48 protein-coding genes, 3 tRNA genes, 1 other RNA gene, 10 pseudogenes and 1 riboswitch (1 of these 63 running past the window's edge) are annotated in these 57,671 nt (G+C 38.0%); of the genes and pseudogenes, 57 read left to right on the forward strand and 5 right to left on the reverse strand.

All coding sequences use genetic code 11. The features are described from left to right. The 5 genes and pseudogenes from ACMZ6U_RS00005 to ACMZ6U_RS00025 form a co-directional block, all read left to right on the forward strand. Nucleotides 1-334 (forward strand): annotated as a pseudogene (locus ACMZ6U_RS00005) (phosphopentomutase); the annotation flags it as partial. A gap of 10 nt (nucleotides 335-344) precedes the next feature. Beyond that, complete coding sequence (gene arsC, locus ACMZ6U_RS00010; RefSeq protein ID WP_416105678.1) at nucleotides 345-752, forward strand: arsenate reductase (glutaredoxin); 408 nt, start codon at nucleotides 345-347, stop codon at nucleotides 750-752. 16 nt (nucleotides 753-768) lie between these two features. Then, nucleotides 769-1,578: a purine-nucleoside phosphorylase gene (locus ACMZ6U_RS00015; RefSeq protein ID WP_416105679.1), complete on the forward strand. Its 810-nt coding sequence runs from the start codon at nucleotides 769-771 to the stop codon at nucleotides 1,576-1,578. Between the two features lie 207 nt (nucleotides 1,579-1,785). Next, nucleotides 1,786-2,496: a purine-nucleoside phosphorylase gene (gene deoD / locus ACMZ6U_RS00020; RefSeq protein ID WP_416105680.1), complete on the forward strand. Its 711-nt coding sequence runs from the start codon at nucleotides 1,786-1,788 to the stop codon at nucleotides 2,494-2,496. A 1-nt stretch (nucleotide 2,497) separates the two neighbouring features. Further along, the gene (locus ACMZ6U_RS00025) at nucleotides 2,498-3,265 is read left to right on the forward strand and encodes a LytR family transcriptional regulator (RefSeq protein ID WP_416105681.1); all 768 of its coding nucleotides are present in this window, start codon (nucleotides 2,498-2,500) and stop codon (nucleotides 3,263-3,265) included. A 7-nt stretch (nucleotides 3,266-3,272) separates the two neighbouring features. Here the strand turns inward: ACMZ6U_RS00025 and ACMZ6U_RS00030 are convergent, their stop codons facing one another. Further along, entirely contained in the window at nucleotides 3,273-4,187 is a 915-nt protein-coding gene (locus ACMZ6U_RS00030) for a LysR family transcriptional regulator (RefSeq protein WP_416105682.1), read from the reverse strand. Nucleotides 4,188-4,481: 294 nt separating this feature from the next. Here ACMZ6U_RS00030 and pyrF point away from each other — a divergent pair, with 294 nt between their 5' ends. From pyrF to ACMZ6U_RS00080, 10 genes and pseudogenes are all read left to right on the forward strand, one after another. Further along, the gene (gene pyrF, locus ACMZ6U_RS00035; protein ID WP_416105683.1) at nucleotides 4,482-5,180 is read left to right on the forward strand and encodes an orotidine-5'-phosphate decarboxylase; all 699 of its coding nucleotides are present in this window, start codon (nucleotides 4,482-4,484) and stop codon (nucleotides 5,178-5,180) included. A 33-nt stretch (nucleotides 5,181-5,213) separates the two neighbouring features. Next, complete coding sequence (gene pyrE, locus ACMZ6U_RS00040) at nucleotides 5,214-5,843, forward strand: orotate phosphoribosyltransferase (protein WP_416105684.1); 630 nt, start codon at nucleotides 5,214-5,216, stop codon at nucleotides 5,841-5,843. Between the two features lie 80 nt (nucleotides 5,844-5,923). Beyond that, nucleotides 5,924-7,366, forward strand: a complete 1,443-nt coding sequence (locus tag ACMZ6U_RS00045) for an amidase (protein WP_416105685.1) — start codon at nucleotides 5,924-5,926, stop codon at nucleotides 7,364-7,366. A 101-nt stretch (nucleotides 7,367-7,467) separates the two neighbouring features. Next, the gene (locus tag ACMZ6U_RS00050; protein ID WP_416105745.1) at nucleotides 7,468-8,334 is read left to right on the forward strand and encodes a transporter substrate-binding domain-containing protein; all 867 of its coding nucleotides are present in this window, start codon (nucleotides 7,468-7,470) and stop codon (nucleotides 8,332-8,334) included. A gap of 64 nt (nucleotides 8,335-8,398) precedes the next feature. After that, nucleotides 8,399-9,067 (forward strand): amino acid ABC transporter permease, encoded by a 669-nt coding sequence (locus tag ACMZ6U_RS00055; protein ID WP_416105686.1) that lies wholly within the window; start codon nucleotides 8,399-8,401, stop codon nucleotides 9,065-9,067. An 87-nt stretch (nucleotides 9,068-9,154) separates the two neighbouring features. Beyond that, nucleotides 9,155-9,655 carry a YbhB/YbcL family Raf kinase inhibitor-like protein gene (locus ACMZ6U_RS00060; RefSeq protein WP_416105687.1) on the forward strand — a complete coding sequence of 167 codons (501 nt, stop codon included), beginning with the start codon at nucleotides 9,155-9,157 and terminating at the stop codon, nucleotides 9,653-9,655. A gap of 9 nt (nucleotides 9,656-9,664) precedes the next feature. Continuing rightward, nucleotides 9,665-10,318 (forward strand): uracil-DNA glycosylase, encoded by a 654-nt coding sequence (locus ACMZ6U_RS00065; RefSeq protein WP_416105688.1) that lies wholly within the window; start codon nucleotides 9,665-9,667, stop codon nucleotides 10,316-10,318. Between the two features lie 13 nt (nucleotides 10,319-10,331). Then, nucleotides 10,332-10,505 (forward strand): hypothetical protein, encoded by a 174-nt coding sequence (locus tag ACMZ6U_RS00070; protein ID WP_416105689.1) that lies wholly within the window; start codon nucleotides 10,332-10,334, stop codon nucleotides 10,503-10,505. An 88-nt stretch (nucleotides 10,506-10,593) separates the two neighbouring features. Continuing rightward, nucleotides 10,594-10,875: pseudogene (locus ACMZ6U_RS00075) on the forward strand (MazG nucleotide pyrophosphohydrolase domain-containing protein); the annotation flags it as partial. A gap of 25 nt (nucleotides 10,876-10,900) precedes the next feature. Further along, nucleotides 10,901-12,169, forward strand: a complete 1,269-nt coding sequence (locus ACMZ6U_RS00080; protein ID WP_416105690.1) for a dihydroorotase — start codon at nucleotides 10,901-10,903, stop codon at nucleotides 12,167-12,169. Nucleotides 12,170-12,225: 56 nt separating this feature from the next. On the opposite strand, the gene plsY is transcribed toward ACMZ6U_RS00080, so the two are convergent. Further along, nucleotides 12,226-12,861: a glycerol-3-phosphate 1-O-acyltransferase PlsY gene (gene plsY / locus ACMZ6U_RS00085; RefSeq protein ID WP_416105691.1), complete on the reverse strand. Its 636-nt coding sequence runs from the start codon at nucleotides 12,859-12,861 to the stop codon at nucleotides 12,226-12,228. Nucleotides 12,862-13,228: 367 nt separating this feature from the next. Between plsY and parE the strand changes: the two genes are divergently transcribed. The 10 genes and pseudogenes from parE to ACMZ6U_RS00135 all read left to right on the forward strand — a co-directional run bounded on the left by parE (nucleotide 13,229) and on the right by ACMZ6U_RS00135 (nucleotide 22,953). After that, nucleotides 13,229-15,178: a DNA topoisomerase IV subunit B gene (gene parE / locus ACMZ6U_RS00090; RefSeq protein ID WP_416105692.1), complete on the forward strand. Its 1,950-nt coding sequence runs from the start codon at nucleotides 13,229-13,231 to the stop codon at nucleotides 15,176-15,178. A gap of 38 nt (nucleotides 15,179-15,216) precedes the next feature. After that, the gene (locus ACMZ6U_RS00095; protein WP_416105693.1) at nucleotides 15,217-15,645 is read left to right on the forward strand and encodes a YkvA family protein; all 429 of its coding nucleotides are present in this window, start codon (nucleotides 15,217-15,219) and stop codon (nucleotides 15,643-15,645) included. Nucleotides 15,646-15,939: 294 nt separating this feature from the next. Next, complete coding sequence (gene parC / locus ACMZ6U_RS00100) at nucleotides 15,940-18,399, forward strand: DNA topoisomerase IV subunit A (RefSeq protein ID WP_416105694.1); 2,460 nt, start codon at nucleotides 15,940-15,942, stop codon at nucleotides 18,397-18,399. 228 nt (nucleotides 18,400-18,627) lie between these two features. Further along, on the forward strand, nucleotides 18,628-19,653 hold the full coding sequence (locus ACMZ6U_RS00105) for a branched-chain amino acid aminotransferase (protein ID WP_416105695.1): 1,026 nt from the start codon (nucleotides 18,628-18,630) through the stop codon (nucleotides 19,651-19,653). A gap of 113 nt (nucleotides 19,654-19,766) precedes the next feature. Beyond that, nucleotides 19,767-19,997, forward strand: coding sequence for a DUF2969 domain-containing protein (locus ACMZ6U_RS00110; RefSeq protein WP_416105696.1), 231 nt, complete (start codon nucleotides 19,767-19,769; stop codon nucleotides 19,995-19,997). A 58-nt stretch (nucleotides 19,998-20,055) separates the two neighbouring features. Further along, nucleotides 20,056-20,136: transfer RNA gene (locus ACMZ6U_RS00115), tRNA-Tyr, on the forward strand. A 5-nt stretch (nucleotides 20,137-20,141) separates the two neighbouring features. Next, nucleotides 20,142-20,213 (forward strand) — tRNA-Gln (locus ACMZ6U_RS00120). Nucleotides 20,214-20,335: 122 nt separating this feature from the next. Continuing rightward, on the forward strand, nucleotides 20,336-21,544 hold the full coding sequence (gene rpsA, locus ACMZ6U_RS00125; protein ID WP_160544019.1) for a 30S ribosomal protein S1: 1,209 nt from the start codon (nucleotides 20,336-20,338) through the stop codon (nucleotides 21,542-21,544). A 70-nt stretch (nucleotides 21,545-21,614) separates the two neighbouring features. Then, nucleotides 21,615-21,686, forward strand: a tRNA-Arg gene (locus ACMZ6U_RS00130). Nucleotides 21,687-21,766: 80 nt separating this feature from the next. Continuing rightward, nucleotides 21,767-22,953 (forward strand): annotated as a pseudogene (locus tag ACMZ6U_RS00135) (IS3 family transposase). Between the two features lie 45 nt (nucleotides 22,954-22,998). Here the strand turns inward: ACMZ6U_RS00135 and ACMZ6U_RS00140 are convergent. Continuing rightward, entirely contained in the window at nucleotides 22,999-23,625 is a 627-nt protein-coding gene (locus ACMZ6U_RS00140; protein WP_416105697.1) for a DUF3862 domain-containing protein, read from the reverse strand. A 106-nt stretch (nucleotides 23,626-23,731) separates the two neighbouring features. Then, the gene (locus ACMZ6U_RS00145) at nucleotides 23,732-24,340 is read right to left on the reverse strand and encodes a TVP38/TMEM64 family protein (RefSeq protein WP_416105698.1); all 609 of its coding nucleotides are present in this window, start codon (nucleotides 24,338-24,340) and stop codon (nucleotides 23,732-23,734) included. A gap of 77 nt (nucleotides 24,341-24,417) precedes the next feature. On the opposite strand from ACMZ6U_RS00145, the gene ssrA reads away from it, so the two are divergent. From ssrA to ACMZ6U_RS00220, 15 genes and pseudogenes are all read left to right on the forward strand, one after another. Continuing rightward, nucleotides 24,418-24,765, forward strand: a transfer-messenger RNA (tmRNA) gene (gene ssrA / locus ACMZ6U_RS00150). Nucleotides 24,766-24,839: 74 nt separating this feature from the next. Continuing rightward, nucleotides 24,840-27,944, forward strand: a complete 3,105-nt coding sequence (locus ACMZ6U_RS00155; RefSeq protein ID WP_416105699.1) for a DNA polymerase III subunit alpha — start codon at nucleotides 24,840-24,842, stop codon at nucleotides 27,942-27,944. 80 nt (nucleotides 27,945-28,024) lie between these two features. Beyond that, nucleotides 28,025-29,032, forward strand: coding sequence for a 6-phosphofructokinase (gene pfkA, locus ACMZ6U_RS00160; RefSeq protein ID WP_416105700.1), 1,008 nt, complete (start codon nucleotides 28,025-28,027; stop codon nucleotides 29,030-29,032). A 74-nt stretch (nucleotides 29,033-29,106) separates the two neighbouring features. Continuing rightward, nucleotides 29,107-30,609, forward strand: a complete 1,503-nt coding sequence (pyk, locus tag ACMZ6U_RS00165) for a pyruvate kinase (protein ID WP_416105746.1) — start codon at nucleotides 29,107-29,109, stop codon at nucleotides 30,607-30,609. 248 nt (nucleotides 30,610-30,857) lie between these two features. After that, nucleotides 30,858-31,415, forward strand: coding sequence for a signal peptidase I (gene lepB / locus ACMZ6U_RS00170; RefSeq protein WP_416105701.1), 558 nt, complete (start codon nucleotides 30,858-30,860; stop codon nucleotides 31,413-31,415). A 409-nt stretch (nucleotides 31,416-31,824) separates the two neighbouring features. After that, nucleotides 31,825-33,636, forward strand: coding sequence for a glutamine--fructose-6-phosphate transaminase (isomerizing) (gene glmS / locus ACMZ6U_RS00175; protein ID WP_416105702.1), 1,812 nt, complete (start codon nucleotides 31,825-31,827; stop codon nucleotides 33,634-33,636). Between the two features lie 133 nt (nucleotides 33,637-33,769). Next, nucleotides 33,770-35,182: pseudogene (locus tag ACMZ6U_RS00180) on the forward strand (PTS mannitol transporter subunit IICB); the annotation flags it as partial. Nucleotides 35,183-35,251: 69 nt separating this feature from the next. After that, nucleotides 35,252-35,542: pseudogene (locus ACMZ6U_RS00185) on the forward strand (PTS mannitol transporter subunit IIB); the annotation flags it as partial. 87 nt (nucleotides 35,543-35,629) lie between these two features. Then, a complete protein-coding gene (locus ACMZ6U_RS00190; RefSeq protein WP_416105703.1) occupies nucleotides 35,630-37,579 on the forward strand; it encodes a BglG family transcription antiterminator in 1,950 nt (649 codons plus the stop codon). 1 nt (nucleotide 37,580) lies between these two features. Next, nucleotides 37,581-38,018 (forward strand): PTS sugar transporter subunit IIA, encoded by a 438-nt coding sequence (locus tag ACMZ6U_RS00195; protein ID WP_416105704.1) that lies wholly within the window; start codon nucleotides 37,581-37,583, stop codon nucleotides 38,016-38,018. Between the two features lie 13 nt (nucleotides 38,019-38,031). Then, nucleotides 38,032-39,183 carry a mannitol-1-phosphate 5-dehydrogenase gene (locus tag ACMZ6U_RS00200; RefSeq protein ID WP_416105705.1) on the forward strand — a complete coding sequence of 384 codons (1,152 nt, stop codon included), beginning with the start codon at nucleotides 38,032-38,034 and terminating at the stop codon, nucleotides 39,181-39,183. Nucleotides 39,184-39,294: 111 nt separating this feature from the next. Then, nucleotides 39,295-39,627, forward strand: coding sequence for a zinc ribbon domain-containing protein YjdM (locus ACMZ6U_RS00205; RefSeq protein ID WP_160544028.1), 333 nt, complete (start codon nucleotides 39,295-39,297; stop codon nucleotides 39,625-39,627). Between the two features lie 260 nt (nucleotides 39,628-39,887). Further along, nucleotides 39,888-40,529: an amino acid ABC transporter permease gene (locus tag ACMZ6U_RS00210; RefSeq protein ID WP_416105706.1), complete on the forward strand. Its 642-nt coding sequence runs from the start codon at nucleotides 39,888-39,890 to the stop codon at nucleotides 40,527-40,529. Between the two features lie 50 nt (nucleotides 40,530-40,579). After that, nucleotides 40,580-41,209 carry an amino acid ABC transporter ATP-binding protein gene (locus ACMZ6U_RS00215; protein ID WP_160544029.1) on the forward strand — a complete coding sequence of 210 codons (630 nt, stop codon included), beginning with the start codon at nucleotides 40,580-40,582 and terminating at the stop codon, nucleotides 41,207-41,209. Nucleotides 41,210-41,224: 15 nt separating this feature from the next. Beyond that, entirely contained in the window at nucleotides 41,225-42,061 is an 837-nt protein-coding gene (locus tag ACMZ6U_RS00220) for an amino acid ABC transporter substrate-binding protein (protein ID WP_416105707.1), read from the forward strand. A 95-nt stretch (nucleotides 42,062-42,156) separates the two neighbouring features. Here the strand turns inward: ACMZ6U_RS00220 and ACMZ6U_RS00225 are convergent, their stop codons facing one another. Further along, nucleotides 42,157-42,828 carry a hypothetical protein gene (locus ACMZ6U_RS00225; protein WP_416105708.1) on the reverse strand — a complete coding sequence of 224 codons (672 nt, stop codon included), beginning with the start codon at nucleotides 42,826-42,828 and terminating at the stop codon, nucleotides 42,157-42,159. A gap of 329 nt (nucleotides 42,829-43,157) precedes the next feature. Between ACMZ6U_RS00225 and guaC the strand changes: the two genes are divergently transcribed. The 17 genes and pseudogenes from guaC to ACMZ6U_RS00310 form a co-directional block, all read left to right on the forward strand. Further along, nucleotides 43,158-44,141, forward strand: a complete 984-nt coding sequence (guaC, locus tag ACMZ6U_RS00230; protein ID WP_416105709.1) for a GMP reductase — start codon at nucleotides 43,158-43,160, stop codon at nucleotides 44,139-44,141. Nucleotides 44,142-44,222: 81 nt separating this feature from the next. Then, nucleotides 44,223-44,321, forward strand: a riboswitch (purine riboswitch). Nucleotides 44,322-44,367: 46 nt separating this feature from the next. Beyond that, nucleotides 44,368-44,947: pseudogene (locus ACMZ6U_RS00235) on the forward strand (xanthine phosphoribosyltransferase). Between the two features lie 97 nt (nucleotides 44,948-45,044). Continuing rightward, nucleotides 45,045-46,586: an ABC-F family ATP-binding cassette domain-containing protein gene (locus tag ACMZ6U_RS00240; RefSeq protein WP_416105710.1), complete on the forward strand. Its 1,542-nt coding sequence runs from the start codon at nucleotides 45,045-45,047 to the stop codon at nucleotides 46,584-46,586. A gap of 228 nt (nucleotides 46,587-46,814) precedes the next feature. After that, nucleotides 46,815-47,648 (forward strand): annotated as a pseudogene (locus ACMZ6U_RS00245) (SH3 domain-containing protein); the annotation flags it as partial. Nucleotides 47,649-47,726: 78 nt separating this feature from the next. Beyond that, nucleotides 47,727-49,124, forward strand: a pseudogene (ldcB, locus tag ACMZ6U_RS00250) (LD-carboxypeptidase LdcB/DacB); the annotation flags it as partial. A 288-nt stretch (nucleotides 49,125-49,412) separates the two neighbouring features. Beyond that, on the forward strand, nucleotides 49,413-50,120 hold the full coding sequence (locus tag ACMZ6U_RS00255) for a lysostaphin resistance A-like protein (protein WP_416105711.1): 708 nt from the start codon (nucleotides 49,413-49,415) through the stop codon (nucleotides 50,118-50,120). A gap of 163 nt (nucleotides 50,121-50,283) precedes the next feature. Then, nucleotides 50,284-50,706 (forward strand): DUF1801 domain-containing protein, encoded by a 423-nt coding sequence (locus ACMZ6U_RS00260; protein ID WP_416105712.1) that lies wholly within the window; start codon nucleotides 50,284-50,286, stop codon nucleotides 50,704-50,706. Nucleotides 50,707-50,963: 257 nt separating this feature from the next. Continuing rightward, nucleotides 50,964-51,143, forward strand: a complete 180-nt coding sequence (locus ACMZ6U_RS00265) for a hypothetical protein (protein WP_416105713.1) — start codon at nucleotides 50,964-50,966, stop codon at nucleotides 51,141-51,143. Continuing rightward, nucleotides 51,130-51,261, forward strand: a pseudogene (locus ACMZ6U_RS00270) (replication initiator protein A); the annotation flags it as partial. The gene ACMZ6U_RS00265 and the pseudogene ACMZ6U_RS00270, both read left to right, overlap by 14 nt. Next, nucleotides 51,260-52,495 (forward strand): annotated as a pseudogene (locus ACMZ6U_RS00275) (phage tail tip lysozyme); the annotation flags it as partial. The pseudogenes ACMZ6U_RS00270 and ACMZ6U_RS00275, both read left to right, overlap by 2 nt. Nucleotides 52,496-52,617: 122 nt before the next feature. Next, on the forward strand, nucleotides 52,618-53,211 hold the full coding sequence (locus ACMZ6U_RS00280; RefSeq protein WP_416105747.1) for a type IV toxin-antitoxin system AbiEi family antitoxin domain-containing protein: 594 nt from the start codon (nucleotides 52,618-52,620) through the stop codon (nucleotides 53,209-53,211). Beyond that, nucleotides 53,208-54,050 carry a nucleotidyl transferase AbiEii/AbiGii toxin family protein gene (locus tag ACMZ6U_RS00285; RefSeq protein ID WP_416105714.1) on the forward strand — a complete coding sequence of 281 codons (843 nt, stop codon included), beginning with the start codon at nucleotides 53,208-53,210 and terminating at the stop codon, nucleotides 54,048-54,050. The genes ACMZ6U_RS00280 and ACMZ6U_RS00285 overlap by 4 nt, the downstream gene beginning before the upstream one ends. A 6-nt stretch (nucleotides 54,051-54,056) precedes the next feature. Further along, nucleotides 54,057-55,451 (forward strand): hypothetical protein, encoded by a 1,395-nt coding sequence (locus ACMZ6U_RS00290; RefSeq protein WP_416105715.1) that lies wholly within the window; start codon nucleotides 54,057-54,059, stop codon nucleotides 55,449-55,451. 278 nt (nucleotides 55,452-55,729) lie between these two features. Further along, entirely contained in the window at nucleotides 55,730-56,017 is a 288-nt protein-coding gene (locus ACMZ6U_RS00295; protein ID WP_416105716.1) for a hypothetical protein, read from the forward strand. A gap of 69 nt (nucleotides 56,018-56,086) precedes the next feature. Continuing rightward, the gene (gene pezA, locus ACMZ6U_RS00300; protein WP_416105717.1) at nucleotides 56,087-56,563 is read left to right on the forward strand and encodes a type II toxin-antitoxin system antitoxin PezA; all 477 of its coding nucleotides are present in this window, start codon (nucleotides 56,087-56,089) and stop codon (nucleotides 56,561-56,563) included. After that, nucleotides 56,563-57,357: a type II toxin-antitoxin system toxin PezT gene (gene pezT, locus ACMZ6U_RS00305; protein ID WP_416105718.1), complete on the forward strand. Its 795-nt coding sequence runs from the start codon at nucleotides 56,563-56,565 to the stop codon at nucleotides 57,355-57,357. The genes pezA and pezT overlap by 1 nt, the downstream gene beginning before the upstream one ends. Continuing rightward, on the forward strand, nucleotides 57,338-57,671 hold the 5' portion of the coding sequence (locus ACMZ6U_RS00310) for an ATP-dependent nuclease (RefSeq protein WP_416105719.1). It continues 1,700 nt past the right edge of the window; 334 of the gene's 2,034 nt are visible here — the first part of the coding sequence; it begins with the start codon at nucleotides 57,338-57,340; its stop codon lies off the right edge, out of view. Before pezT ends, ACMZ6U_RS00310 begins: the two co-directional genes overlap by 20 nt.

Below are 57,671 nucleotides of genomic sequence, written 5' to 3' on the forward strand. Positions count from 1 at the left end.
CCTTGTCGATTTCGATGCTCTCTACGGCCATCGTCGTAACGCTCATGGCTACCGTGACTGTCTGGAAGAATTCGATGCCCGCTTGCCTGAGATTACAGAGCTTTTGGGGGACAAAGACTTACTTCTCATCACAGCAGACCACGGCAATGACCCAACCTACGCTGGAACAGACCATACCCGTGAGTACATTCCTCTCTTGGCTTACAGCCCATCCTTTACAGGCAGCGGTGTGATCTCACAAGGACATTTCGCGGATATATCAGCCACCGTAGCGGACAACTTTGGTGTTGATACTGCCATGATTGGGGAGAGTTTCTTAGCTGACTTAAAATAAGAGGTAACCTATGGAAAAGATTATCATTTATCACAATCCAAATTGTGGTACTTCTCGGAATGTCTTGTCTATGATTAGACATGCTGGTATTGAACCAACAGTCATTGAGTATTTAAAAACACCACCTAGTCGTGAGCAGTTGCTTGATTTACTGGATAAGATGGATATCACTCCTAGAGAGCTATTAAGAAAAAATGTTCCTGAATTTGATAAGCATGGCTTATCGGATCAGACGTTATCTGATGAAGTCACTATTGATGCCATGATGGCAGATACTATTTTAATTAACAGACCAATCGTTATGACTAGTAAGGGAACAAAATTATGTCGACCATCTGAGGTATTGCTAGATATTCTTCCGGTTCCTTTACCAAGTCCATTCGTAAAAGAGGATGGCGAAATCATTCACCCTAAATAATAAATAAGGAGATAATATGTCATTATTAGAGAAAGTTAGAGTTACACAATCATTCCTAGAAAGTAAAGGAATTCAATCACCAGAATTTGGCTTGATTTTGGGGTCGGGTCTTGGAGAATTGGCAGAAGAAATCGATAAGGCAATCGTTGTCGATTACGCTGATATTCCCAATTGGGGGCAATCAACAGTTGTTGGCCATGCTGGGAAATTAGTATATGGTGAATTAGCTGGACGTAAAGTTTTAGCACTTCAAGGACGTTTCCACTTCTACGAGGGAAATCCTATGGAAACAGTCACTTTCCCTGTTCGTGTCATGAAAGCATTAGGTTGTGAAGGGGTTCTTGTGACAAATGCAGCAGGAGGTATTGGGTACGGTCCGGGTACCTTAATGGCTATCAATGACCATATTAATCTGACAGGAACAAATCCTCTTATTGGTGACAATTTAGAAGAGTTTGGTCCACGTTTTCCTGATATGTCAGATGCCTATACTAAAGCTTACCGAGAAGTGGCTCATCGGGTCGCTGACAAACAAGGTATCAAGTTGGAAGAAGGGGTTTATATAGGTGTTACGGGCCCTACTTATGAAACACCTGCAGAAATTCGAGCCTTTAAAACAATGGGAGCAGATGCTGTTGGTATGTCAACAGTGCCAGAAGTTATAGTAGCAGCACACTCAGGCATGAAAGTTTTAGGAATTTCAGCAATTACTAATTTTGCAGCTGGTTTCCAATCAGAGTTAAATCATGAAGAGGTCGTAGAGGTTACAACACATATCAAGGAAGATTTTAAAGGTTTGGTCAAAGCCATTTTGCTTGAGTTGTAAGTGATAGGATGGAGGAATGATAAGTTGAATTTTCCTAAACCTGAAAACTTAATCTTGATTGGTATTGGCTTAATGCTACTCGCAGCTATTGTCTATCTTTTTGTTAGACCCTCTCAAAGTATCCTGTTAGCATCTCTCAGTCTATTACTTTTTCTCCTTTATCAAGGCAAACTTAAAAATAAATAACTCAGAAAGGTAATCATTAAAATGAGTATTCATATTTCCGCCACTAAAGGCGATATTGCTGATAAAATTCTTCTTCCAGGAGATCCGCTACGTGCTAAATTTATTGCAGAAAATTTCTTGGAAGATGCGGTTTGTTTTAACGAAGTTCGTAACATGTTTGGATACACTGGAACTTACAAGGGTCAACGTGTTTCTGTTATGGGTACTGGGATGGGGATGCCTTCAATCTCTATCTATGCTCGTGAATTGATTGTTGATTATGGTGTTAAAAAGCTAATTCGTGTTGGTACAGCTGGTTCTATTGATCCAAATGTCCATGTTCGTGAATTGGTTCTTGCCCAAGCAGCAGCGACAAATTCTAATATCATTCGCAATGATTTTCCAGAGTACGATTTTCCACAAATTGCCAATTTCCAATTACTTGATAAGGCTTATCATATCGCTAAAGACTTGGGGCTAACAACACATGTTGGTAATGTCTTGTCTTCTGATGTCTTTTATTCAAACATGCCAGAACGTAATATGAAGCTGGGCGAACTTGGTGTTAAAGCCATTGAAATGGAAGCAGCAGCTCTTTACTACCTTGGAGCACAACATGGTGTTGATACCTTGGCTATCATGACAATTTCTGATAGTTTAGTAAATCCAGACGAGGATACAACAGCTGAGGAACGTCAAAATACCTTTACGGATATGATGAAGGTGGGACTAGAAACACTGATTGCAGATTAATATGAGTATAGATACTGATAAAATTGCTGTTCTCCTCGACTTATATGCCTATCATCAATTGTTAGAAATTTTAGATGAAAACATTAATGATGAAACTTTCTTTTTGTTGGAAAGTTTGAAGGAGCGTCGTGAGTTAAACGTTGCCTATCTGTTCAAGAAAGAAGACGAAAGAAAACAGTGCGAAACGTATTTTAATCATCCATTGCTATCTAATGCTTACGAGGAAGAATTACTAGCTAATTATATTTTTGATTTGGAAGCGAAGTTGCGTAATGGTAAGATTATTGACTTTGTTAGAGCTGTTAGTCCTATTTTGTATCGCTTGTTTTTAAAAGTTCTTGAAAATCAAGTGCCAGAATTAGCCGACTATATCAATAATTCTAAGTCATCTCAATACGATACTTGGAATTTTCATAAGATGCATGCGTCTAGGAATAACATAATCACTTCTTATGTTTCTGAAAAACGCGATGGCAAGGTAACCTCCAGTAGTTTATCAGAGTTAATTCAGTATACTGATTTGGATGAGAGAATCAAAAAGACAGTTTCTGAATTAAGAGAATTTGAAAAATCTGTTCGAAATCCTTTAGCGCATTTAATACTCCCTTTTGATGAGGAAGAGTTACATCGAACCACCGGTTTCTCATCACAAATCTTTTTAGCTAAAATTATTGATTTAGCTAGGAATTGTGGTGTGGTTTATGATCGAGAAAACTTTTATTTTGATCAAATGAATAGTCTTATATTAAGAGAATTAAAAAATGATTGACCAAATGTCAATCATTTTTTTTGAATTGTACCTCTTCAAGTAAATAGTCGATGAATTTTTCACCCATTTTGGAGAGGTTAGCTTTTTCGTGTTTTAGATAAACAATATCAATTTGGTCGTCAACATCTAAGGGGATTGATACGATGTTATCACCGTTGAGTTTACTATTTAATACTCCCGTAGCAATCGTATAGCCATCAAGGCCAATCATTAGATTGAAGAGGGTTGCTCGGTCTGATACTACAATGGATTTAGGGTGAGGAATTTGAGCCATTATTTCTTCAGAAAAGTAGAAAGAGTTGTGAACTCCTTGGTCATAACTGAGGTAAGGGAAGTCCACTAAATCTTCTAATTGGATAATCTCTTTGTTTGCCAGTGGATTATCTTTGCTAACAAAAATATGTGGTTGTGTTGAGAAGAGACTGGTTGCTACCAAGTGACTATCATCGAACATTTTGGTTAAGACATCTCTATTGTAGCTATTGAGGAAAAGAACACCAATTTCAGAGCGAAAGTTTTTAACGTCATCAATGATTTCATAAGTTCTGGTTTCACGTAAGAAAAGTTCGTACTTGGTCATATCAGTTTTATTTAATAGTGACACAAAGGCGTTGACAACGAAAGCATAATGTTGAGATGATACGCTAAAAAGTTCCCTTTGGGCTGTCGGATTTTTATAACGTTCTTCGAGAAGATCGGTTTGCTCAATGACTTGTCTAGCATAAGAGAGAAATTCTACGCCATCCTTAGTCAAAGTGATTCCTTTAGGATTGCGAATGAAAATCGTAATTCCCATCTCTTGCTCTAAGTCACGAACAGCATTGGAAAGGCTAGGCTGAGTAATATAGAGTTGTTTAGCTGCCTCATTCATTGAGCCAGTTTCTACAATCTTAATGATGTATTGTAATTGTTGAATTCGCATAAAGTCATTGTAACACAAAGCAGATTGAAAGATAAGTTAATTTCAAAAATTCTCATCAAAAATCTCAAAAAGACAGATTTTATTTTGACATCCCTTTAAGAATTGGCTATAATGAATGCAACTAAATCACCTTTAACTAAGTCCAGAGAGGCATAGAAGGTTGTGGTCTGCGGGCCACTTTCGGAATAAGATGATCGGATTCTTTATAAGAACTGGTCTAAAAGGGATTGATCCTTGTTTTCGTAAAGCCTTGCCAGATCTGGTAAGGCTTTTATCTTGCAAAGGAGACAGTAATTGTTTGAAACGAGACCCATCATTGCCCTTGATTTTCCTGATTTTGATAGTGTCAAAGTTTTTCTCGAGAGGTTTCCAAAAGGAGAAAATCTCTATGTCAAAATAGGAATGGAACTCTATTATGCTTGTGGCGCTGAGATTGTTTCCTATGTTACATCCTTGGGACATAGTGTATTTCTGGATTTGAAGCTACATGACATACCTAATACCGTTGAGTCAGCCATGAGAGTTTTAGCCAAGCTAGGCGTTGATATGACTAATGTACACGCAGCTGGTGGTGTTGAGATGATGTCTGCAGCCAAACGTGGTTTCGGTGACCAGGGAGTTCTCATTGCTGTGACGCAGTTAACGTCAACTAGTCAAGAGCAGATGCAAGACAACCAGAATATCCAAACTACTATACAAGAGTCTGTTAAACATTACGCAAGCAAAGCAGCAGAAGCTGGCTTGGATGGTGTGGTATGCTCAGCACATGAAGTGATTTCCATCAAGGACGCCACATCATCTAACTTTGTCTGTTTGACACCTGGAATTCGTCTAGCTGGTTCAGAAATTGGCGACCAAAAGCGCGTGATGACTCCGAGCCAAGCTAAGGCTGCTGGTTCAGATTATATTGTTGTTGGAAGACCGATAACACAGGCTCAAGACCCCTATCAAGCTTATCAAGCGATTAAGTCTGATTGGAATGCTGCATTATAAAAAATGATGATAAAAACTTAAAAGGAGACTATTATGACACTTGCGACACAAATTGCATCTGATTTATTAGACATTAAAGCTGTTTACCTACAACCTGAAGAGCCTTTCACTTGGGCATCTGGTATCAAATCGCCTATTTATACGGATAATCGCATCACGCTTTCCTATCCTGAAACACGTTCTTTGATCGAAAATGGCTTTGTAGAAGTGATTAGGGAGCATTTTCCTGAAGTAGAAGTGATTGCTGGTACAGCAACTGCAGGAATTCCTCATGGGGCCATCATTGCGGAAAAGATGAATTTACCATTTTCTTATATTCGTTCAAAACCTAAAAATCACGGTGCTGGAAACCAGATTGAAGGGCGCGTGATTAAAGGGCAAAAGATGGTTATTATTGAGGATTTGATTTCCACTGGTGGTTCTGTTTTAGAGGCCGTCAAAGCTGCCCAGGCTGTAGGTATTGATGTTTTGGGTGTGGTTGCTATCTTCACTTATGAATTGCCTAAGGCTCAAGCTAACTTTGAAGAAGCTAATGTCAAACTAGTGACCCTCTCAAACTACAGCGAATTAATAAAGGTTGCCAAAGTTCAAGGCTATATCAATGCTGATGGCTTGATGCTCTTAAAAAAATTCAAGGAAGACCAAGAAAACTGGCAACATTAGACGGTTGAGAAGCTTAGTTAGTCAGCTTCTTTTTGGTATAATACTCATCAACAAGGCTGTTTATATAGAAAGAGGTCAGGATGTTTAAAGACGCAACAGATATGGCAGAAGCGGTTTGCTCAGGTCAGGTGTCTCCCAAAGAATTGGTCTTAGAGACAATTGCAAAGGCAGAAAGAGAAAATAGACGACTGAATGCTATCACTAGTACGCGCTATGAGAAGGCTCTTTTGGAAGCCGAAGAAGGTAATTTTACTGGAAAACCATTTGCAGGAGTTCCGATTTTCTTAAAAGACTTGGGTCAAGAGCAAGTTGGAGAATTATCAACCTCTGGTTCAAGCTTATTTGCCAATTACCGTGTCAAGCAGTCGGATAATTATGTTAAACGATTGGAATCTCTTGGTTTTATCGTTTTAGGACGAACTAACACACCAGAGTTTGGTTTCAAAAATACGTCCGACAGTCAACTTCATGGGCCGGTTAACCTTCCTGATGATGTCACACGCAATGCGGGTGGCTCGTCTGGTGGTGCTGCGGCACTTGTGGCTTCGGATGTTAGTCCTATTGCCGGGGCAAGTGATGGTGGCGGTTCTATTCGGATTCCGGCTTCTTTTAACGGCTTGATCGGTCTCAAACCAACGCGAGGTCGTATTCCAGTTGGACCAGGTTCCTATCGTGGTTGGCAAGGTGCCTCAGTTAATTTTGCCTTAACTAAAACGATCAGAGATACAAAAACTCTTTTAGAGCAGTTTCAAATCTGCCAGATGGAAAGCCCCTTTGTCTTACCTAGGCTGACTCATGAGGATTTGTTTGAAAAATCCTTAAAACCTTTGAGAGTAGCGCTGCAATTGACGTCTCCGATAGGTGGACAAGTATCGGATGAAGCTATCAGTGCTGTAAAAAAAGCTGCGCAATTCTTGGAGATAGAAGGACATGAGATTATTGTTTTAGATAAGCTACCACTAGATGGTATTGAAGCCATGAAGTCTTACTACATTATGAATTCTGTTGAAACAGCAGCTATGTTTGATGGGATTGAAGCCAGCATAGGACGCCAAATGACACAAGCTGACATGGAAGTCATGAGCTGGGCCATCTATCGAAGCGGACAAAAGATTCCAGCTAAGACCTATTCAAGAAGCTTGTCACAATGGGACCAGTATAGTCGAATCATGTATGATTTTCATCGAAGCTATGATATTCTCTTGTCACCAACGGTTGCCGAGGTAGCCCCAAAACATGGTCAGTTTGATCTATCAGACCAGTTGAAAGATAAGCTAAAACACATGGATGACTTTAATCAGAAAGAGCAGCAAGACCTCATTTGGCAGATGTTTGAGCATAGTTTGGATTGGACACCATTTACGCAACAAGCTAATCTAACTGGACAGCCATCAATTAGTTTGCCAGTTTACCGTACTGAGGAAGGTTTGTCTATAGGTGTTCAAGTGACAGCAGCCAAAGGAAGAGAAGATTTGCTCTTACAAATTGGTGAATTATTTGAAAATAAGAATCAGTTTAGGTGATATTTTTCAAGAAAAATAACTTGAAATAAGCAAAAAAATACAGTAAACTATAATAGTAAGCACTTTCAGTCTTATAAAAAAATTAAAAGGATGATATGATGATTAAGAAACTTACTACACTTGTATCACTAGGTTTGGCTGCGACCTTGATAGCAGCTTGTTCAAATGATAAAGCTAGCCAAAATGAGTCTAGTTGGGACAAAGTTAAAAAAGCTGGCGTATTAGAAGTTGCGACGCCTGGAACGCTCTATCCAACGTCATATTATGACGATAATAAAAAACTTATCGGCTATGAAATAGATATGATGAATGAGATTGGTAAACGTCTTGATATCAAGGTGAATTATCAAGAAATTGGAGTAGCTGAAGCCTTTACCTCTGTTGATAGCGGGAAAGTTGATGTTGCTGTCAATAATTTTGATACGACACCAGAGCGCCTTGAAAAATATAATTTCTCGATTCCGTACAAGTATTCTGTTGGTGGAATGATTGTTCGCGAAGATGGTTCTTCTGATATCAAAGCCAAAGATCTATCTGACTGGAAAGGCAAAAAAGCTGGTGGTGGCGCTGGAACTCAGTATATGAAAATTGCTGAAAAACAAGGTGCTGAGCCTGTTATCTATGATAATGTTACTAACGATGTTTATCTTCGTGATGTATCAACAGGACGTACAGATTTCATTCCAAACGATTACTATACTCAAAAAGTAGCTGTTAAGTTTGTTACTAAACAATACCCTGATATTAAAGTTAAAGTTGGAGATGTCAAATACAATCCAACAGAACAAGGGATTGTTATGAGTAAAAAAGATAAATCTCTTAAGAAGAAACTTGATGGTGTGATCAAAGAGATGAAAGAAGATGGTACGCTCAAGAAGATTTCTGAGAAATATTACGCTGGTCAAGACCTAACAGAACCAGAAAAGGGAACTGAAGATTTACCAACGATTGATGTTTCTAATAAATAAGAAAAATGATTTGAAGACTGGGAGATAACTCGGTCTTCTCTTTTAATAATAACTGGGAGAATTTATGTCAATTAACTGGCAAGCATTATTTAATCTGGATTTAGCTATTGAAGCGATCCCTGTCATTTTAGAAGGGCTTCCTTATACCCTCGCCCTATCTTTAATCGGTTTTTTCTTGGGAACAATTCTAGGATTTTTTGTTGCCCTTTGTCGGATGTCACACCTTTGGCCCTTGAGATGGTTGGCAGCAAGTCATGTCTCACTCATGCGAGGAATTCCCCTTATGGTCTTACTTTTCTTTATCTATTTTGGTTTACCATTTATGGGGATTGAGCTTGATGCTATAGCAGCAACCATCATTACCTTTACTTTCATGTCTAGTGCCTACATTTCGGAAATCATCCGTTCTTCAATCGCAGCAGTAGATAATGGTCAGTGGGAAGCAGCGCGTTCTTTGGGCCTTAGAACACCAATTATTTATCGCAAAGTTATTATTCCTCAGGCTATTCGTATCGCTTTACCTCCTCTTAGCAATGTCCTTTTAGATATGGTCAAAAGCACAGCATTAACAGCCATGATTACTGTTCCAGAGATGTTTAACAAAGCTAAAATCATCGGTGGTGCCAAGTCAGACTATATGACCGTCTATATCGTAGTTGCCCTCATGTACTGGGTGATTTGTACCCTATACGCTATTGGACAAGACAAGATGGAAAAACATTTGGCATTTTAAGGTTACAATAAGGTTTGGATATCTTTCCAGGCCTTATTTTTCTTGCCATTATGATAAAATAGAAGTCAGAAAGTTGAGGTGCCTGTGATGAATATTCAACATCATTTTGAAAACAATATTCTGCCAGATTTGTATAGTAAATACACTGATAATCCAGTGGATGGTTTCTCAGTGACATCATTTCCATTCGAGATTACTACTCTACCTGAGAATACTGTTAGCCTAGCTTGGAGTTTTACAGATAGGGATGCTATTCCTGTCTGTGGTTTTGAATACATCCACTGGGTGGTGGCTAATGTGTCACCAAAACGAACACATATTGTTGAAGATTTTGCTAATCAAGATAAAGAACATCTCAAAGGTTCAAATAGCCTGACTAGTAAGTTTATGGCTAAAGATTTTGGTGATTTAACAAAAACTTATATCGGTCCTTGCCCTCCTGAAAAAGATCATCTTTACACCTTAACAGTTTATGCTTTGGATAAGGAACTAGATTTAACAGAAGGTTTCTTCCTCAACGAGCTTCATCATGCTATGAAGGGACATATTTTGGCTCAAACTAGCTATGATTTTGTCGGAAAGGTATAGGAGTGGTGTATGGAACATTCAAAATGGCATGATTTATTAAAAAAACAGTTACCAGCAGGTTATTTTCCGCAAATCAATCATTTTTTAGATGATGTCTACCGTCAAGGAATAATCTATCCCAAGCGTGAAAATATTTTTAAGGCACTTTCTAAGACAGATTACGATCAGGTAAAAGTGCTTATTCTAGGTCAAGATCCTTATCATGGACCAGGACAAGCTCAAGGTTTATCTTTTTCAGTACCTAATGATATGCCAGCTCCTCCATCTTTACAAAATATTTTGAAAGAACTGGCTGATGATATTGGGCTAAGAGCCCACCATGATTTAACGCCTTGGGCCAAAGAAGGTGTCCTGCTTTTAAATGCCTGCTTAACTGTACCTTCAGGGCGAGCAAATGGTCATGCTAATCTGATTTGGGAGCCATTTACAGACGCGGTTATTTCCTTACTTGACCAGAGAGAAGAACCACTTGTTTTTATCCTTTGGGGAGCCTATGCTCGCAAGAAAAAGACATTGATCAAAAATTCTAAGCATCTCATTCTTGAATCGCCACATCCCAGTCCTCTTTCAAGTTACCGTGGTTTTTTTGGTAGTAAACCTTTTTCTAAAACCAACCAGTTTTTAGAAGAGCATCACCAACAGCCTATCAATTGGTTGCAATAGAAGAGGAAATCTTATGTTAAACATTACTGATATTCAGAAGGTTCACGAAAGCTTTACAGGACCTGATTTTCCAAAATTGATTCAAAGATTTAAGGAAATGGGTATGGTAGCCAATACAGTCTCTCTTGAGAAAGGACTGGTAACTTATACCAATTTGGTAGGCGATTCTGTTCAACAAACAGGCTAACGAGTTCACACCTTAATTGTACGTCAAGTAGACAAGGAACAAGCTCAAGCTGATTTGAAAGCTCATCAATCAGGTCAGACCACATTATGAACAAGGCTTTTTTATGAAGTTAGTTGAGGAGGTGGGGGGGGAGTTGCTGAAGTGCTCAATAAAAGGGCTAATCGGAAAAGATTAGGTACTGAAAATTTGCAAGAAGAGCTTGGCAAAGAGTTGGCAGACCTTATCCACTATGCTGTCGCTATTGCTACGGTGAATCAAATTGATTTAACCAGTGTCATTATTGAAAAAAGATAGAAGTTCAGCCCTTAAGTACCAGCATGAAGAGAACTTAGAAACATTTTTGTCCAAGCTTCATTCAAATTTGCAATGATTGCAGTAGTTTAAAAGGAGAACCTATGTTACTCATTAAAAACGGTCGTGTTATCGATCCTAAGTCCAAATTGGATCAGATTTGTGATATCTTGATTGATGGTCAGAAGGTTGCCAAAATAGCCAAAGATATTCAAGTAAAAGATGCACAAGTCATTGAGGCTAGTGGTAAAATTGTGGCGCCTGGCTTGGTAGATATTCATGTTCACTTTAGAGAACCAGGACAAACGCATAAAGAAGACATCCATACGGGCGCTAAGGCAGCAGCAGCTGGTGGCTTTACAACGGTTGTTATGATGGCTAATACCAACCCTACTATTTCAACAGTGGAAACCTTGAAAGAGGTTTTAGAATCAGCTGCCAAGGAATCTATTCATGTCAAGTCTAATGCTTCAGCTACTCTGAATTTTGATGGCAAAAATATAACTGACTTTGAAAATCTTCTTAAGGGTGGAGCAGTAGGGATTTCAGACGATGGTATTCCTTTAGAAAATGCTGGTGTTGTCCGTCAAGTTTTCAAAAAAGCTAAAGCCTTAGACGCAGTTGTCGCTCTTCATGAGGAAGATCCAAATCTCAATGATATTTTGGGGCTAAATGAAACGATTGCTAGATCTCATTTTGATTGTGGAGGTGCAAGAGGGGTTGCTGAGTACTCCATGATAGCACGTGATGCCATGATCGCTTATGAAGTAGGTAATAAATTTCATGTACAACATTTGTCTAAAGCGGAATCCGTTAAGGTAATTGCCTTTGTTCAAGGATTGGGGGCTAAGGTAACGGCAGAAGTATCGCCTCAACATTTTTCTAAAACAGAAAGCCTCCTCCTTGAAAAAGGAACTAATGCTAAGATGAATCCCCCTTTGCGCTTGGAAGAAGACCGTCTAGCTGTCATTGAAGGGCTGACATCAGGTGTCATTTCAATCATTGCGACTGACCATGCTCCGCATCATAAAGATGAAAAAAATGTAGACGATGTCACTAAAGCTCCTTCTGGAATGACTGGTCTAGAAACCTCTCTTTCTCTTGGTCTGACTTACTTGGTCGAACCGGGACATCTGACATTGTCAGATGTCTTAGCAAAAATGACAATTAATCCTGCTAAACTTTATGGTTTTGATGCAGGTTACTTAGCAGAAAACGGGCCGGCAGATTTAGTGATTTTTTCTGAAGAAGATCGAACGATTACTGAAGATTTTAAATCTAAAGCTCCTAATTCCCCCTTTATTGGAGAGATACTAAAAGGTAAAATTATCTATACCATCTGTAATGGGCAAATCGTTTATCAAGATAATTAACAGTTAACTCTAAAAAACCTCCTTGTTACTTGATTTCTGACAAGGAGGTTATTTCTTTATTTAGGTTTTTGCTTGGTAATATTTAGTCCAAATGGAACAAGGTTTTCTTTCTTAGCCTTGATACGTTTGATATTATCTTGGTGACGATAGACAATCACACCTGCCATGGCTAAAACAACCAGAGTAAACAAGGGGTCATAATCCTTTAGAATAAAATCAAAAATAGGAAAGAGCAAGGCGCTTGCGGCCGCAATGAGGGCTACTGTGATACTAGTAAAGGAAATCATACTAGACAGTAAGAGTGTCCCAATAAAAACGATAAGAAGATATAAAAGGAAGATAGGAGCAAAACCAAGTAAGACACCCGCACTAGTTGCAACGGCTTTGCCACCTTTAAACTGGGCAAAAATCGGATAAGTGTGGCCGATTATAGCAAAGAAACCAACGAGGAGAGGCGAAATAGAACTGCTAAACCAAATAGCTAAAAGAACAGCTAAGGTTCCTTTTAATAAATCAACAGCAAGTGTGACAATACCTGCTTTTATTCCTAAAATACGGAAAGTATTGGTTGTGCCCATATTGCCAGAACCAAAATCACGCAAATTGATCTGGTAAAAATATTTACCAATCCAAAGTCCAGTAGGAATAGACCCTAAGAAGTAGGCGATTAATACAAGTAAAATTGTTTTCATATACCCATTATAGCATAGCAGTCAAAACGAACAAACTTATTTTTAAGATTAATCTCTAAAATCGGATCGCCGACAATGTTTTGAGTTTTGACATCATAAGCACATACCCGAAAACATGTTAATCAAAAAACTGTTAAACCATGAAATCATAATGGGGTAAACGCACCTATCACGATGGAAAGGTTCTGATTAGAACGAGCTTCGTTTTCTTGGCATCATTCATTAAGTCTTGGAGGGGGGATAAAGTAACATCAGCATTGCAAATAATTTTCCCCATATGCCATTTTAAAAAGAATATCTTAAATTTTTTTGCAAATTTTTTAGAAAACTTGTAATATAGGAAAGATGAAACTATTTGGAGGCTATTTTGGCTAAAAAAGAAATTAATATAAACAATTACGGCGATGACGCCATTCAAGTTTTAGAAGGGTTGGATGCGGTTCGTAAACGTCCTGGTATGTATATCGGGTCGACCGATGCGACAGGTCTCCATCACTTGGTTTGGGAAATCGTTGATAATGCTGTCGACGAAGCTCTCTCAGGATTCGGGGAAAAAATTTCAGTAACACTGAACAAAAATGGTTCCGTTAGTGTTGCGGATAATGGTCGCGGTATGCCAACAGGGAAACACGCCATGGGGATTCCAACCGTTCAAGTTATTTTCACGGTTCTCCATGCCGGTGGTAAGTTTGGTCAAGGTGGCTATAAAACATCAGGTGGGCTACACGGGGTTGGCTCTTCCGTCGTCAATGCCCTTTCTTCTTGGCTCGAAGTTGAAATTACCCGTGATGGAGCTGTTTATAAACAACGTTTTGAAAATGGTGGTAAGCCAGTCACAACCTTGAAAAAAATTGGCACGGCTCCCAAGTCTAAGACAGGGACAACCGTTACCTTTATGCCAGATGCTAGCATCTTTTCAACGACAGATTTTCGATTTAATACCATCTCAGATCGCCTCAAAGAGTCTGCCTTTCTCTTAAAGAATGTGACAATGACTCTTACTGATCTTCGTCCAGAAGAAGAGATTCACGAAGAGTTCCATTACGAAAACGGTGTAGAGGATTTTGTTGCCTACCTCAATGAAGACAAGGAAACCTTGACACCGATTATCTCTATTGAAGGAAGGGATCAGGATTTCCAAGTGGCTATTGCCATGCAGTACAACGATGGTTTTTCAGATAACATCCTTTCTTTTGTCAATAATGTCCGCACTAAAGACGGTGGAACACATGAGACAGGACTAAAGTCAGCTATTACCAAAGCGATGAATGACTATGCCCGTAAAACAGGATTACTAAAAGAAAAGGATAAAAACTTAGAAGGGTCTGATTATCGTGAAGGACTATCGGCAGTATTGTCCATCCTAGTTCCTGAAGAACACCTTCAGTTTGAAGGGCAAACTAAGGACAAGCTTGGTTCACCTTTAGCTCGACCAGTCGTTGATGGGATTGTCTCTGAAAAGTTGACTTATTTTCTTCTGGAGAATGGCGAAGTAGCCTCAAACCTTATTCGTAAAGCCATCCGTGCTAGGGACGCCCGTGAAGCAGCTCGAAAAGCGCGTGATGAAAGCCGCAATGGCAAAAAGAACAAGAAGGACAAGGGGCTTCTATCAGGTAAATTGACTCCAGCACAGTCTAAAAATGCTAAGAAAAATGAACTGTATCTCGTCGAAGGGGATTCAGCCGGCGGTTCTGCCAAACAGGGACGTGACCGAAAATTCCAAGCTATTTTGCCGCTTCGTGGTAAGGTCTTGAATACTGAAAAAGCTAAAATGACTGATATCCTCAAAAACGAGGAAATCAATACTATGATTCATACGATTGGTGCAGGTGTGGGGGCTGATTTTAGCTTGGATGATATCAACTATGATAAAATTATCATCATGACCGATGCCGATACTGATGGTGCCCACATTCAAACACTTCTTTTGACCTTCTTTTATCGTTATATGAGACCGTTAGTAGAAGCAGGGCATGTCTTTATCGCTCTTCCTCCGCTCTATAAGATGTCTAAAGGTAAAGGTAAAAAAGAAGTGGTAGAGTATGCGTGGAGTGATGGCGAACTTGAAGAACTGCGTCAAAAATTTGGTAAAGGTTCGCTCTTGCAACGTTATAAAGGTCTTGGTGAAATGAATGCTGACCAGCTTTGGGAAACTACTATGAATCCCGAAACACGTACTCTTATCAAGGTCACCATTGATGATTTGGCACGTGCTGAACGTCGTGTCTCAGTTCTTATGGGAGACAAGGCTGCTCCACGTCGCCAATGGATTGAAGACAATGTCAAGTTTACTTTGGAAGAAAGTACAGTATTTTAACTAAACTGAGTGACAAAAGAAATAGAATAAGAGGTGATATGATGAAACTAAACAAATCATTTAATAAACAACAAGCACTTGAAGAATTGCAAAGCCGTTATCAGAAGGCTGATGCCCTATTAAGAGATGATGCTAAAATGGAACCTTTTCTTGAAAAACTAGAAAAGAAACTAAAATGGATTCCTTTTGTTCGTCAAGAACTCAAAATGATTCCTATCTTAATCAGTATGGTTCGTAGCTATTGGAAAAAGGATTACACTCGTGTTCCTAGAAGAACCATGTTAGCCATCGTTAGTGCTCTTATCTATTTCCTATCTCCAATTGACGTTATTCCAGACTGGATTCCAGTATTAGGTCAAATGGATGACGCTCTTGTTGTAGCGACTTGCTGGAAGTTAGCTAATAAAGATGTTGAAGACTACCGTCAGTGGCAGAAAGAGCGGAAGAAACAGCAGCTGACTAAATAGTTTATTTTAGTTGTGGACAGATGCTGTCTTTCTCATTGAAATGGACGATAAGGCTCTTCTGAATCACTTACAGATGAGTCAATTTAGCCACTTTTGATGAAAGTGCCAAGAAACCAAAATAACAAAGGAATATTCCTTTACATACGAAGAAACAAGAAAGGACTGTTAGTTAGTCTTTCTAACTGAACACGCCCTGAAGGCTGTGTCAAGAAGATAAATCGTTTAGAAAATCAGGATTTTCTGCCGATTTCCTTTTTTGACTGTGCCTTTTTAAGGGGCTTTGTATCTTAATTTATGAGCAATATTCAAAACATGTCCCTTGAGGACATTATGGGAGAGCGCTTTGGTCGCTACTCCAAATACATCATTCAAGAACGTGCCTTACCGGATATTCGTGATGGTTTGAAACCCGTCCAACGACGTATTCTTTATTCCATGAATAAGGATGTCAATACCTTTGATAAGGGGTTTCGTAAATCGGCAAAGTCTGTCGGTAATATCATGGGGAATTATCATCCACACGGGGATAGTTCTATTTATGATGCCATGGTCCGTATGTCTCAGGATTGGAAAAACCGTGAAATTTTAGTTGAAATGCACGGAAATAACGGTTCTATGGATGGTGACCCTCCTGCGGCAATGCGTTATACAGAAGCTAGACTATCGGAAATAGCTGGTCATCTTCTGCGTGATATCGAGAAAAAAACAGTCCCTTGGGCATGGAACTTTGACGATACTGAAAAAGAACCGACCGTCCTACCAGCTGCCTTTCCAAACCTCTTGGTCAATGGGGCAACAGGTATTTCAGCTGGTTATGCCACCGATATTCCACCTCATAACTTATCAGAAGTTATTGATGCTGTGGTTTATATGATTGACCACCCATCGGCTAAATTGGATAAATTGATGGCATTTCTCCCTGGACCTGATTTTCCAACGGGAGCCATTATCCAAGGTAAGGATGACATTCGCAAGGCCTATGAGACGGGTAAAGGACGTGTCGTTGTTCGTTCACGTACGGAAATTGAAACCCTTCGTGGCGGTAAAGAACAAATCATTATTACTGAAATTCCTTACGAAATCAATAAGGCAGTTTTGGTCAAGAAAATTGATGACGTCCGTGTCAATAATAAAGTACCTGGTATTTCTGAAGTTCGTGATGAGTCTGACCGTGAGGGTTTGCGCATTGCTATTGAACTCAAAAAAGATGCCGATACTCAAACCATCTTGAATTACCTCTTCAAATATACCGATTTGCAGGTTAATTATAATTTCAATATGGTAGCCATTGACAACTACACACCCAAACAAGTTGGTCTCAAAAAAATCTTGTCCAGCTACATTGCCCATCGTCGTGATGTCATCGTTGCTCGTTCTAAGTTTGATAAGGAAAAAGCGGAAAAACGCCTTCATATTGTAGAAGGACTAATACGTGTTATATCTATTTTAGATGACGTGATTGCCCTTATCCGTGCTTCAGAAAACAAGTCTGATGCCAAAGAAAATCTCAAAGTATCCTACGAATTTTCTGAAGAACAGGCAGAAGCCATTGTGACCTTGCAACTTTATCGTCTGACCAACACGGACATTGTGACCTTGCAAAATGAGGAAGCCGAATTGCGTGAGCTAATTGCTACCTTAGCAGCAATCATCGGTGATGAAAGAACCATGTATAATGTTATGAAGCGTGAGTTACGTGACATTAAAAAACAATTTGGTAATCCACGTCGCTCGGACCTCGAAGCAGAAGCTGTTGCTATTGAAATTGATACGGCTAGTCTGATTGTTGAAGAAGAAACCTTTGTTAGTGTTACACGTGGTGGTTACATCAAGCGAACTAGCCCCCGCTCTTTCAATGCTTCAACAATAGAAGAGCTAGGTAAACGTGATGATGATGAACTCATTTTCCATACCCAGGCTAAAACAACTCAACACCTATTGATTTTCACCAACAAAGGGAATGTCATTTATCGACCTGTCCATGAATTAACAGATATCCGTTGGAAGGACATCGGAGAGCATCTTTCTCAAAATATTACTAATATCAGTAATGATGAAGAAGTGATCTATGCTGAAATTCTAGATGATTTTGAATCTGGTATTTATATGGCTGCTACTCAAAAAGGGCAAATTAAACGCCTCGAACGAAAAGAATTATCGCCATGGCGTACTTATCGAACGAAATCGGTTAAATTTGCTAAGCTAAAAAGTGACACCGATCAAGTCGTGACAGTCACGCCGATTAACCTAGAAGACATTATGGTTATCACGCATAAGGGCTATGCTTTGCATTTTAGTGTGGAAGAAGTACCAGTTGTTGGTCCTAAGGCAGCAGGAGTTAAGGCTATTAACCTTAAAGATGATGATGATATCCTAAATGTCTTCTTGATCAATACATTAAGTTTCTATCTCCTTACTCAGAGAGGAAGCCTCAAGCGTATGAAGACAGCTGATATTCCACTCAGCAAACGTGCCGGTCGCGGATTACAAGTCCTTCGGGAATTAAAATCAAAACCACACCGTGTCTTCCAAGCAGGACCTGTTTATGCTTCAGACGGTAATTTCGGAGGAGAAATAGACCTCTTCACAGAGCCGATTGAAACAAAACGAGTTACTCTAGAGATTATTTCAAATACTGGAGAAAAAGTTGAAATGGATTTGGCAGTCTTGCCACTTTCAGAAAGAACAAGCAATGGCTCATTTGTGTCTGATATGATTTCAGATCAAGGTGTTTTTTCAGCAAAGATACTTTAAATTGACATTTGAAGCGGATAATTAGTAGTCATTTAACAAATAGATAAAAGAGTTTGCCAAACGTACTGCTCCAAAAATTTAGATACTAAATCTAAGGATTGAGACGCAGCTCAATTGACCGAACTCTTTTCTTATTGTAAAAATTATCAGAATTTTGCAAAAAACTATTGAAAACTTAAAAAAAATGAGCTATACTAGTCAACAGCTTTTAAAGAAAAGAGGTCGCTTATGGTAGTAGAACTAGACTGGGAAAATCTTGGATTTTCGTATCACAAATTACCTTACCGTTATGTTTCACATTTTAAAGATGGTAAGTGGGATGAAGGAGAGTTAACGGAGAATGCGACACTAACCATTTCAGAAAGTTCACCGGCTCTTCATTATGGACAACAAGCTTTTGAAGGCTTAAAAGCCTATCGTACAAAAGATGGTAGTATTCAACTCTTTCGACCAGATAAAAATGCAGAACGCTTGCAAAACACTGCAGATCGGCTACTAATGCCACAAGTACCTACTGATAAGTTTGTTGAGGCTTGTAAAGATGTGGTAAGAGCAAATCATGAGTATGTCCCTCCTTATGGAACAGGTGGAACACTGTATATACGTCCTTTATTAATTGGTGTAGGTGATGTAATTGGTGTTCATCCTGCTGATGAATATATTTTCACTGTATTTGCTATGCCAGTTGGGTCATATTTTAAGGGTGGTCTTACTCCAACTAACTTCATTGTCTCAAAAGATTTTGATCGTGCAGCCCCTTATGGGACAGGAGCTGCTAAAGTCGGCGGTAACTATGCTGCCAGTCTTCTCCCAGGAAAGAAAGCCAAAGCAGCAGGTTTTTCTGATGTTATCTACCTCGATCCTGCCACTCATTCAAAAATTGAGGAAGTTGGAGCAGCAAATTTCTTTGGTATCACTGCAGATAACGAGTTTGTAACACCATTGAGCCCATCAATTTTGCCATCAATTACGAAATATTCGTTATTAGAACTGGCTGAGACACGTCTGGGTATGAAAGCAATTGAAGGTGACGTTCCAATTGATCAGTTAGACCGCTTTGTAGAAGCAGGAGCTTGTGGAACGGCAGCGGTTATTTCCCCAATCGGTGGGATTCAGTATCAAGATAAGCTTCATGTCTTTTACAGTGAAACTGAGGTCGGTCCAGTAACACGTCAATTGTATGATGAACTTGTTGGCATTCAATTTGGTGATGTTGAAGCGCCAGAAGGATGGGTTGTCAAAATAGATTTATAAGAAAGAGCTTGCACTCTTGCAAGCTCTTTTGTTTTTCGGTAAAATACTTTCTAGTAAGATAAGGAAAGGATGTTGTTTTTACTTCTAAAGTTTAAAACGACTCTGTAATTGAAATGAGCAAAAAAGAAAAAAAAATTGAAATTCAAGTTAGCGACGCACAAGTAGTGCTAAACAAGCAAAAAGTAGACGGATACCAGTTACAGGCAGGTAAAAAAGTGATTGGTGAAATTGCTGAATTGGATAATCGTTTTGCTATTGTTTATAAAGAAACGGTGACTACATTTCACAAAACATTGGACGAAGCGGTCCAAGAAGTGATCGCTAATTATAATTTAAACCATTAAAAATTGTTAAACCTCTTGCAGCTTAACAAAAACTATGATAGAATAGTTTTTGTCGTTTGGAGAGATAGCGAAGTGGCTAAACGCGGCGGACTGTAAATCCGCTCCTTCGGGTTCGGGGGTTCGAATCCCTCTCTCTCCATTTTTTGGGGTATAGCCAAGCGGTAAGGCAAGGGACTTTGACTCCCTCATGCGTTGGTTCGAATCCAGCTACCCCAGTCATGGTATGTGGCAAAGCCTAATTGTCTTAGCGATCAGTTGCGCCCTTGCGAGTTACCTTGAGAAAATATATTGGTATCAAAAATCAGAATAGGCTGATTTTTGTTGGAGGATTTTTTAGAATGAATGAATTTGAAGATTTGCTAAACAGTGTTAGCGAAGTTAACCCTGGTGACGTTGTCACTGCAGAAGTTTTAACAGTTGATAACGATCAAGCAAACCTTGTCATCGAAGGTACTGGTGTTGAAGCCGTTCTTACTCTTCGTGAATTGACAAACGACCGCGATGCAGATATTAACGAACTTGTTAAAGCTGGCGAAACACTTGAAGTACTTGTTCTTCGTCAAGTAGTAGGTAAAGACACTGACACAGTAACTTTCCTAGTATCTAAAAAACGCTTGGAAGCTCGCAAAGCTTGGGACAAACTTGTTGGACGTGAAGATGAAGTTGTAACTGTTAAAGGTACTCGTGCCGTTAAAGGTGGCCTTTCAGTAGAATTTGAAGGTCTTCGTGGATTTATTCCAGCTTCAATGATCGATACTCGTTTTGTTCGCAACACTGAACAATTTGTAGGTCAAGAATTTGATGCAAAAATCAAAGAAGTTGATCCAGCAGAAAATCGTTTTATCTTGTCACGTCGTGACGTTGTTGAAGCAGAAGCTGCAGAAGCACGTAAAGAAATCTTCTCAAAAATTGAAGAGGGTTCAGTAGTAACTGGTAAAGTTGCTCGTTTAACAAGTTTTGGTGCTTTCATCGATCTTGGTGGTGTTGACGGACTTGTTCACGTAACTGAATTATCACACGAACGTAATGTATCACCTAAATCAGTTGTTTCAGTTGGTGATGAAGTAGAAGTTAAAGTTCTTTCTATCGATGAAGAGGCTGGACGTGTATCACTTTCACTTAAAGCTACAACACCTGGGCCATGGGATGGCGTTGACCAAAAATTGGCTAAAGGTGATGTTATTGAAGGTAAAGTTAAACGTCTTACAGACTTTGGTGCCTTTGTAGAAGTTCTTCCAGGTATTGATGGACTTGTTCACATTTCACAAATTTCACACAAACGTGTTGAAAATCCAAAAGATGTTCTTTCAGTAGGTCAAGATGTTACTGTTAAAGTTCTTGAAGTTGACTCTTCAGCAGAACGTGTATCACTTTCAATTAAAGCTCTGGAAGAGCGTCCAGCACAAGCTGAAGGTGAAAATAACAACGGTGAAAAACGTCAATCACGTCCTCGTCGTCCAAAACGTGAAGCTAAACGTGATTATGAGTTACCAGAAACTCAAACTGGATTCTCAATGGCTGACCTCTTTGGTGACATTGAATTGTAATTAAAAGATAAAAGGCTTGCTTAGCAGGCTTTTTATTATCCTGGGTCTTGTTTGTAATGACCCAAGTTTTCCACCTTTAGTGTAATGGATATCACGTAAGATTCCGGTTCTTGAGATGGGGGTTCGATTCCCTCAAGGTGGATAGAATATACTTAATCTCCTTCATAATGAAAAGTCCCCCAAAAGTTAGACACAAAATCTAACGATTGGGGGACTTTTCTTATGAAGTTAAGTTATGACGATAAATTAGAAATCTATCAACTAAAAAAAGATGGTGTGTCGTGGTCTCGAATAAAACAAGAGTACAAGGTAGCCATTTCTAACTTAAATTATATGATTCGGTTAATGGATCGGTATGGAGTAGAAATCGTTGAAAAAGGTAACAATCGGTATTATTCTCCCGAATTAAAGCAGGAAATAATCGATAAAGTCTTGATTCATGGTTATTCTCAACTCTCAGTTTCTCTTGACTATGCCTTGCCAAATCGAGGAATACTTCCAAATTGGATAGCGCAATACAAGAAAAACGGTTATACTATTCTTGAAAAACCAAGAGGGAGACCGAGCAAGATGGGACGTAAACGCAATAAAACCTGGGATGAAATGACGGAATTAGAGCGCCTTCAAAAGGAAAATGAACGTCTCCGAACTGAGGTGGCCTTCCTAAAAAAGTTGAGAGAACTTCGTTTAAGGGACGAAGCTCTAGCGCGCGAACGGCAGAAACAATTAGAGACATGGTCCAAGAAGGATTCCGACTAGACCTCCTACTTGCGACAGCTAAAATGCCTCGCTCCACCTATTATTATCAAGTCAAGCAACTGGATAAACCCGACAAGAACAAAGCAATTAAGACTGAAATTCAAGCCATTTATAATGAACATAAAGGTAATTACGGCTATCGTCGGATTTATTTAGAACTCAGAAATCGTGGATTTGTGGTCAATCATAAGAAAGTTCAACGTCTCATGAAAGTCATGGGCCTAGCAGCCCGCATTCGTCGTAAGCGCAAGTATTCTTCTTACAAAGGTGAAGTTGGTAAGAAAGCTGATAATCTGATCAAACGTCAATTCGAGGGTTCTAAGCCTTACGAGAAGTGTTATACCGATGTGACGGAGTTTGCCTTACCTGAAGGGAAACTCTACTTATCACCTGTTCTTGACGGCTATAACAGTGAGATTATTGATTTCACTCTGTCTCGCAAGAGAAATAGTCCAGATAATGGGATGATGGAATCTTTCTTTGGCATTCTCAAATCTGAAATGTTTTATGGACTCGAGACATCTTATCAATCCCTTGACGAGCTTGAAGAAGCTATTATAGATTATATTTTTTACGACAACAACAAACGCATTAAAGCAAAACTAAAAGGACTTAGTCCTGTCCAATACAGAACTAAATCCTTGCAATAATGATTTGTCCAACTTTTTGGGGTCAGTACATAATACTCCAACCTTTTATTCTAGACCTTTTTGTGATTTTTCACTAAGCTTACCATTTTTGAAAATTAATTCTATTTGTCTTGTGTTATCTTTTCCTTTTAAATTACTAGACCACAAGGCTTGTAACTGTTCTCCATCTGAAGAAACGGCTTGGGACATAACATCGGGTTGTCCAATAATTTCAGTTACCTCTGTGAATGTTAAATCATTAGGTAATTTTTCATCGTAAATTTTTTTGGTAACAGTTTGTTTTCGGTCGAAAGCAAAATTTGAGATAGCTCGAGCAATAGTGCTATCTTCAAACAACTGTGCACTGATTATCACCCCCTCAATATCCCAAGTATAGACATCAAGGGTAACATCTCCTGCAGGTTTTGTTGTATGGGACTTTGGCTCACCATACAAAGCTTTTATTTGTTCAAGAGGAGTTCCACCTTTAAAGTCATCAGTAGCGGTAGCAGTTTTAATATCATTGAATTTTAAGCGGACTTGAGGATCTTGTTGAGGTTCTGTTTTAGATTGAAGAGTCGTTAATGCTTCCTTATTAGCTTGCGGCTTGGTATTTTTGTTTGATGAGCAGGCTGAAAGACTGATAAGTGATAATGTAATAGTAGTTATTGGTAAAAGTTTTTTAAAATTCATAATGCTTCCTTTTTGATTGTCTATGAGTATTATAGCATATCTATTAGCGAATCAGCAGCTTATTAAGTAGAAAAAATATCCCCAAATTCGAAAAGTTGCGGATATTTTATAAAAATTTTTTAGCCCAATCTCCGCCGTATATCCATAGTGCACTGTAACCAATAATTGAAAAAGGTTTGGCGATAAGAATTACGGTAATGAATCGTTTTAAGCTCATATTAGTGAGAGCAGTGACCATTACCATGATATCCGCAGGGGAAACTGGAGCAACCATGCTTAAAATAAAAAGATTTTCAAAATGTTTACTTTCTAGTTTTTGTTCATACTTAAAAAAAGTATCTTCCTTCAGGAAAAGAAGAATAAATTTCCTGCCAAAGCGTTTAACGAGTAGGAATAAAATAATACTCCCGGTAATTATACCAATGTAGTTGTAGATAAATCCTTGCCACCAGCCAAAAACCCAAAAGCCTACAACAGTCGTTAATCCTCCAGGGATAACTGGGAAGACAACTTGAATAATTTGGATGATGATAAAAATGAGGGGACCGATAAGATCATGTTTTTGAATAACAGCTTTTAAAACATTTGTATCATTTAATATGCCGATATGATAAAGCCAGAGGATCAAGATACCTGTAGCAATCAGACCAAGAAAGCCAATAAATCGGATTATTTTTTGCCATAATCGGTAGCGCTTGCTATATTTCATTTCCATAGCTTAATCATACCATAACGGACTTTTTTTTGCTATTTGAAATCACATTTGATATACTATTATTATCACTTTTGTTTGGGGTCGTTACGGATTCGACAGGCATTATGTGGCATATTCTGCGACTCATCGTGCGGATGTAAAACGTCAGTTAAATATAACTGCAAAAAATAACACTTCTTACGCTTTAGCTGCCTAAAAACCAGCGGGTGTGACTTGCTTGGAATTGCTTGTGTTTCGAGTCAAGTCTTATTTTAGCAAGCTACGTTTAAGTATTGTCTAGCTACTTAAAAAGAGATTGATAGACTCGCTTAGTATAGGGTTGAGTTATGCGTCGATACTAAGTTAAATAAAAGCATAACCTATAGTTGTAGACGAATATGATGGCAGGTGTTTGGACGTGGGTTCGACTCCCACCGGCTCCATAATGTCCCCTTTATCAGAGATGGTAAAGGGGTTCTTTTTTAAGGTTAATGATTGGTAAGATTTTGGGGAGAAGTATATGTTTATACCATTAGAAACAAAGACTGTCTATAGTTTTATGGAGAGTCTCATAGATATAGATACTTATATTTCCCGAGGAAAAGAACTTGGTTATTCAAGTTTAGGGATTATGGATAGGGATAATTTATATGCTGCCTATCATTTTGTGAAACAATCTCAATTAGCGGGTATTCAAGCAATTGTTGGCCTTTCAACCTATTTGCTTTATCAGAATCGTCAAATAGATTGTCGTTTAGTTGCACTCAATTCACAAGGTTATCGAAACTTGATGAAACTATCAACGGAAGTTATGTCAGGCAATCGCCAACTAGATAGTTTATTGGCTTATTTTGAGGATATATTGACGATCATTCCTTATTATGAGGGAATTGATACTTTAGAGTTTCCTGTTCCATTTACGATTGGTGTTGATTTGGAGACACCAGTTCAAACATTTATGAAACCAATTCTCCCTCTTTATCAAGTAACTGCTTTTGATCTTGAAGATAAAGACACCCTTCAAATGCTTGAAGCTATAAAGGAGAACCTTCCTTTAAAAGAGGTTGGGGTCAATCAAAAAACATCTATTTTACCAGATGCAAAGCAAATGGCAGAAGCCTTTGACAATCGATTTCCTGGAATTATAGCAGAATTAGCAAAAATTACAAAAGGCATCTCCTATACGTTTGATACGAATTTAAAATTACCGAGATTTAACCGTGATAAAGAAGCACATCTCGAGTTAAGAGAGAGAACCTTTGCCGGTCTTAAAGAGAAAGGGTTAACAGATGCTATCTACCAAGAAAGACTAGAAAAAGAACTAAAGATCATCCATGATATGGGATTTGATGATTATTTCTTGATCGTTTGGGATTTGTTATCATTTGGGCGTCAGCAAGGTTACTACATGGGCATGGGACGTGGTTCTGCAGTGGGTAGCTTAGTGGCTTATGCGCTTTCTATAACTGGAATTGATCCTGTTAAAAATGACTTGCTATTCGAACGTTTTTTAAATGCTGAACGTTATAGTATGCCAGATATTGATATTGACTTGCCTGATATTTATCGCAGTGAGTTTCTGCACTATGTTCGTGATCGTTATGGTTCTGATCACGCTGCACAGATAGTCACCTTTTCAACTTTTGGTGCCAAACAGGCTATTCGTGATGTTTTTAAACGCTTCGGCGCAGCAGAGTATGAACTCACCAATATCACTAAGAAAATTTCATTTCGTGATAATTTGACCAGTGTTTATGAGAAGAACATGTCTTTCCGTCAGATTATCAATAGCAAACCTGAGTACCAAAGAGCTTTTGAGATAGCCAAAAGGATTGAAGGAAAGCCCCGTCAAACCTCAATTCATGCGGCGGGTGTTGTGATGAGTGATGATTTACTGACAGATCATATTCCTTTAAAATCAGGTGAAGAGATGATGATTACCCAGTATGATGCTGGTGCTGTTGAAGCTAACGGTCTTTTAAAGATGGATTTCCTAGGTTTACGGAATCTGACTTTTGTTCAAAAGATGAAGGAAACAGTAGCTTCTGAGTTAGGGAAAGATGTTGTTATTGAAGAGATTGACTTAGAAGATCCAGAAACCCTGAAACTCTTTGCATCTGGCCGAACCAAAGGGATTTTTCAATTTGAACAAGCAGGAGCCATAAATCTGTTAAAACGTATTAAACCCGAACGTTTTGAAGAAGTTGTTGCAACGACAAGTTTGAACCGACCAGGTGCGAGTGATTACATTGATAATTTCATTGCTCGGAAATACGGTAAAGAAACTGTTGACTTGATAGATCCAGTGGTAGCACCTATTTTAGTGCCAACGTTTGGGATTATGTTGTATCAAGAGCAGGTTATGCAAATTGCTCAGGTATTTTCTGGCTTTACACTTGGAAAAGCAGACATACTTCGCCGTGCCATGTCAAAGAAGAATCGTGCTGAAATGCAGACGATGGAAGCTGATTTTTTATCAGGAGCTAAAGAATTGGGCAGAAATCCTGAAACAGCTAAACGTTTATTTGAAATGATGGCTAAGTTTGCTGGTTATGGTTTTAACAGAAGTCACGCCTTTGCCTACTCAGCCTTAGCCTTCCAATTGGCCTTTTTCAAAGCACATTATCCGTCTGTTTTTTACGATGTCATGCTTAATTACTCAAGTTCTGATTATCTAAGTGATGCTTTAACTTCCGGCTTTACCCTTTCTAAATTATCCATAAATCATATTCCATATAAAGATAAAATATCAAACGGACAGATTTATCTGGGGTTAAAGAATATCAAAGGCTTACCTAGAGAATTAGCTTATTGGATTATCGAAAGTAGACCCTTCCAAGGGGTAGAAGATTTCTTAACCCGATTACCAGAGAATTTTCAAAAAACTGATTTGGTACTTCCTTTGATACAAGTTGGTTTATTTGATCAGTTTGAGAAAAATCGGCGTAAAATCGAATTGAACTTGGAAAACTTACTTTTATTTGTACAGGAACTGGGAAGCCTCTTTGCAGAATCTTCCTATAATTGGATAGAAGAGACAGATTACTCTAACGCTGAGAAGTATCGTCAAGAAGTAGCAATATTAGGTATTGGTATAAGTCCGCATCCGTTGAAAGAGCTCATGTTACATCAGTCGCGTTCAGTGGATAAAATAGAGCATCTGTCTGCTAATCAGACAGTTACTGTTTTAGGGCAGATTGAGTCCATAAAAATCATTCGGACAAAATCAAGTGGTCAACAAATGGCCTTCGTGCGAATAACTGATACAGAGAGGCGACTGGATATAACCTTGTTTCCAGAGACATATCATCATTTATCAAGCCAGTTAAAAGAAGAAGGGATTTATTATTTTACTGGTCGCACACAAGAACGTGACGGCCGTATCCAACTAATCTTGAACCAATTGGAGATAGCTAGTACTGAGAAATACTGGATCCAAGTTCCAAACCATGATCACGATATAGTTATTGCTAGGATCTTAAAGGAACATCCAGGGAAAATTCCAGTGGTCATTCACTATCAAGAGAGTCGTGAAACAATCCAAAGTAAGGTATATTTTGTTGAAAAATCACAAGCTTTGGATGATAGCTTAAAACCCTATGTTATGAAAACGGTTTTTCGTTAAATTGTGATAGAAATCCTCCCGTTTCAAAGCTTAATGTGCTATAATTAAGAAGTTAAAAATGTAAAGGAGTAACATGCAAAATGAAACGTATTGCTGTTTTAACTAGTGGTGGTGACGCTCCAGGTATGAACGCTGCTGTTCGTGCAGTAGCTCGTAAGGCAATCACAGAAGGAATGGAAGTTTTCGGTGTTAACCGCGGTTACGCTGGTATGGTCGAAGGTGACATTTTCCAACTTGAAGCCGGTACAGTTGCTAATATTCTTTCTAATGGTGGTACCTTCCTTCAATCAGCTCGCTATCCTGAATTTGCGACTTTAGAAGGTCAATTAAAAGGTATTGAACAATTAAAAAAACACGGTATTGAAGGTGTAGTTGTTGTGGGTGGAGATGGCTCTTACCATGGTGCTATGCGATTGACAGAACATGGTTTCCCAGCTGTTGGTCTTCCAGGAACAATTGATAATGATATTGTTGGGACAGATTATACAATCGGATTCGATACTGCTGTAAGCACAGCTACTGAAGCTCTTGATCGTATTCGTGATACATCTGCATCACACGATCGTACTTTTGTTGTTGAAGTAATGGGTCGTAATGCTGGGGATATTGCACTTTGGTCTGGTATCGCGTCAGGCGCTGACCAAATTATCATTCCTGAAGAAGAGTATGATATCGATGAAGTTGTTGCTAAAATTAAAGAAGGCTATAGTCGCAACAAAAAACACCATATCATCGTTCTTGCTGAAGGTGTCATGAGTGGTGAAGAATTTGCTGCTAAGTTGAAAGAAGCAGGAGATGATTCAGATCTTCGTGTCACTAACTTAGGACACTTACTCCGTGGTGGTGCACCAACTGCTCGTGACCGTGTGTTAGCTTCATGGATGGGAGCTCGTGCTGTTGAACTTCTTAAAGAAGGTCGTGGTGGAGTTGCTGTCGGTATTCAAAAAGAAGCTTTAGTTGAAAGTCCAATTCTTGGAACAGCTGAAGAAGGTGCTTTATTCTCTCTTGAAGGTGATAAGATTGTCGTTAACAATCCTCATAAAGCACGCTTAGATTTCGCTAAATTGAATAAAGATTTGGCAAACTAATATCAAGATCATTTTTAAATTATGGGTAACCGTCGATAATCGACAAAAAATAAAGGGAGTTTTTATATATCATGATGAATAAACGTGTAAAAATCGTTGCAACACTTGGTCCAGCCGTTGAAATCCGTGGTGGCAAACGTTTTGGAGAAGATGGCTACTGGGGTGAGCAACTAGATGTTGAAACATCAGCAGCTAAAATTGCTGAATTGATTGAAGCAGGAGCTAATGTTTTCCGTTTCAACTTCTCACATGGTGATCATGAAGAGCAAGGTGCTCGTATGGCTACTGTACGTCGTGCTGAGGAGTTGGCACGTCAAAAAGTTGGTTTCCTTCTTGATACAAAAGGACCAGAAATGCGTACAGAGCTTTTTGAAGGAGACGACAAAGAATTTTCATACGTAACTGGAGAAAAAATTCGTGTTGCTACAACTCAAGGACAAAAATCAACTCGTGATGTTATTGCATTGAACGTAGCAGGTGCTTTAGATATCTATGATGAGGTATCAGTAGGAAATACTATTCTTATCGATGATGGTAAACTTGGTTTACGTGTTGTTGAAAAGGATATTGCAAAGCGTGAGTTCGTTGTAGAAGTTGAAAATGATGGGATTATTGCTAAACAAAAAGGTGTTAATATCCCAAATACTAAGATTCCTTTCCCAGCACTCGCTGAACGTGATAATGCTGATATCCGTTTTGGTCTTGAGCAAGGTCTTAACTTTATCGCTATCTCATTTGTACGTACAGCAAAAGACGTTGAAGAAGTTCGTGCAATCTGTAAAGAAACTGGTAACGAACACGTTCAATTGTTTGCGAAAATTGAGAACCAACAAGGTATCGATAATATTGATGAAATCATCGAAGCAGCTGATGGTATCATGATTGCTCGTGGTGATATGGGTATCGAAGTTCCATTTGAAATGGTTCCAGTATTCCAAAAAATGATTATCACTAAAGTTAATGCGGCTGGAAAAGCAGTTATTACAGCAACAAACATGCTTGAAACAATGACTGATAAACCACGTGCAACTCGTTCAGAAGTATCTGACGTTTTCAACGCTGTTATCGATGGTACTGATGCAACAATGCTTTCAGGTGAGTCAGCTAATGGTAAATATCCAGTTGAAGCTGTTAAAACTATGGCTACTATTGATAAAAATGCACAAGGACTTCTTAATGAGTATGGTCGTTTAGATTCTTCAGCATTTCCACGTACTAATAAAACTGATGCCGTTGCTTCGGCAGTTAAAGATGCTTCACACTCTATGGACATTAAACTTGTTGTTACAATTACTGAATCAGGTAATACTGCACGCGCTATTTCTAAATTCCGTCCAGATGCAGACATCTTGGCAGTTACCTTTGATGAAAAAGTACAACGTTCATTGATGTTGTATTGGGGTATCATTCCAGTAGTAACTTCAAAACCAGATACAACTGATGATATGTTTGAATTAGCTGAAAAAGTTGCTCTTGAAACTGGACTTGTACAATCAGGTGATAACATTGTTATCGTTGCTGGTGTACCAGTTGGTTCAGGTGGAACTAACACAATGCGTATCCGCACTGTTCAATAAGCAGAAAATTGGTATATTGATTAGAGGCTGGGCTTATGTCCAGCCTTTTGAGGTGATATTTATCAGGTTAGGTTAACCTATAGGATTATTGTTATCATCTTTCTAGGCTTAAGTTTTAAAGCTGATGGCAGTGAATTTCGGGGGAGTTGAGAAAATGAGTTCAATTTGTTTAGGTGAGTTCTTTTCCACTCCTTTTTTTATACTGGGAAACATGCTATAATAATAATTGAAGTAAGGAGTCGTTAAGTATGGTAAAGCGTGATTTAATTCGGAATATTATTTTAGCAATTATTTTTTTTCTGGTTCTTTTTTTTATTGGGAGATTTTATATATCTACAGTAAAAGTTACTCAAGAAAGTGAAAATAGTTTTTTGAAGCCTGGGGATGTTCTCATTTATAATAAACAAATAAAGCCTAAAGAAAATGATTTTATTGTTTATGATGTGGATGGTAAGACTTACATTAGCCGTTTCATTGCCAAAGGTGAAGATAGTGTAACTTCAATGGATGATGTTCTTTATATCAATGGTAAAATCAAATCGGAACCTTACATTGAGAAATTGAAGTCTGCTTATCTGACAGAAAATAATCATCAAATGAATTTTACAACGGATTTTAACTTAAGGGGAGTGAACAAGGCCATGAAGGCTAAGACTGATAAAGATTCTTATTTTGTATTGAATGACAATCGTCAAGATTTAAAGGATAGCCGGACGTTCGGTGTCATCAGTCATGCGCAGGTAAGAGGAGTGTTAACTTTTAAAGTCTTTCCGTTTGAATCATTTGGCTTTATTGAGAGTCAATAATTAGTAAAAGAGGTCGGGCAAAAAGTCCGGCTTTTTCATATATTTTGAGAGATCAAGTTGACGTAGTGGTTGGGGGAAATCCTTAGCGATTTATCGCTTTTAGCGCTTCTGATGCACCAGTTGGTTAAGGACTTCTATTCTAAGAAAGCAAGACTGTCCAGTGGGCAGCTTCAGACCTAAGCCTTCAAATTTAAAGAAGAAGAGAACAACTCTTACTTGCCTTCAGGAGTTCTTGCTCACTTCCTTTGGATTTTTCAAATAAATGACTATACCAATTTTTTATATTGACATAATCAATATAACGTTATATACTAACAATGTCTTATTTTTGAGGTATAAATGACTATACCAATTTAGAATTGAAAAAAGGAGGAGTAGTTATCTATATAAGATAACTATAAAGAAATTTATGTGTGGAATTGTTGGTGTTGTAGGAAATCGTAATGCAACAGATATCTTGATGCAAGGTCTTGAAAAATTAGAATATCGTGGTTATGACTCAGCCGGTATTTATGTTGCTAACGGTGATAATTCTAGTCTTGTCAAATCAGTTGGTCGTATTGCTGACCTACGTGCTAAAATCGGTATTGATGTTGCTGGTAGTACTGGTATTGGTCATACTCGTTGGGCAACACACGGCCAAGCAACTGAAGATAATGCGCACCCACATACATCAGCAACTGGGCGTTTTAATTTGGTTCACAATGGTGTTATTGAAAACTACCTTCAAATCAAAGAAGAGTACCTTTCAGGTCATGACTTAAAAGGTCAAACGGATACTGAAATTGCTGTTCATTTGATTGGACAATTTGTAGAAGATGGTTTATCTGTTCTTGAAGCTTTTAAGAAGGCTCTAACAATCATTGAAGGGTCATATGCATTTGCTTTGGTTGATTCTGAAGATACAGATACTATTTATGTCGCAAAAAATAAATCACCACTCTTGATTGGTTTAGGTGATGGTTACAACATGGTTTGCTCAGATGCCATGGCCATGATTCGTGAAACTTCTGAATTTATGGAAATTCACGATAAAGAGTTGGTTATTTTGACAAAAGATTCAGCAACAGTTACTGACTACGATGGTAACGAAATTGAACGTGATTCTTACACAGCTGAACTTGACCTTTCAGATATCGGTAAAGGGACTTATCCATTCTATATGCTGAAAGAAATTGATGAGCAACCAACTGTTATGCGTAAGTTGATTTCAACTTATGCTGATAGCGAAGGAAATATGACTATTGATCCTGCGATTGTTAAGTCTGTTCAAGAGGCTGACCGTATTTACATCCTTGCAGCAGGAACATCATACAATGCAGGTTTTGCTTCAAAAGCAATGCTTGAAAAACTAACTGATACGCCAGTTGAGCTTGGTGTTGCATCTGAGTGGGGCTATAATATGCCACTTCTTAGTGAAAAACCAATGTTTATCTTGCTCAGTCAATCAGGAGAGACAGCAGATAGTCGTCAGGTTCTTGTGAAAGCAAATGAAATGGGTATTCCAAGTTTGACAGTGACAAATGTGCCTGGATCTACTTTGTCACGTGAAGCAACTTACACAATGTTACTTCACGCTGGACCTGAAATTGCTGTTGCTTCGACAAAAGCTTATACAGCGCAAGTTGCAGCCCTTGCTTTCTTAGCTAAAGCGGTTGGTGAAGCAAATGGTAAAGCAGAAGCGCTTGAGTTTGACTTGGTACATGAGTTGTCATTGGTTGCCCAATCTATCGAAGCTACACTTTCTGAAAAAGATGTGATTGCTGACAAAGTTGAAAAACTTCTTTCGACAACTCGCAACGCATTCTATATCGGTCGAGGCAATGATTACTATGTCGCAATGGAAGCTTCACTAAAATTGAAAGAAATCTCATATATCCAATGTGAAGGATTTGCTGCCGGTGAATTGAAACATGGTACGATTTCATTGATTGAAGATGGTACACCAGTTATCGGTTTGATTTCTTCAAGTGAATTGGTAGCGGCACATACTCGTGGTAATATCCAAGAAGTCGCAGCCCGTGGCGCAAATGTTCTTACTGTGGTAGAAGAAGGGTTAGAACGTGAAGGTGATGATATTGTTGTCAATAAAGTTCACCCATTCCTTGCAACTATCGGTATGGTTATTCCAACACAATTGATTGCTTACTACGCATCGCTTCAACGTGGTCTTGACGTTGATAAACCACGTAACCTTGCAAAAGCTGTTACTGTTGAATAAGTTAAGATAGTGATAAAAAATGTCTGATTTGTGTCAGGCATTTTTTTGGCACAAAAATTGTGTCAAAGTTTGAGTGTGACAGAAAACGCTTTAATGTTATCATTAGTGAGTAAAAAATTTAGGAGGCGTTCTTATGGAACAACAATCATCATTAAAAGTGAAAATCCAAAAACTTGGAACTTCGCTTTCTAATATGGTCATGCCCAACATTGGGGCATTTATCGCCTGGGGGTTAATCACGGCACTCTTCATTGAAGCTGGTTATCTACCAAATGAAAAATTAGCTACAGTCGTAAGTCCGATGTTGACTTATCTACTTCCAATTCTTATCGGTTATACTGGTGGTTATAATGTTTATGCTCAACGTGGAGGCGTGGTAGGTGCTATCGCAACATTTGGAGCAATCGCAGGTTCATCAGTTCCGATGTTTATTGGTGCAATGATTATGGGACCACTTGGAGGATGGCTCATCAAAAAATTTGATGAAAAATTCCAATCAAAAATTCCAACTGGATTTGAAATGTTGGTGAACAACTTCTCAGCTGGTCTTATTGGTTTTGGCTTAGTTCTTATCGCATTCTTTGCTATCGGACCTGTCGTTGCAACCTTGACAGGTTGGGTTGGTGACGGTGTTCAAGCAATCGTTGATGCCAAACTCTTACCAATTGCTAACTTGATTATTGAACCTGCAAAAGTTCTATTCTTGAACAACGCGCTTAACCATGGTATCTTTACACCACTTGGTACAGAACAAGCAGCAGCTACTGGGAAATCAATTCTTTACCTTCTTGAAGCAAACCCTGGACCTGGTCTTGGTATCCTTCTTGCTTATGGTATCTTTGGAAAAGGCTCTGCCAAATCATCATCATGGGGAGCAACAATCATTCACTTCCTTGGTGGTATCCACGAAATTTATTTCCCATACGTTATGATGAAACCTGCTATGTTTTTAGCAGCTATCGCAGGAGGTGTAACTGGTACTTTCACTTTCCAACTTCTTGGAGCTGGATTGACATCACCATCGTCACCGGGATCAATCATTGCGATTATGGCAATGGCTCCTAAAGGATTTGGACCACATTTAGTTGTCCTTGCTGGTGTTTTGGCTGCAACAGTTGCTTCGTTCCTAGTTGCTTCTGTAATCCTTAAAACAGACAAATCTACTGCTAATGATTTAGAACAAGCTCAAGCAGCAACCGCAGCCGCTAAAGCACAGTCTAAAGGTCAATCAACTTCAACAGCGTCTGCACCAACCACAGAAGACATTTCAGCTAAAAGCATTGACCAAATTATCTTTGCCTGTGACGCTGGTATGGGAAGCTCAGCTATGGGGGCTTCAATCCTTCGCGATAAAGTGAAAAAAGCAGGGCTTAATATTCCTGTTACAAATAAGGCTATTTCAAATCTTACCGATGTTGAACGCACCTTGATTGTGACTCAAGAAGAGTTAACACCACGTGCTTACCAACGTACGCCACGCGCCGCACACGTGTCAGTGGATAATTTCTTGGCAACACCAAAATACGATGAAATTGTTTCATTGTTAACTGAAGAAGAAGTCGTTGCTATGTCAACATTTAAAAAACCAGTGACGTCTTCAGACGAAAAAGTTAACCTGAATCAAATTGATGAAGTTGTCTTTGCCCATGGAAAAGCTGAAGGCTCTGCAACAATGGGACAAGCAACCCTTTCTGCTATCTTTAAAAATAAAAATGTCGGTATTCCAGTATCAAAAGTGACCTTTGCTGACCTTGATCGTTTCAATGCTAAAAACATTTTAGTTGTTACAACTATTGCTAATCAAATTGATGCGCAATCAGCTGCACCAGAAGCGCAATTGCTTGTTGTTGATAGTCTTGTTACAACACCAGAATACGACAAAATGGTCGCTAGAATGACAAAATAATACTTACCAAAACCCAATCATGTTACTTAAAAGAAGCCTTTTAAAGTAAGATTGAAAGCAAGAATAGAAAAGTAGTATAATAAGTTTATGCTATTGTCAAAACGAGAAGAACAATTGTTGAAAGCTTTCCAGGAATATGGAAAGCTTTCCGTCAATCAACTAACCGATATTTTACAAGTATCTAAGCGAACCACTTATCGAACGATTGCTGATTTGACTGAGAGTTTAAATACGATTCAAATCAGTATTTTGAAAGAATCTGGTAAATATTACCTATTTGGTGAATTAGACCATCTTGAACAGTATTACTCCCAAGAAAACTATTCTCAAAAAGAAAGGCTTTCCTTGATAGCTCTCTCTTTATTGATGGAGCAGGAGCCCTTAACGAATGACTTATTGCAGGAACAATTTGCTGTCAGTAATGTAACTATTATTCAAGATATTTCGACGATTGAGCAACGGTTTCATGATTTCTCACTTTGTATTAACCGTCAGGGAGGCTATTCACTGGAGGGTGATAATGGCTTGAAAAGGTGGCTAGCGGCTGTTATTTTGACACAAAGTTTAGCAGTTTCTGACTTTAGTAAACTGGAGCTTTTACAGTTACCATGGTTTGATGTTAAGCAGTTTAAAATTGCTAAAAAACTATTTGAGCAAATTGGAGATCAGTTGCCTGAGTTTGACATGATTATGGGGCATTTCTTGATTGTGCTCTTGACCTTGGCTAATGTTAACCAACTTGAACTTCAAAGTCGTCCAGTGAGTAAAGAAGCACTTGATCTAACACAATCCTTATTTAATGATTATGCGAAACAGTCTGGTCAATTCTTTAACTTACAAGAGATTTTGTATTTCGCTCAACGTTTAGACGAATTTGTCATCAAACGTCTACCTGTTCCACTTTTTCAGGAACAAGTAGATAGTGAGTTTTATTACAATATTTCAAACTTAATTGATAAGGTATCTCTCTATACAAAAATTAATTTTGCTAAAGATCAAGTTTTGTTCAAGTTTCTGTTTAATCATATTCGTTTGAGTTTAGCTGTCCCAGAAATTTTTGGAGAGTCAGGGCAAAATGTTATAGCACATCGTGCTTTAAAGCATAGTTCCCATTTGCATAGAGTTGTCAGCTTATTGGTAAAAGATATCTTTCCACCGTATTTGCAGACAGAAAATGAATATGAACTAATTACCTTGCATTTTGCTTCTAGTTTGAGAAGAAGTCCTGATATTTATCCAATACGTCTCTTATTGTTGAGTGACGAGCGTCCCTTGGCTAGAGAGCTTTTAATAACTAAGATTAAAAACTTAGCTCCCTTTATCGAGCGATTAAGCGTAACTTCACCAAGTCAGTTTGAAAAGTCAGCTATTCAGCAGTATGATGCTATTTTAACCACTCAACCTACAAAGGAAAAATTCTATTTTATCTCGATTTACCCTGATGGGAAGGAACTCCTCGCTTTGCAGGATTACTTACAGAGTGTTCAAGAAAATCGTGATGTCGTGGTTAGGGAGGACTTGCCGATAGAAGCTAATTTTGATGTTCAAGATTATCTAATGATTAGCCAAAACTTGTTGCAGCATTTCGATGTCTTCCAGCTTGCCAATGAAGCCTCATTCGAAGATACAGTGGTGTCAGTTGTAAATGCTTTACCGGGGATTACAGATCGTACTTATTTATCTTCAAAGTTAATTCAACGCTTTGAGCAGAGTCCAATGGCGATTCCTGAGACTGGATTGATGCTTTTACATACGCAGTCTAGCAGTGTCAAACAGTCAGGTTTTTACATTTGTGATTTAGAACAGCCTGTATCAGCTATCTCTATGAATAGAACACCTGAAGTTATTTCAAGGGTACTAGTCATGCTGACAGGCATGAATGAGAGCGATACTGTTAGGGAGCTGATGACAGCAATTGGTCAATCAATCATTGAAAACCATCTCTATACAGAGATTTATAAAACTGGTAATAAAGCGATTATCTATCAGTTGCTGAACCAAATTTTCACAGAAAATATCAAGAAATTGGAGAATTAACATGCAATTTGAAAAAGAACTAATTAAGTTAAATCAAACTTTTGAAACTAAAGAAGAAGCGATTCGCTATTGTGGAAATCTTCTCAAGGATGGGGATTATGTTAACCCATCATATGTTGATGCTATGATCACACGAAACGAAGAATTATCTGTCTATATGGGAAACTTTATTGCTATCCCACATGGTACAGACGAGGCAAAAAAAGAAGTTTTAAAATCTGGAATCACAGTTGTTCAAGTTCCTAAAGGGGTAAACTTTGGAACTGCTGAAAATCCTCAAATAGCTACTGTTTTATTTGGTATTGCTGGTATAGGGGATGAGCACTTAGATATGATCCAAAAGATTTCAATCTTCTGTGCTGACGTCGACAATGTCGTCAAATTGGCAGATGCTCAAACAGAAGATGATATTATTCGTTTATTGAACAGTGTTGCATAAGAAGGAGAACATAATGAAAAAAGCAGTACACTTTGGCGCAGGTAATATTGGACGTGGTTTTATCGGAGAAATTTTATTTGCTAACGATTTTGCCATTAATTTTGTAGATGTCAATGAAACGATTATTGATGCTTTGAATGATCGCCACAGCTATGATATTGAAATTGCTGAAGATGGTAAGCGCCATATTACTGTTTCAAATGTTTCAGGGATTAACAATGCTAAAAATCCTGCAGATGTTGTCGCAGCAGTAGCAGAAGCTGATTTAATTACGACAGCTATTGGACCCAATATTTTACCATTTATAGCAGAATTAATTGCAGATGGTTTGAAAGTGCGTAAGGAAGCTGGTAGTACACAAGCTATTGATATTTTAGCCTGCGAAAACATGATCGGTGGTTCGCAATTCTTGTATGAAGAAGTCCAAAAATATCTCTCAGGAGACGAATTAGCCTACGTTGAAGAGTATGTTGGTTTTCCTAATGCAGCTGTTGACCGTATTGTACCAGCCCAAAGTCATGAGGATCCCCTCTTTGTTGTCGTTGAACCATTTAACGAATGGGTTGTTGAGACAAGTCGCATGAAAAATCCTCACTTAAAATTGGAAGGGGTACATTACGAAGAAGATTTAGAACCCTTCATTGAACGTAAATTATTCTCTGTTAACTCAGGTCATGCAACTTCAGCTTATACAGGTGCTTATTATGGTGCCAAAACCATTCTTGAAGCTCTTCAAAATACAGATGTTAAAGCACAGTTAGAGGCTGTACTAGCTGAAATACGTTCTCTTCTCATTGCTAAGTGGGGATTTGATGAATCAGACCTAAAAGCCTATCATGATGTGATTATTGGTCGTTTTGAAAACCCTTATATCGTTGATGATGTTGTCCGTGTGGCTCGTACACCAATTCGTAAACTTGGCTTTGATGAACGTTTTATCCGTCCAATTCGTGAATTACGTGACCGCGGATTATCCTATAGTAATCTCCTAAAAACAGTCGCATACGTCTTTGCTTACCAAGACAGTAACGATGAACAAAGTGTTCAATTACAAAAGTTATTAGCTGAAAAATCATTGAGCGATGTGGTTGTTGAAGTAACAGGACTTGAAGATCAAGGATTGGTTGCTGAAATCGTTACTAGTGTCGAAGGATTACAAAAATAAGCATTTGAGCTAAAGATGGCAATAACTGTCATCTTTTTTGCTTCTTAAAGGCTTGCCAAATTAAGGATTCTAAAGTAAAATAAGGAGTATTATTTTTATCTAGGAGATATGATGTCATTACCAAATTGTCCAAAATGTAATTCAGAGTATGTTTATGAAGATGGAACCTTACTCGTTTGCCCTGAATGTGCTTACGAATGGTCACCAAGTGAAGTGGCTGAAGAAGAGGGATTGGTTGTTAAGGACAGCAATGGTACTCGTCTAGCAGATGGTGATACTGTTACTGTTATTAAGGATCTTAAAGTTAAAGGTGCTCCAAAAGATATTAAACAAGGCACTCGTGTTAAAAATATTCGCCTAGTTGATGGTGATCATAATATTGATTGTAAGGTCGATGGTTTCGGAGCTATGAAACTTAAATCAGAATTTGTAAAAAAACTTTAAGCATGATGGAGTAATAGAGCAAAGTGGTTTCATTAAACTGCTAATAACACTTTATTTGCCAGTAGTTAACACTCAATCAGTGCCCCTTTCTAAAAATGGAGTGGTATAGTGAACTTTAGACAATTAGAAAAGTTCGATATCACTTCTTTTTGCATTTTAAACTATTTTTGATGAATTTTAAGCTGTATTTCTCAATATTTTCTTCTAAAACATCTAAAATTTTGATATAATATACAGAAATAATTTTTTTGGAGTCACCTATGACCTATTTAACAGAGGTACTGCCTAGCTTATTACAAGGGGCTTTAGTTACCTTACAAGTATTTTTTATTGTCATTACATTATCCATTCCGATTGGAGCCGTGCTTGCCTTTTTGATGCAAGTTAGATTTAAGCTATTAGAGTGGTTTATTACGCTTTATATCTGGGTGATGCGTGGTACACCGCTCTTATTACAGCTCATTTTCTTCTATTATGTCTTACCAAGTGTCGGTATAACAATGGATCGTATGCCAGCAGCTATTCTTGCTTTTACCCTTAATTATGCAGCCTATTTTGCAGAAATCTTTCGTGGGGGAATTGAAGCTATCCCTAAAGGGCAATACGAAGCTGCAAAAGTGTTGAAATTTAACCCCTTTCAAACGGTTCGCTACATCATTTTGCCTCAAGTATTCAAAGTGGTTTTACCTAGTGTCTTCAATGAAGTCATTAATCTAGTCAAAGATTCATCTCTAGTTTATGTATTAGGTGTCGGTGACTTGTTGTTGGCAAGTAAGACAGCTGCAAACCGTGATGCAACCTTAGCTCCAATGTTTATTGCAGGTGCTATCTACCTTATCTTGATTGGGCTTGTTACCATCATTTCTAAACAAGTTGAGAAAAAATTCAACTATTATAAATAATAAATGTTTTAGTGACTATCGCTCTATGGTCGCATTAGAAAGGAAGCCTTATGTTAGAATTGAAAAATATTTCTAAAGCTTATGGCTCGAAAGTTATTTTTGAAAATTTTAATTTGACTATTTCTCAAGGCCGTATTCTAGCTTTGGTAGGTCCGTCTGGTGGAGGAAAAACAACCCTTCTGCGTATGCTGGCTGGTTTGGAAAAAGTAGATTCAGGCCAAATCATTTATAACGGTGAAGAAGTTGCCATTGACCATCTTGAAGAGCGCAATTTACTTGGTTTTGTCTTCCAAGATTTTCAACTTTTCCCACACATGACTGTTTTGGAAAATTTAATCTTATCACCTATGAAAACAATGGGTACCTCAAAAGATGTCGCTAAAGAAAAAGCGATTGGCTTGTTAAATCGTTTAGGTTTGGGGGAACATGTTGAGGTGTATCCCCACTCCCTATCTGGCGGTCAAAAACAAAGGGTCGCCTTGGCACGTGCTATGATGATTGATCCACAGATTATTGGTTATGACGAACCAACATCTGCTTTGGATCCTGAGCTTCGAAAAGAAGTAGAACAGTTGATTTTACAAAACCGCGAAACGGGTATTACCCAGATTGTGGTGACGCACGATTTGGCCTTTGCTGAAAATATTGCAGATGATATTTTAAAGGTCAATCCCAAGTAACAAGGGGGAAGATATATGATTAAGAAATTAATGACAGTCTTGACGCTAGCTGTTGCAGCCTTGCTTTTAGTTGCCTGTGGTTCAAATAAAGCTAAAGAAAAGACTTCAAAAGATAACTGGAAAACCTATCAAGAGAATAAAACAATCACAATCGGTTTTGATAATACTTTTGTACCCATGGGTTATAAAGATAAATCAGGTAAAAATGTTGGTTTTGATATAGATCTCGCTAATGCTGTTTTTAAGGAATATGGCATTAAAGTGAAGTGGCAAGCTATTAACTGGGATCTAAAAGAAACAGAGCTTGACAATGGAAATATTGACATGATTTGGAATGGTTATTCTGTCACCAAAGAACGTGAGGAAAAGCTTGCCTTTACTAACCCATACATGAAAAATGAGCAAGTGCTGGTATCTAAAAAATCTAGCAATATTACAGATTTTAAAGATATGAAGGACAAGGTTTTGGGAGCACAGTCAGGCTCATCTGGTTATGAAGCCTTCTCAGCTAATCCTAAAGTATTAAAAGATTTCGTTAAAGATGGGGATGCCACTCAATACGAAACCTTTACCCAAGCTCTTATTGATTTAAAAAATGATCGCATTGATGGTCTTCTTATCGATCGTGTTTATGCTAACTATTATCTTCAAGAAGAAGGGGACATTGATCAGTATAATATCGTAACAGGAGATTTCGAAGGAGAAGCCTTTGCAGTAGGTGCACGTAAAGCTGATAAAACTTTGGTTAATAAAGTTAATGCAGCCTTCAAGAAATTGTATGAAGAAGGAAAATTCCAAGAAATTTCAAACAAGTGGTTTGGCGAAGATGTCGCAACAGACCTTGTTAAATAAACAAAAAAATGAGATAGAACCCAAAGTTCTATCTCATTTTTTATACAATACTATCTAAATTATTATCAGAAACACCCATCACTCATTGACTGATTTCAATCCTCTAATAGATTATTTGTTATAGAGGCTCCTGATGTGGTATCAGACCATCCAACTATGGCTTGTCCAGAGTCTTCTAGGTACGCTTCCAATAAAGGCTTCAGATCAATAACTTGTGAGAAAGTACCGAAGAAGTTTCCATCTTGATCATATAAACCTCGATAGTCTTGAATTAAAATGTGATCAAAAGATGGTGATGGGACAGTTAAGGTGAGGTGGTGCTTAGTATCATTTTTTATTTTCTCTTGAATCCAGTCTTCCAAAGGTTGAGCTTCTTGATTGAAAGAAAAGAAATTACCATCGAATCCTTTATTATCATAAACAACTTGACCATTTTCATCAAAAAAAGTAAGCTTCATAGGGTGTTTATCCGGATAAGTGTTTAATACTTGATAAAATTGTGTTAGTTGTTGACTTAATTGAAGGATAAATGAAGCATTATCAGAGAAATCCTCAGGAATGTTGAGTAGGATCTCTTGATTGGCTGAGTAGAGAAGAAGTTGTTGATTTTTATTTAATGATATATAGTGACCTATTTGGTTGTTAGTAACAGTACCTTTTATTAAGATTAAATCAAAGAGATTGCTAAAAGAAGATTGTAGCCATTCAAGAAAGATTTCATCATTTTCTAGGAAGTAGTAGCATTTTAATTTAACAGGATATAACATAATCCTATTGTACTATTTAGCAAGTAAGGCTGCAATTTATGAGTTTTATAAATGAGGAGTAGGAATAATGTTCGTTAAAAACGAATATTATTTGATAAAACAAAGAAAAAATTGTAAAAAACTGACAACTTTAGTAGTATATAAGGAGGAAGAGCAGAAAAACTGCTTAGCGATGCTACGAATTCGTAGTTATAGGAAGGTCATTATAGTTTTTTAGTGTTGCAGGTTCTTAGAATTCTGTAGGTTTTTGACGAAGAATGACCGAAAAATAAAACATTTTCCTCATTTTAGTTGTCATGGCCTACCCTGCAATAGAAATGAGGATTTTTATGTTTAGTGATTTACCAGTTTTTGACTATGAAGATATTCAATTAGTGCCTAATAAATGTATCATCAACAGCCGTTCTGAAGCTGAGACAACTGTATCATTAGGTAAATATACTTTTAAAATGCCTGTTGTACCTGCTAACATGCAAACTATTATCGACGAAGAAGTTGCTGAACAATTGGCTAAAGGTGGTTATTTCTATATCATGCATCGTTTTGATGAAGACGCACGTAAACCCTTTATTAAACGCATGCATGATCAAGGATTGATTGCTTCTATTTCAGTAGGTGTTAAAGAATATGAATATGATTTTGTAAGATCTTTGAAAGATGATGTCCCAGAATTTATCACCATTGATATTGCTCATGGTCATGCTGATAGTGTTATCAAAATGATTAAACATATCAAAGATGAACTTCCAGATACTTTTGTTATTGCTGGTAATGTTGGAACGCCTGAAGGTGTTCGTGAATTGGAAAATGCTGGTGCAGATGCTACGAAAGTTGGTATTGGACCAGGTAAAGTATGTATCACAAAAGTTAAAACTGGTTTTGGTACAGGTGGTTGGCAATTGGCAGCGTTACGTTGGTGTTCGAAAGCTGCTCGTAAACCAATTATTGCTGATGGTGGTGTGCGTACTCACGGTGATATTGCAAAATCAATTCGTTTTGGTGCAAGCATGGTTATGATTGGTTCTCTATTTGCTGGACACATTGAAAGTCCAGGAAAAACCGTTGAAGTTGATGGAGAAACTTTCAAAGAATACTATGGTTCAGCATCAGAATATCAAAAAGGCGAACACAAAAATGTTGAAGGTAAAAAAATCCTTCTTCCAACTAAAGGTCATCTCCAAGATACATTGACTGAGATGCAACAAGACCTACAATCATCAATTTCTTACGCAGGTGGTAAGGATGTTGAAAGTCTGAAGTTTGTTGATTATGTCATCGTAAAAAACTCAATTTGGAATGGTGATTCTATATAAAGATGAAAGGAGACTTGGATGAAAATGCTAGTCTCTCTGTCTTTTTTACTTTATTAGCTAGGAAAGTACTAGAAAAAATGATAAGATTAAGTAGTACTAACTTATTTATGCTGGAATATGATGGGGCCAGTGTCTCTACCAGACACCTTATGTCTGACAATAAGTAAACAAATGTGTTTATTAATCTATTGTCGATCCAGCTCCCTAAAGAAAAAGGAGCGCGCTTATGCAACAATTGGAAGAACGTATTTTAAAAGATGGACAAGTTTTAGGGGAAAATATCCTTAAAGTTGATTCTTTTTTAACACACCAGGTGGATTACAAATTAATGAAACTATCGGAAAAGTTTTTGCAAAAGCTTACAAAGAGGCTGGAATTACCAAGGTGGTTACAATTGAAGCATCTGGTATTGCTCCAGCAGCTTATGCCGCTGAATCGCTTGATGTGCCTATGATTTTTGCCAAAAAATATAAGAATATCACTATGACAGAAGGTATCTTAACAGCTGAAGTTTATTCTTTCACTAAGCAGGTAACTTCAACTGTTTCGATTGCTGGAAAATTCTTAAACAAAGACGATAGAGTATTGATTGTTGATGATTTTTTAGCCAAAGGTCAAGCTGCTGAAGGGTTGATTGAAATCATTGAACAAGCTGGAGCCCACGTTGAAGGAGTCGGAATTGTTATTGAAAAATCCTTCTAAAATGGACACCAATTGATTGAAGATATGGGGGTTAAGGTTACTTCGTTAGCTCCTATTGCTAAATTGAAGATGGTAAATTGGTCTTTGCTCAATCAGATGCTTAATCAGTTAGAACGGATAGATTTCCTGTCTAGCTATTTTATTTTTACCTTAATTTACGTTATAATAGTTAAGATTGAATTGATATTATAAAGGATTATTATGAGTATTTTAGAAGTTAAGAATCTAAGTCACGGTTTTGGTGATCGTGCTATTTTTGAGAATGTATCGTTTCGTCTCTTAAAAGGGGAACATATCGGACTTGTCGGTGCTAATGGTGAGGGAAAATCAACCTTCATGAGTATCGTGACAGGGCATTTGCAACCTGATGAGGGCAAAATTGAATGGTCAAAATATGTCACAGCAGGTTATTTGGACCAACATACTGTTCTTGAAGCAGGTCAATCCGTTCGTGATGTTTTGCGAACAGCCTTTGATGATCTCTTCAAAACAGAAGCCCGTATCAATGACATTTATATGTCTATGGCTGATGAGGGAGCCGATGTTGATGCTCTAATGGAAGAAGTTGGAGAGTTGCAAGATCGCTTAGAGTCTCGTGATTTTTACACTTTGGATGCTAAGATTGACGAAGTAGCTCGAGCGCTAGGTGTCATGGATTTTGGGATGGATTCTGATGTGACAGAGCTTTCAGGAGGGCAACGGACTAAGGTTCTCTTGGCAAAACTTCTTCTTGAAAAACCTGATATTCTTCTTTTGGATGAGCCGACCAACTATTTGGATGCCGAACATATTGACTGGCTCAAGCGTTATTTGCAGAATTACGAAAATGCTTTCGTGCTTATTTCTCATGATATCCCATTCCTTAACGATGTGATTAACATTGTCTATCATGTTGAAAATCAGGATTTAGTGCGTTATTCTGGTGATTATTATCAATTCCAGGAAGTTCATGCTATGAAAAAAGCGCAAAAAGAAGCTGCTTACGAACGTCAACAAAAAGAAATTGCTGACTTACAGGATTTTGTTCAACGAAATAAAGCGCGTGTGGCAACTCGTAACATGGCCATGTCTCGTCAGAAAAAGTTGGATAAGATGGACCTGATTGAGCTTGATAAGGAAAAGCCAAAACCTGAATTCCACTTTAAGGAATCTCGGACACCGAGTCGCTTTATCTTCCAAACTAAGGATTTAGTGATCGGTTATGATCGTCCGCTGACCAGAAAGCCTTTAAACCTAACCTTTGAGCGTAATCAAAAGGTTGCTATCACAGGAGCTAATGGTATCGGAAAAACAACTCTTTTGAAGAGTCTCTTGGGAGAAATCAAACCCCTTGAAGGATCCGTTGAGACGGGTGATTTCTTAGAAATTGGTTACTTTGAGCAAGAAGTTGCTGGTGGCAATCGTCAAACGCCATTAGAAGCGGTTTGGGATGCCTTTCCTGCGCTTAACCAAGCTGAAGTTCGTGCAGCTTTAGCCAAGTGTGGATTGACCTCAAAACATATTGAAAGTCAAATCCAAGTCTTATCAGGTGGTGAACAAGCCAAGGTACGTTTTTGTCTACTCATGAACCGTGAAAACAATGTTCTTATTCTTGACGAGCCAACCAATCATTTGGATGCAGATGCGAAAACCGAGCTAAGTCGAGCTTTACAAGCTTACAAAGGATCAATTCTCATGGTCTGTCACGAACCTGAATTTTATCAAGGTTGGACAGAAGTCTGGGATTTTAATGAAATGATTTAAGAAAAAAGTCGTCTTCGTGTTGAAGATGGCTTTTTTGATACCATTTAAGAAAGTCTTGAGAGTTGGTGAAAATGATAGGATAACAAACTATAAACAAATTATTACGAATATAAAGATGACAGTTAATTCGAATATTTCATTTACATTACATATGTTATAAATATATTTTACAAATGACAAAATGAAGATTATAATGAAGGTGAAAAGTAAGGAAATGAGGATGAGGATATGACAAAATCTTTTGTTACCAATGAAAAACAGCGTTTTTCCATTCGAAAGTATTCCATTGGAACTGCATCAGTTCTTCTTGGTATGACTTCGGTTTGTGCTGGTCAGGTTTCAGCTGATGATAGTTTAGTTCCAAATGTGATCGTTAGGGATGACAATCAGATTGTGAATTTAAGTAACAAAGAATTTTTAATATCATCTTCTGAAATCCTTTCTTCAGAAGTTCTTTCTGAATTGTCAATGACAGCTAGCAGTGAAGTAAGGAGTCAAGAAGTTGTTTCATCACACGTTTTATCTGAAAATATCGTAGAGACTAGCGAGTCAACAGTAAATCCTGAAGCAACCTCAGCCCATCAAGCAGCTTCAGAAGCTATGCTAGAAGAAGTTGTGATACCAAGTCTTTCCAAACAGGGGACTTACATCTATCCAGAACGCACAGATGTTCGTAATGAGCCAAAATTGTCAGCGCCAGTCCAATTTTATGTCAACAAGGGCGACAAGGTGTACTATGATAATCTTGTAACCAAGGATGGTACCAACTGGTTGACTTACCTTTCTTATAGTGGGGTTAGACGTTATGCCCCTATTGGTAAGGTAACGGTTAATCCTCCTAAAGCAGACACGAAAGATATTGACGAGGAGGCAAAACCCAGTCAGTCTCTTCCGAAAAGTGGCACTTATCGTTTCACTGAAGAAGTTGCTGTGAAAAATATCCCTAAGGCAACTGCTAAGACAGAATTTACCTTTGCCAAAGGTGAGTCTATCCATTATGATCAAACCTTGATTGCAGATCAGGTGCAATGGTTATCTTATGTCAGTTACAGTGGTGTCCGCCGTTATGTTGCCCTCTCAAAGGTTCAGGATGTCCCAGCGAAAACACCAGAGGCTACTCCGAAACCAACGCCAACTAAGGAAGAAGAAGCAAAAGCCATTGCCAAATCAGGAACTTATACCTTTACTCAGGACAGTGCTATCAAGAACAAGCCTGAAGTAGCTGCTAAGACAGAGTTTAATTATCACAAGGGCGGTAAGGTTAATTATGATCGCTACATTGAAAATGACGGTCATCACTGGTTATCTTATGTTAGCTATAGCGGTATTCGTCGCTATGTGGATTTAGGAAAAATTAAAGGAACTACTGACAAAATAAGTCCGAAACCAACTAAGGAAGTAACACCGACAAGTAGTCTCAAGCTTTATGGTCGCATGGCTGTCACAGATATCTCAAGTGCTGGTTTCACTATTACCATTTCAGAAGTAGTTTCTCCAAATACTATCCAGTCAATTAAAGTTCCTGTTTGGTCAGATCAAGGTGGTCAGGATGATTTGGTCTGGTATAAGGCACAGAAACAAGGGGACGATACTTACAAGGTTCAAGTTGCTACTAAAAATCACAAAAATAATACTGGCGATTATCATGTCCATCTCTATTATGATTACGGAAATAGTCAATTGAAAGGGATTTTATCAACGACGGTTACATTGCCAGCAAAAGCAGTAGTGACTCCGACAGCTACAAATTCTTCAAAGCAAAAGGTTACCTTTAATGGTTCATACTATAGCGTGGCTGGAAAATATGATGAGGTTATCGTCGTTAATAAAAAATACCCACTATCTGCTCAGTACAATCCAGGTGAGAATCCGACTGCTAAGGCCGCTTTCATCAAACTGCGTGATGATATGATTGCAAAAGGTTACAATGTCGGCTATGGTTACAGTGGTTTTAGAAGTTACAATACACAAGCTGGATTATATCAATCATATGTCAGACGTGATGGACAAGCGGCAGCGGATCGCTATTCAGCAAGACCAGGTTACAGTGAACACCAAACAGGATTGGCTTTTGACCTAACAGATAAAAAGGGGCAACTTCTGGAAGATAAGGCTGCTAGTACTTGGCTTCAGCAACATGCTCATGAATATGGCTTTATTGTCCGTTATCAACCAGGTAAAGAAGCTGTGACGGGCTTTATGCAAGAAGCTTGGCATCTTCGCTATATTGGAAAAGAAGCTAAGGATATTCATAATTCAGGGTTATCACTTGAAGAGTACTACGGTTTCCAAGGTGGTGACTATGGCAGTGTAAAACCTAATACTGAATCACGTCAGACAAAGTTATCTTCCCAAGGGGCTTATACCTTTAAGAAACGTACTTCTATCAAGGCTTAGCCAAAATTATCAAGTCCAGAACTAGCTTACTATGACGCTAGTTCAACGGTTAACTATGATAAAGTAGTGAGTTCAGACGGACACCATTGGTTATCTTATGTGAGCTTTAGTGGGGCAAGAAGGTATGTAGCTATTGCTTAATCTGAATGATGGTGTAAGGTAAATACTAAAAAGGTGTTATTGGCTAATCTTGAATGGTTACTGATGATGCCTTTTTTATTTCAGTGATTGTATCAAAAAATTGAATGGCTTAGGATAAAAACGACCATTCAGGACGTTTGAATGACTGTTTAGGATTTGAAGGTTCATTGTTTAATTGATGTGGTATACTGACCATATTGTTAACTCGTATTTTTTGATAGGGACATCAATAATAACTTTAAAAAAATAATGAGTTTAACACAAATAATATTCAAAAGGAGTTTTAAAATGTCTTTGTTGAAACGTATTTTTAAGTTTATCGGTTTGATTTTGTTGGTGCTTGTCCTTAATTTGACACCCATGATTTTAATCGGTAATCAAGATAGGACACCAGTTAGTTTGCAGTGGCTTTTTAGTATTTTGTATCTTATAGTTGCTTTTTTGATTATTTGGCAGATTTGGAAGGCTTATGTAGAAAAAGAATCTTACATGATTACAGGACGACCATTCACTTTGGAGCGGTTTGGAATGGCACTCTTATTTTTTCTTGCGGCGCGTGTAGTAGCAGTTGTAGGGACACTGTTATTGCAAAAATTAACTGGTAATATGATGTCAGCTAATGATGCAGCCTTGCAAGCAACTGCTAGCGATTTGAAACACATGTTTCCTATGTATTTTGTAGCCTTTCATGTCATGCTTGCCTTTTTTGCGCCAGTTCTAGAAGAGCTGACTTTTAGAGGATTCTTCAGTCGATATTTCTTTAAAGAGGATAATATGTGGGCGAAATGTCTGGTGAGTTCCTTGATATTTGCCCTCTTACACGCGGTTATGCCTCTAGAGATTATTATTTACTTGGCTCTTGGTAGTATTTTCTTTTTCGCCTTCAATCGTGAAGGCAATATTCGAGATTCCATTGTTGTTCATATGTTAAATAATGGCTTGATTGTCCTTGTGTCAGCTGTAAACTATATTCTTTTGTTAATAGGTGTTATTTGACCTATTTTATAGCATTTCCTTTGAGACGAGAATTATTTAATCATTCATCAAATAAGTTTTCTTGTTAGAAAGCTTATTTTTTATGGGTAGCGACTTGTTCTGATTTCATGGTATAATAAAATAGACTATCGTATTCAGATGGTAAGTGTTTATGAGGGATGTTATGGCTAAGATTGCACCGACAGGTCAGTCTGTTGAGGAGCTGATTTCTAGTCTGAAGACTAAGCGTCAACAGGATGAGGGCTGTCAACTGTTGGGATTGTACCAAACAGTCAGTCAAGAGGAAGCAGTGGTTTGGTATCCTGGGATTATTGGTTTTGGCAACTATCATTATCGTTATGAGACGGGTCGTGAAGGTGATTCACCTCAGTTGGCTTTTGCTCCAAGACAGGCGAAAATCACTCTTTACATTGATCAGGATTTACCTAATCGAGCTAGTTTTTTGGAAAATTTAGGTAAGTACAAAACAGCGGTTGGCTGTGTCTATGTCAATAAATTGGCAGATATACACCTTGATGTTTTGGAAGATATCTTGACTTTATCACTGGAACATGTAAATAAAAAGATTGAAACAGAAAAGGAATAAGAAATGGCTACTATTCAATGGTTGAATGGGTGCCTAAGAGATTATGTGAGTTGTTTGAGAAGTGGATAACCCTTAAAACCCTTGATTTCAAAGGGTTTTTAAGTTGTTGTGCTAATAGATAGGCAAGTAAATATCATCGCTTAAAGAAGCAATAATGAGCAATAAAAACCATTTTTTGGTGCCCAGTTTGGTGCCTAGTTTGTGGCAAGAACAATTTAGAGTGTTCTTGCCTTTTTTATTTTACAGGGAGGAAAATCGTGGAACTTGCAGAATCAACTCGACTTGGTGTCGTTGGCTACCTTATGCTTACAATGGGAGTAACACTACCAAAAGCGACAGAAATACTAGAAGAATTAGAAACAAGTGGCCTGGTTAACGTCAAAGCAGGGGGGCAACTAGAACTAAAATTATTGGAGGACAATCATGAAACGCATTAGTGCCAATCATTATCAGACATCCGAGAGGTATTACAAACTTCCAAAGCTCTTGTTTGAGAGTGAGCGATATAAGGACATGAAGCTTGAGGTTAAAGTCGCTTATGCCGTCTTAAAAGACCCTATTTAATAGTCATAGTGGTCGAGTGACAGACGGTCAGAAAGTCCAAGCAGGGGAAGTGATTGGTCAAACCAAGGATGGTGCTGTTCTAAAAGTGACCTATCAAAAGGTTGACGATGATTCAGAGAAACTGGTTTACGTTAATCCAGCCTTTTACTTTCCTAAAGTCATTCAACTCCAAACGACCATTCTACCTACCATAGGTCAATTTGGAGGCGATGAGTTTGCGAGAGCCAAAGTTATCTACGAGTATTTGAAAAGCCAAGGAGCGACCAATCAAGCGATTGCGGCTATTTTAGGAAACTGGTCAGTAGAATCATCCATTAATCCCAAACGAGCTGAAGGGGACTATTTATCGCCTCCTGTAGGAGCAACGGATAGTTCTTGGGACGATGAGGGATAGTTGTCTCTAAATGGTCCAGCTATCTATAATGGCAGGTACCCGAATATTCTAAGACGTGGCTTGGGCTTAGGGCAGTGGACAGATACTGCAGATGGATCACGCAGACATACCTTATTATTAGAGTATGCCAAAGGGAAAAACCAGAAGTGGTATGACTTAGGCTTACAACTGGATTTCATGCTCCATGGGGACAATCCTTACTATACCAACTGGTTAAAAGACTTTTTCAAAAACTCAGGAAGCCCAGCCAGTCTTGCCCAACTCTTTCTCATTTATTGGGAAGGAAATAGTGGTGATAAGCTCTTAGAACGTCAAACGAGAGCTACAGAGTGGTATTACCAAATTGAGAAAGGCTTTAGCCAACTAAATGGTGGAACAGCCCAGAGTGATCCAAAAGCGCTGGAAGCGGTTCGAGGAGACCTTTATGACAACTCCATTCCAGGTGGAGGTGACGGTATGGGTTATGCCTATGAGCAATGTACGTGGGGAGTTGCAGCTCGGATTAACCAATTGGGCTTGAAACTCAAAGGACGAAATGGTGAGAAAATCCCAATCATTAGTACCATGGGGAATGGTCAAGACTGGGTGGCAACAGCAGCACGTCTTGGTGGTGAAACAGGCAAGCAACCAAAAGCAGGAGCGATTATTTCCTTTGCGGGTGGCGCTCATGGAACACCTGCCGCTTACGGTCACGTGTCGTTTGTCGAGAAGGTTTACCCAGATGGGTCTGTCCTCATCTCAGAGACCAACTATAATGGCAATCCTAACTATACCTTCCGTAAGTTATCAGGAGTCGATGGTACGATTAATTTTGCCTATACGACGAAATAGAAAAACAATACGCTAACATTTTAATGATTTGTTAGCATATTGTTTTCTTTGTTGTTGATTTTTTCTGAATAATATGCTAACATTGTAGTGAAATGTTAGCATATTATTTAGAAGGTGGTAATGTGGATTTGTTAGAGAAACCTGTCTATAATTACATAAAAAAAAATCATGGAGTTATAACTTTTCGTGATATAGAAGAGCTTAACCTTTCTTACCAACAACTGAATCAATTGGTCTCAAAAGGTAAAGTGGAATCAATTGAAAGAGGGATCTATCATCTGCCTGATACCTATATTGATGATTTCTTTAGTTTACAGTATCGTTTTCCAAAAGGAATTTATTCCTTAGAAACAGCACTATGGTTACATGGCCTTTCCCTCACTGTTCCATTTGAACCTGTGATGACTTTTCCTTTTGGAACGAACACGAGGCTAATGAAAGAAGCTGGTGTTAAGCCGATTGTTGCTAGAAATCATCATGAAATCGGTATTATAAAACTAGAGCGACAGGCTGGACAGTTTATCTCAGTATATGATATGGAACGAACTTTGGTAGAGTGTTTGCGAACAGCCTATCATGTTGATGTTCAAGTCATTGCTCCAGCGTTTCAAGCTTACTTTAAAAAAGGAGCTGTGAATTATGCCAAGTTGTACCACTATGCACAACTATTTAAAGTCACTGAAAAGCTACAATCTTATGTGGAGGTCTTGTCGTGAAATTTTCAAATGCCAATAGCTTCAAAGCGAAAATTAAGAATATCGCAAGAGAAAAAGGGATACCTGCTCAACAAGTTCAGCAGAACTATTTGATTGAGAAAATCTTAAAACTCATCTCTGAAAGTCGGTATAAAGATTCTTTCATTGTGAAAGGTGGATTCCTTATCGGACAGATGATTGGCTTAGATAAACGAACAACTATGGATTTAGATGTTACTTTGAAAGGTCAACCTCTTAGTGAGGAAAATATTCAAACAATCTTCAAAGAAATTGTAAGTCAACCTTCTGAAGGTTTCCAATTTGAAGTTGATATGTTAGAGCCAATTCGACAAGATGATGAATATGGGGGCTTTACCCTCAAACTCAAGGCGACATTCGATACCCTACGTGAAGTTGTCTTTATTGATATAACAACAGGTGATCGGATAACGCCACGAGAAATTACTTATCAATTGCAGTCTGTTTTTTCAGAGAATAAACTAGAAGTTTGGACTTATAATTTAGAAACTGTTATTGCTGAAAAATTAGAAACGATTATTCGCCGAGGAGCTGCTTCAACTAGACCTCGTGATCGCTATGACCTCTACACATTGTATCACCTTCGAAAAGATGAGATTGATATCCCAATATTGAAAACTGCTCTAAATAATACTGCTAAAAAAAGAGGAAGCTTAGATGTTTTGATAAATTGGGAAAGTCAATTAGAGGTAATCCGTAGCTCTGACTATCAGAATCAGCTTTGGTCTCGCTATCAAAAATCATTTAGGTATGCCAGTGAAATTAGTTTTGAGGAGTCGGTAGAAGTGGTGGCAATTATTTTAAATCAATTAGGGGGTTAGTAGTGTATGCTGACAGGAACTTTGCAGATGATGGGTTATGAATTTTTCTTTACGTTCGCTGAAGAAAGATTATCCTTGATTCCCAAAGAAGGGGAAAAAGATGAGATTAGGCATTCTTGGTTTTATAAAAAATTGGGAAATGGGAGCTATGCTTGGCCTGGAGAGCCTAAATTTGTAGAAGAAGACTTTCTTTATGGACGTACAAATGAAACAAATCAAGTTATTACATTTTTAATAAATAAACACATTCAACTTCATGAAAACAATGGTGTTATTACTGTACCGTTTTTGGCCTATTTTTTTAGTTATTCTGAAAGACCGATGATTAGTCGGATATCTTTCAGCGGGTTAGAACTAAACTATATTCATCCAATCAATCATGCTTTTGAAATTTCGTATAAACCTGATGAACATGATGGAAAAATAAATATTAGTACCTATGATTTTGACTCAACAACGACAGAAGAACAGAAGTTTAATGTTTTTGGAAAAGAAGTTCAAGTTTATTTCGGCGTCACTAGAACAACAAGTTTATCTATCGAAAAGCCACCTCTAGCATTATCATCGTCAATGGTTTTTCATTTTGAAGAAACTCAAGATTATTCTTTTGTACGAGAGTTATATCGTATCGCAAAGGAGTTTATCCAATTTCTTTGTAATCGAAGAAATGTTAATTTTACTGATATTCGGTTGTCAAATAATCAAGGAAAGGTTGGGGAATTCAATGTGATTGAAGAAAGTATTGAGATTGAGATGAAGCCATTGAAAGATGGAAGATATATTCAACAAAAATATATTGTTGGTTATGAGGGAAAGATATTAGATGACATAGCTGAAAATAATCTATATCTCAGACATCTAGGTAAGAGTTTTAGGGATAGTCGGATAATTGATGCTGCTAGTTTTGTATTAAGAACCGCTGCATTTGAATGGGAGTTTAGTAGAATATTTTCAGAAGATGAATGGAAAAGCGAGCAACGAAAAAAACTGGAAGAAGAAGCTAGTAAAGAATTAGAGCGTTTGATTGAAAATTCAACAGGTAAGCTGAAAAAAATTTACAAAGATTTGAAAAAATCAGTTGTATCCTATTTATCTCTTTCTCAAAAGATTGGTCAAATATTTGAAGAATACGGTGCATCTTTATTGAATTTATTTGGACAATCCATATATAAATTAAACAATATTTCGTATAATCACTCTGAAATTGCAGAGCGAATAGGCAAACAAAGAAATAATTTTGCTCATGGAAATTTAGATAAGGAATTTATAAATGAGTCTTTGCTAGATGTGGTGTTCCTTGAACAAATTGTCCTAGCTATGCAACTACAATATTTTGGAATAGATGAAATAGAAACCCAAAAAATTATAAACGAAGTATTTCACCATAATTTGGCATTATAGAGTGGCTCTGGGAGGGTCTGATACGTCAGTCCTCCTCTTTTTTGTAGGGAATTTCAGAAGTTATCGGTAGTGCTACCGATAGCTTTTTTTCTTAGTCCTTCTTCGATGTGATACTAAAATCAAGTCGTCTTTTTTATGATGAGGAGAGAGCGACGGAATGTTACTACTTATCAAAAGAAAAGAAGGACTTTTTATGACCAAACAAGCCATTTCAGAAGCTATTGATGACTTGTAAGTGAGGCAGTCCTTACAAGGGCTGCTTTTTATGGGGAGAGAAGATGAGGTTATTCCAAAAGCAAAGGCACAACCAAGATAGTTTTAAATGTCTCATTCATCGCTTATCAGGAATGTCTGAAGCCGACTTACATAAGGTCAACCAATTATTAGATGTCGTTTTTGACGCTACACGTCAAACTATCGAAGATGAAAAAAAGTCTCCTGAAATATTGCTAAAGGAGCCTATATTAGATGAGACCATAACTGAAGCTAAGAATAAATTGAAGACTGAGCAACTTGAAAAGCGGATAGAGCAGTTTAAGCAGGCCAAGAAACCGAAAAGCAAATAACGCACCATTTTTGGTGCGTTATTTGCTTTTTGTGTTATAATGAAAGTAACTAATAGGAGGTCGTTATCTATGATTGGAGAGAATATCAAATCTTTACGAAAAACTCATGATTTGACGCAACCAGAGTTTGCTAAGATAGTGGGTATTTCACGAAATAGCCTTAGTCGTTATGAAAATGGGACAAGCTCTGTTTCAACAGAACTGATAGATCGTATTTGTCAGAAATTCAACGTGTCGTATATCGATATTGTAGGGGAAGAAAAGATGTTAACACCAGTAGAAGATTATCAATTAACGCTAAAAATAGAAATCATTAAAGAGCGAGGCGCAGCGATTTTGTCCGAACTATATCGCTATCAAGATAGTCAAGGAATTACTTTTGATGATGAGACTAGCCCTTGGATTTTGATGAGTGATGATTTGTCTGATCTTATCAATACCAAGATTTATCTTGTTCAATCGTTTGATGAAGTGGAGCGTTACAATGGTTATTTAGATGGTATTGAGCGAATGTTGGAGCTTGCTCATCATCAGGTGGTGGCTTAATGCGGTTAGAAGAATTTAGCAAGGATGACTTTGACTTAGCCTTAAAACGAACTATTCGTTCCTTAACTCGTGGTAAAACGACATCAGTAACCCCAAAAGCCATCTTACTTGGTGGGCAAAGCGGAGCAGGTAAGACAACGATACACCGTATCAAGCAGAAAGAGTTCCAAGGCAATATCATTATTATTGACGGTGACAGCTATCGTTCTTTACACCCGAATTATCTAGCCTTGCAAGAGAAGTATGGTAAGGATAGCGTGGATTATACCAAAGGCTTTGCAGGAAAAATGGTGGAACAGCTTGTGGATGAACTCAGTAAACAAGGTTATCATTTGTTAATCGAAGGAACTTTGAGAACGACAGAAGTACCAAGAAAAACAGCTCGGCTATTGAAATCACGAGGCTATCAAGTCTCACTAGCATTGATAGCAACTAAGCCTGAATTGTCCTATCTCAGCACCTTAATTCGTTACGAGGAAGTCTATGCCGTAAATCCAAATCAAGCTAGAGCAACCCCTAAAGAACATCACGATGGTATTGTAGAGCATTTAGTTGATAACTTACGAGAGTTAGAAACTGATAAACTCTTTGATGAGATTCAAATTTACCAGAGAGACAGACGGTGTGTCTATGACTCTGAAATTGATGATGGTTCAGCAGCAGAAGTGCTACAAGAATGCCTCTTCGGAAAATGGAGCAAGGTGGAGGAAGAGATGATGAAGGTGGGACAGGAATTGTTGATGGAGTTTTTGGAAATGAAAAAAGGTAGAATTTATGAAAATAAAAAAAATTAATGTTCAAAATTATCGTTTATTGAAGGATTTTTCTTTAGAGTTGAAGAGTGAATTGTCATTAATTGTGGGAAAAAATAATTGCGGTAAAACCTCAGTTTTATCTGTATTGGAAAAGATAATCAATAAAAGTTCTAGTTTAACCTGGGAAGATATAAATTTGTATCATAGAAAAGTAATTTTTGAAAATATAAAAAAGGTTGCGTATACCCCTGACTCGGAATTAGAACCTATTTTAGGAATAAACCTTCAAATTTGGATTCAGTACTCAGAAGAAGATTCTTATCAAAACATCCAGCCACTTATGATGGATTTAA

Origin of the sequence: Streptococcus pluranimalium, from assembly GCF_047785745.1 — a bacterium.
Taxonomy (GTDB): domain Bacteria; phylum Bacillota; class Bacilli; order Lactobacillales; family Streptococcaceae; genus Streptococcus; species Streptococcus pluranimalium_B.

What these genes read in the sequence shown, in the direction of transcription:
- arsC (WP_416105678.1), top strand. Translation starts at nt 345, where the DNA reads ATGGAAAAGATTATCATTTATCACAATCCAAATTGTGGTACTTCTCGG.
- ACMZ6U_RS00015 (WP_416105679.1), top strand. Translation starts at nt 769, where the DNA reads ATGTCATTATTAGAGAAAGTTAGAGTTACACAATCATTCCTAGAAAGT.
- deoD (WP_416105680.1), top strand. Translation starts at nt 1,786, where the DNA reads ATGAGTATTCATATTTCCGCCACTAAAGGCGATATTGCTGATAAAATT.
- ACMZ6U_RS00025 (WP_416105681.1), top strand. Translation starts at nt 2,498, where the DNA reads ATGAGTATAGATACTGATAAAATTGCTGTTCTCCTCGACTTATATGCC.
- ACMZ6U_RS00030 (WP_416105682.1), bottom strand. Translation starts at nt 4,187, where the DNA reads ATGCGAATTCAACAATTACAATACATCATTAAGATTGTAGAAACTGGC.
- pyrE (WP_416105684.1), top strand. Translation starts at nt 5,214, where the DNA reads ATGACACTTGCGACACAAATTGCATCTGATTTATTAGACATTAAAGCT.
- ACMZ6U_RS00045 (WP_416105685.1), top strand. Translation starts at nt 5,924, where the DNA reads ATGTTTAAAGACGCAACAGATATGGCAGAAGCGGTTTGCTCAGGTCAG.
- ACMZ6U_RS00055 (WP_416105686.1), top strand. Translation starts at nt 8,399, where the DNA reads ATGTCAATTAACTGGCAAGCATTATTTAATCTGGATTTAGCTATTGAA.
- ACMZ6U_RS00060 (WP_416105687.1), top strand. Translation starts at nt 9,155, where the DNA reads ATGAATATTCAACATCATTTTGAAAACAATATTCTGCCAGATTTGTAT.
- ACMZ6U_RS00065 (WP_416105688.1), top strand. Translation starts at nt 9,665, where the DNA reads ATGGAACATTCAAAATGGCATGATTTATTAAAAAAACAGTTACCAGCA.
- ACMZ6U_RS00070 (WP_416105689.1), top strand. Translation starts at nt 10,332, where the DNA reads ATGTTAAACATTACTGATATTCAGAAGGTTCACGAAAGCTTTACAGGA.
- ACMZ6U_RS00080 (WP_416105690.1), top strand. Translation starts at nt 10,901, where the DNA reads ATGTTACTCATTAAAAACGGTCGTGTTATCGATCCTAAGTCCAAATTG.
- plsY (WP_416105691.1), bottom strand. Translation starts at nt 12,861, where the DNA reads ATGAAAACAATTTTACTTGTATTAATCGCCTACTTCTTAGGGTCTATT.
- ACMZ6U_RS00095 (WP_416105693.1), top strand. Translation starts at nt 15,217, where the DNA reads ATGATGAAACTAAACAAATCATTTAATAAACAACAAGCACTTGAAGAA.
- parC (WP_416105694.1), top strand. Translation starts at nt 15,940, where the DNA reads ATGAGCAATATTCAAAACATGTCCCTTGAGGACATTATGGGAGAGCGC.
- ACMZ6U_RS00105 (WP_416105695.1), top strand. Translation starts at nt 18,628, where the DNA reads ATGGTAGTAGAACTAGACTGGGAAAATCTTGGATTTTCGTATCACAAA.
- ACMZ6U_RS00110 (WP_416105696.1), top strand. Translation starts at nt 19,767, where the DNA reads ATGAGCAAAAAAGAAAAAAAAATTGAAATTCAAGTTAGCGACGCACAA.
- rpsA (WP_160544019.1), top strand. Translation starts at nt 20,336, where the DNA reads ATGAATGAATTTGAAGATTTGCTAAACAGTGTTAGCGAAGTTAACCCT.
- ACMZ6U_RS00140 (WP_416105697.1), bottom strand. Translation starts at nt 23,625, where the DNA reads ATGAATTTTAAAAAACTTTTACCAATAACTACTATTACATTATCACTT.
- ACMZ6U_RS00145 (WP_416105698.1), bottom strand. Translation starts at nt 24,340, where the DNA reads ATGGAAATGAAATATAGCAAGCGCTACCGATTATGGCAAAAAATAATC.
- ACMZ6U_RS00155 (WP_416105699.1), top strand. Translation starts at nt 24,840, where the DNA reads ATGTTTATACCATTAGAAACAAAGACTGTCTATAGTTTTATGGAGAGT.
- pfkA (WP_416105700.1), top strand. Translation starts at nt 28,025, where the DNA reads ATGAAACGTATTGCTGTTTTAACTAGTGGTGGTGACGCTCCAGGTATG.
- pyk (WP_416105746.1), top strand. Translation starts at nt 29,107, where the DNA reads ATGAATAAACGTGTAAAAATCGTTGCAACACTTGGTCCAGCCGTTGAA.
- lepB (WP_416105701.1), top strand. Translation starts at nt 30,858, where the DNA reads ATGGTAAAGCGTGATTTAATTCGGAATATTATTTTAGCAATTATTTTT.
- glmS (WP_416105702.1), top strand. Translation starts at nt 31,825, where the DNA reads ATGTGTGGAATTGTTGGTGTTGTAGGAAATCGTAATGCAACAGATATC.
- ACMZ6U_RS00190 (WP_416105703.1), top strand. Translation starts at nt 35,630, where the DNA reads ATGCTATTGTCAAAACGAGAAGAACAATTGTTGAAAGCTTTCCAGGAA.
- ACMZ6U_RS00195 (WP_416105704.1), top strand. Translation starts at nt 37,581, where the DNA reads ATGCAATTTGAAAAAGAACTAATTAAGTTAAATCAAACTTTTGAAACT.
- ACMZ6U_RS00200 (WP_416105705.1), top strand. Translation starts at nt 38,032, where the DNA reads ATGAAAAAAGCAGTACACTTTGGCGCAGGTAATATTGGACGTGGTTTT.
- ACMZ6U_RS00205 (WP_160544028.1), top strand. Translation starts at nt 39,295, where the DNA reads ATGTCATTACCAAATTGTCCAAAATGTAATTCAGAGTATGTTTATGAA.
- ACMZ6U_RS00210 (WP_416105706.1), top strand. Translation starts at nt 39,888, where the DNA reads ATGACCTATTTAACAGAGGTACTGCCTAGCTTATTACAAGGGGCTTTA.
- ACMZ6U_RS00215 (WP_160544029.1), top strand. Translation starts at nt 40,580, where the DNA reads ATGTTAGAATTGAAAAATATTTCTAAAGCTTATGGCTCGAAAGTTATT.
- ACMZ6U_RS00220 (WP_416105707.1), top strand. Translation starts at nt 41,225, where the DNA reads ATGATTAAGAAATTAATGACAGTCTTGACGCTAGCTGTTGCAGCCTTG.
- ACMZ6U_RS00225 (WP_416105708.1), bottom strand. Translation starts at nt 42,828, where the DNA reads ATGTTATATCCTGTTAAATTAAAATGCTACTACTTCCTAGAAAATGAT.
- guaC (WP_416105709.1), top strand. Translation starts at nt 43,158, where the DNA reads ATGTTTAGTGATTTACCAGTTTTTGACTATGAAGATATTCAATTAGTG.
- ACMZ6U_RS00240 (WP_416105710.1), top strand. Translation starts at nt 45,045, where the DNA reads ATGAGTATTTTAGAAGTTAAGAATCTAAGTCACGGTTTTGGTGATCGT.
- ACMZ6U_RS00255 (WP_416105711.1), top strand. Translation starts at nt 49,413, where the DNA reads ATGTCTTTGTTGAAACGTATTTTTAAGTTTATCGGTTTGATTTTGTTG.
- ACMZ6U_RS00260 (WP_416105712.1), top strand. Translation starts at nt 50,284, where the DNA reads ATGGCTAAGATTGCACCGACAGGTCAGTCTGTTGAGGAGCTGATTTCT.
- ACMZ6U_RS00290 (WP_416105715.1), top strand. Translation starts at nt 54,057, where the DNA reads ATGCTGACAGGAACTTTGCAGATGATGGGTTATGAATTTTTCTTTACG.
- ACMZ6U_RS00295 (WP_416105716.1), top strand. Translation starts at nt 55,730, where the DNA reads ATGAGGTTATTCCAAAAGCAAAGGCACAACCAAGATAGTTTTAAATGT.
- pezA (WP_416105717.1), top strand. Translation starts at nt 56,087, where the DNA reads ATGATTGGAGAGAATATCAAATCTTTACGAAAAACTCATGATTTGACG.
- pezT (WP_416105718.1), top strand. Translation starts at nt 56,563, where the DNA reads ATGCGGTTAGAAGAATTTAGCAAGGATGACTTTGACTTAGCCTTAAAA.